Here is a 57,139-nt window from a genome sequence, read left to right as displayed (position 1 = left end):
GGCCAGCTTGGACAGCTTGACCAGCGACTGGTCCCACTGCTGCTGCGGCACGTGCGGGTAGATCACGTCGGTGGCCAGTACCTTGCCGGTGGCGTCGACGACGGCGACCTTCACACCGGTGCGGAAACCCGGGTCGAGACCCATCGTGGAGCGCGAACCGGCGGGAGCGGCCAGCAGCAGGTCGCGGAGGTTGGCCGCGAAAACGCGCACGGCCTCGTCCTCGGCGGCCTGGCGCAGGCGCAGCCGCAGGTCGATGCGCAGGTGCACGAGGATGCGCGTGCGCCACGCCCAGCGAACGGTGTCGCTGAGCCACTTGTCGGCGGCACGGCCCTTGTCGGCGACACCGAAGCGCGCGGCGATGCGCGTCTCATATTCACTCGAACCGGTGGGGATAGCCGTCGCGTCACCGTCGGGTTCGGGGTCCAGGACGAGGTCAAGCACCTCCTCCTTCTCACCGCGCAGCATCGCGAGCACGCGGTGCGACGGCAGCTTCGTCAGCGGCTCGCTGAAGTCGAAGTAGTCGGAGAACTTGGCGCCGTCGGTCTCCTTGCCCTCGCGCACCTTCGAGGCGAGGCGCCCGCGCGACCACACCGTCTCGCGCAGCTCGCCGATCAGGTCCGCGTCCTCGCCGAAGCGCTCGATCAGGATCGCGCGAGCGCCGTCCAGCGCGGCCTGCGCGTCAGCGACACCCTTTTCGGCGTCCACGAACACCGCGGCCGCGGCCTTCGGGTCGGTGTCGGGGTTGTCCATCAGGCCGTCCGCGAGCGGTTCGAGCCCGGCTTCGCGCGCGATCTGCGCCTTGGTGCGCCGCTTCGGCTTGAAGGGCAGGTAGATGTCCTCCAAGCGTGCCTTGGAGTCCGCGTCCAGGATCTGCGCCCGCAGCGCGTCGTCGAGCTTGCCCTGCGAGTCGATCGACTCCAGCACGGCCTTGCGCCGCTCCTCCAGCTCCCTCAGGTAGCCGAGGCGCTCGTCCAGCGTGCGCAGCTGCGCGTCGTCGAGCTCGCCCGTGACCTCCTTGCGGTACCGGGCGATGAACGGCACCGTCGAGCCGCCGTCGAGCAGCTCGACCGCCGCGACCACCTGGCGCTCGCGCACCCCGAGCTCTTCGGCGATTTTCTGGGGAATGGACAGCATGGCGATCCTTACTTGGGCTTCGGGCGGTAGCGGGTCAGCGACACCGACACGGTGGTCTTGAAGTCCTCGGGAAGGGTGGTCGGCCTGGCGGACCACGCGCTCGGCCCCATGCCCACGAGCTGGGCGAGCGCGGCGCCACCAGGGGCGAGCGCGTACTCGACGGTCTCCCTGCCGAGCAGCGTGAAGTGCGGGTCCAGCGCCTCGTGCAGCCGTTCGTCCTTGCGTTCGTCCACGGTGAGCAGGTCCAGCTCGTGCACCAGTGAAGCGAGGTGTGCCGGGGTCGGCGTGACCACGACCAGCTCGCCGTCGGGGTGCAGCACGCGGCACAGCTCCGGGCCGTTGCGCGGCGCGAACACGTTGAGCACCAAGGCGGCCGTGCCGTCGTTCACCGGCAGCTCGCGCCACGCGTCCGCGACGACCGCGCCCATCCTGGGGTGGGCCTTGGCCGCGCGCCGTGCCGCGAACTTGGACAGGTCGAGCACGATGCCGTCGCGGTCGGGCAGGGCGTCGAGCACCGCGCGCAGGTAGTGCCCGGTGCCGCCACCGATGTCGAGCACGCATCCTGGTGGCAGCGGGCGCCGTGCCGCGTTCGCGAGCGCATCGGAGATCGGGGCGTAGTGGCCCGCGCCCAGGAAGGCATCGCGGGCGGCCACCATCTCGGCGGTGTCGACGCGGTAGGAGTGACCGCCGGCGAGCAGGCTCACGTAGCCCTGCCTGGCGATGTCGAAGCTGTGCCCGCCAGCGCAGGAAACGGTGTTCCCAGTCGCCGCGAGTGGTGCCGCGCAGTGCGGACACCGCAGGTGTTCCAGGAGTTCGCTGCGCATGACGCGGCGAGTATATGCGTCGCCCGAGCCCGCACCGGCGGAACCTCGTGGCGTGTCAGGGGCGGCTGGCGCGCTCCGGCCGGTGACCTCCGTCGAGTCCCCGCTGCTGAGCCCTCACTGCTGCGCAATGCGGCGTTCGCCGGTACTTCCTCGCACCTCGGCGGTGGCCTGACCCTGGGTCCCTTCCGAAAAGATGTTCGGATCTATACCATGCAGTCGCATTGTAAAAACCCGGGGAGGTCGCGATGCGCCTGGTAGTGGGGATGACCGGAGCGACCGGAGCCGAGCTCGGCGTGCGGGTGCTGCTCGCGCTGCGTGAGCTCGGCGTCGAGTCGCACCTGGTGCTGAGCAAGTGGGCGCGGGCGACGATCGAGCTGGAGACGAGCTACTCGGTGCGCGAGGTGCGTGCGCTGGCCACGGCCGTGTACTCCGCCGACGACCAGGCTGCACCGATCTCCAGCGGCTCCTTCCGCACCGACGGGATGGTGGTCGTCCCCTGCACCACCAAGACCCTGGCCACCATCCGGCACGGCACGGGCGACGGGCTGATCAGCCGCGCCGCCGACGTGGTGCTCAAGGAGCGCCGCAGGCTGGTGCTGGTGGTCCGCGAGACCCCGCTCAGCACGATCCACCTGGAGAACATGCTCGGCGTGACGCAGGCGGGAGCGACGGTGTTCCCGCCCGTTCCTGCGTTCTACAACGCGCCGCACAGCCTCGACGACGTCATCGACCACACCGTCGCGCGGATTCTGGACCAGTTCGGTCTTGAGGTCCCCGGAGCGGCGCGCTGGACCGGGACGGCCGACGCGAAGGCGCAGCGACTGGTCACCAACGGCTTCTCGTACAAGGAGTAGGGCATGTCTGGCACCGGGATCTCCCGCAGAGGGCTCCTCTGGCGCGGCGGACTGCTCGCCGCGGGTTCGGTCGGCGCGAGCTTGGCCGGGATCACCGCGCAGAGCGCCGCCGCGGCCCCGCCGAAGTGGGACCCGCACGTCGCCGACGCCAAGCGGCGGCTGGGCAGCCTGCGCGAGTACCTCGACGCGCTGGACGCGCTCGGCGACCTGCGGCAGATCAACCGCGAGGTGGACACGCACCTGGAGATCGGCGCGATCACCAGGCGCACCACCGAGATCAACGGTCCTGCCGTGCTGTTCAACCGGATCAAGGGGCACCGCAAGGGCTTCCGGGTGCTCGGGGCGCCCGCCGCGCTCAGCTCGCTGCCCAAGGCGCGCTACGCCCGCGTGGCGCTGTCGCTGGGCTTCGCACCGGACACCCATCCGTTGGCCATGGTGGAGGCGCTGACCCGGGCGCACGACCTCAAACCGATCGAGCCGATCACCGTCCACAGTGGACCGTGCCAGCAGAACGTGTTGCTGGGCAAGGACGCCGACCTCACCAAGATCCCCGTGCCGCTGCTGCACGACGGTGACGGCGGGCCGTACCTGAACACCTGGGGGACCTTCGTCGTCGGCACCCCGGACGGCACGTGGGTCAACTGGTCGATCAGCCGCGCGATGCTGGTGGACGGCAAGCGCTTCGCGCCCCTGGTCGTCCCGTTCTTCCAGCACCTCGGCGTGATCGCGGCGCAGTGGGCGGAGCAGGGCAAGCAGGCGCCGTTCGCCCTCGTGCAGGGTGCTGAGCCGGGAGTTCCGTTCGCCTCGGCGATGTCGTTGCCGGACGGGGTGAACGAGGCGTCCTTCCTCGGCGGCTACTACGGCAAGCCCGTGGAGCTGGTGCGCTGCAAGACCGTCGACCTGCGCGTCCCCGCGACGGCGGAGATCGTCATCGAGGGGCACATCGACTTCGAGAAGACCGTCGCCGAGGGCCCGATGGGTGAGGCGCCCGGCTACATGAGCACGCACGTACGGCAGATGCCGACCTGCACGGTCACCGCGATCACCCACCGGGACAACGCGATCCTGCCGGTGGTGACGGCGGGCAAGGCCGTCGACGAGGACCACACGGCGGTCGGTGTCCCCGCCTCGGCGATCATCCTGAACGCCTTGCGCAAGAACGGGATTCCGGCGACGAACGCGTGGATGGTCCCGGAGAGCGCGCTGCACGTGCTCGCGGTGACCGTGCCGAAGGACTGGCCCAAGCGCACCGGCATCTCGTCATCGCGGGACCTGACCAAGCGCATCGCGGAGATCGTCTGCGACACGCGCGTGGTCATCTGGCTCTCGCAGGTGATGGTCCTGGACGACGACCTCGACGTGACCGAGCACCGCGACCTCCTGTGGGGCTTCGCCACCAGGACGCACCCGGTGAAGGACCAGGTGGTGATCCCGCAGCGGTCGTTCAACGCGCTGATGATCTGCTACGGCAAGGAGGAGCAGGAGAGCTACCTCGCGCCGCTGCTGGCCTTCGACTCCTTGCTGCCGCAGGGCCCTGAACGCCCGCGCAACGCCGCCTTCGAGGACAACTACCCGGCGGCGCTGCGCAAGAAGATCCTCGACAACTGGGTCGACTAGGGGGAGCGGCCGCGGCGGGTCACGGCCCGCCGCGGCACCCCTGGGTCAGCGCTCCGCGAGGAGCACGGTCATCTCGTCGATCTCCTTCTGCTGCGAGTCCAGGATCGACTGGGCGAGCTTCTTCGCCTCGGCGTCGGAGCCCTTGGCCAGCTCCGTGCGCGCCATCTCCAGCGCGCCCCTGTGGTGCTCGACCATCATGCGCAGCCACGCCTTGTCGAAGCCGACGCCCTTGGCCGCCTTCAGCTCGGCCATCTGCTGCGGCGTCATCATCCCGGCCATGGCGTGCCCGGCGTGCGCGGAGTGATCACTCGGCTCGGGAGCGCCCCAGCGCTTGAGCCAGCCGGTCATCGCGTCGATCTCCGGTTGCTGCGCCTTGCGGACCCGCTCGCCCAGCGCGAGCAGCTTCGGGTGGTCGCTGCGGCCCGGGATGAGGTCGGCCATCTCCACGGCCTGCCGGTGGTGCGGCACCATGCCGGAGGCGAAGTCCACGTCCGCCTGGTTGTGCGTGGGAGCCGTGTTGGTTGGCCCCGCCTGCTGGCCGCACGCGGTGAGGGTGAGCGCGGCCAGTGCGGCCACGAGGAACCTGAGCTTCATCGCTTCTCGTTTCGAGGAGTCGTGACGGTGGGCCGGGTCCGGGGCGCGCCACAGGGGCACGCACTCCGGCTAAGCCGTGTTTCACAGGTCCGTGTTCGCGATGGCCGGGCCGAGCCCGCCCCTGGCTGCGCTGTCGGAAAGCCCACGTACAACACCGGTACGCGGTCTTCCCGCCGTCTTGCCAGGAACGACCTCGATCCCGACCCTCATCGAACGAGACCTATGAAACGCGGCTAACCGGTCACAACCGCAGTACGCACAACTCCGCGAGCTTCAGCCGAACCGGTGGCGCGCGGCCGGACAGCCGGCGCAGCCACCGCAGCAGCGAGGGGCGGGCGAGCACGACGGGTTCCCGCCGCAGCAGCGCCACCAGGCTCAACGCCCCGAGCGCGGCGACCACCACGACCAGCCCGGCGCACATGTGCGTCACCGGGTCCGCAGGGCTCCCGCCATCGCAGTGGTGTTGCTGCGCAACGGAAACCGCGTGCGGGATCTGGTGCATCGCGAGCACGCCGAAGCTGAGCCCGGCCACGAGCAACCCGAGCAGGAGCGTGCTCGTGGATGCCCGGCGCATACCCCCGAGGGTATACGCGCTCCTCGTCAGCCTCCGCAGAACAGGCGCTCCGCGGCGGCCGGGTCGGCGGGCACGCGCAGCGCGGTCCTGCCGAAGGAGCCGAGGAAGTTGTCCACGAAGCGCCCCCACGACATCGGCGCGCGCACGGATTCCTGGAGCTCGGCGAGGGCACCGCAGGACAGCGCCCGCCGCGCCAGCTCGTTCTCCTTCGTGGGCGCGCCGTAGTCGGCGGTGATCCACACCCTGGGCAGCTTCTTCTCGTGCCCGACGCGACCACCGCGATCGGTCAGCTCCAGGTGCGCGGCCAGCGGGTAGGACAGGCCGATCGGGTCCACCACGGTCTCGTCGAGCGTGGTGATCGCGCCCGCCGTGCCCAGGACGGGCCAGACGAAGGCCACCCGTTCCTCGCGGTGCGGCGCCAGCGGCTCGGTCCTCGGCTTCTCCAGCGCGAAGACCAGCTCGCCCTCGGCGGCGCGCACCCAGTTCCGCTTCTCCGGCTGCGCCTCGACGTAGTCGCGCTTGGAGATCGGGTTCGTGACGTGGGTGGAGTTCACGTAGTGGCTGCGCTCGTCGGCGACGCCCATCGGGCCGAAGTGCGGCGCGTAGATCGGGCGCAGCAGGGCGGCGGAGAGCAGCGCCCAGCCGATGAGCCCGGCGCTGGCCCACTTCATCGTCTCGGGGTTGGCGGGCCTGGGCATGCAGAAGAACGGCAGCAGGATCAGCAGCAGTCCGGGCAGGAGCATGCGGCCGTGCATGAAGTCGCCGCCGACCTTGATCACGTAGACCATGGACAGCGCGCCCGCGATCACCGGCGCGAACACCAGGATGCGGTCGCTGCGGTTGTAGTGCCGCCGCAGGCCGACCCACAGCACGATGCCGACGGGGATGATCGCCCCGTAGGTGAGGAACAGGTCGAAGAAGTAGGAGAAGCCGCGCAGCCAGTACGAGCCGGAGGCCTCCTTGCTGATCGCGGGAAGCGGCACCAGCACGCCGTAGTAGCCCATCCGGAAGACCTGGTAGGCCAGCGGGAGCGCGCCCGCGACGCCGAGCATGCCGATCGTGGTCCGCCGCGCGGGCCGGTGCAGCAGCCACAGCGCGACCAGGAACACGATCGAGACCAGCGCCAGGTCGGGGCGCACCAGCGGGCCGAGCCCGAACACGAAGGCCAGCCCGAAGTGGGTCTCCCGCGAGCTGTCCCGCGAGTGCACCAGCAACCACCAGCTGCCCGCGATCCAGGCGAAGGCGAAGCCGGTCTCCAGCCCGGAGGTGGCGAAGTCCCACATCGGCGACAGCGCGAGCAGGATCACCACGCCCGCCGGGACCGGGGCGCCGCCGTGCAACCGCTGCGAGGCGGTCACCCCGAGCGCGAACGCCGCGCCCGCGAAGCCGAGCCCGAGGTAGACGGCCAGCTGCGGCAGGCTGTCCGGCAGCACGAACCCGACCACGGTGAGTAACCACTGCCAGAGGGTCCCGGTGGAGGTCTCCGCCCGCTCGCCGGCGTTGAAGACCGGGCCGTTGCCCTCCAGGATCTGCTCGACGGCGCGCACGTAGATCAGGCCGTCATCGGAAATCCAGCGCCTGGAGTATCCCGCGACCAGGATCACCGCGACGGCCGCGACAGCGACCCCGGTATTCCAGCGCCGGGAAGAACTCTCCGTAGTCGTTTCGTTATATGCGGTGGCGACGCCGAAGGTTGCTTTTGGATTTCCGATATTGTCGAACGGGGTAACTGTCACGTATTTCACTCCATGCCGTGCCGCTACCCCGTTCGGGGCGCCCCTCATTTATAGAGCGAAGCCCGTTGTGCGTGTTCACCGGGGTGCGGCACGGCGTCCCAAAAGCCGGGAATTGCGGGCCTCAGCCGCAGAACCGCCGCTCCGCCTCGACCGGATTCTCCGGTATGCGCAAGGAGGTCCTGCCGAACGCGCCGAGGAAGTTGTCCACGAATCGGCTCCACGTGAGCGGTGCCCTGACCGACTCCTGGAGCTCGGCGAGCGCGCCGCAGGACAGCGCCCTGCGCGCTGCGGCGGTCTCCTCGGTCGGCACGCCGTAGTCGGCGAGCACCCACGCGTTCGGCAGCTTCTTCTCGTGGCCGACCCGGCCGCGCGGCTGCGGTTCGAGGTGCGCCGCCAACGGGTAGGACAGGCCGATCTGGTCGATCACGGTCTCGCTCAGCGGCGTGATCGTCCCGGCCGCCCCGAGCGTCGACCAGACGGTGCCGACGCGCTCGGTCCGCTCCGGCGCCAGGGGGTGGTACTCGCCGCTGAAGCCGATGAAGACCAGCTCGTGCCGCGCCTCGCGCACCTGGTCGGCGAGGTCGCTGAAGCGGTCCAGGTACGACTGCTTGCTGACGGGGTTCCACGTGCCGAGGCTGTTGGCGTAGAACGCGCGCTCGTCGGCGATGCCCGCTTCGCCGATCTGCGGGGAGTACGACGGCCGTGGGTTGAGCACGCAGAACGCGGTCGTCGCGGCCAGGACCAGGCACAACGCGCTCAGGGTCGCTTTTCGCGGCCGGGGGAGGCAGAAGAACGGGAGCATGACCAGCAGCAGTCCGGGCAGGAGCATGCGGCCGTGCATGAAGTCGCCACCGACCTTGATCACGTAGGTCGTGGACAGCGCTCCCGCGACGACGGGCGCGAACACCAGAATGCGATCCGCCCTGGTCAGGCGCATGCGCAAGCCGAGCAAGAGCACCACGGCGGCCGGGACCCACAGCCAGTAGGTGACGAAAAGGTCGGCCAGGTAGCCCAGCCCGCGCTCCCAGTAGGAGGTCGACGCCTCCTTGCTGATCGCGGGAAGCGGCACGAGCACGCCGTAGTAGCCCATCCGGAAGACCTGGTAGGCCACCGGCAGCGCGCCCGCCGCCGCGACCAGCCGCAGCGTCGCGCCCAGGCGAGGCCGGTGCAGCAGCCACAGCGAGACCAGGAACACGATCGAGACCAAGGCCAGGTCAGGCCGTACCAGCGGGCCGAGCCCGAGCACCAGCGCGAGCCAGTGCAGACCGCAGTCGGTGTCCCGCGAGCGCACCAGCAGCCACCAACTGCCCGCGATCCACGCGAACGCGAACCCGGTTTCCAGGCCCGAGGTCGCGAAGTCCCACATCGGAGGCGTCATTAGGACGACGACGACCCCGGCGGGCACGGTGACCGAGCCGTGCAGCCGCTGCGCGCCCGTGACGCCGAAAGCGATCGCGGCGGCCGTGCACGCCAGGCCGAGGTAGACGGCCGCGAGCGACACGTTCGGCACGATCAGCCCGGCGAGCACGAGCAGCCACTGCCAGAGCGTGCCGGTCGAGCTCTCGGCGCGTTCGCCGACGTTGAAGACCGGGCCGTTGCCCGCCAGGATCTGCTCGACCGCGCGGACGTAGATCAGACCGTCGTCGGCGATCCAGCGCTGCGCGAACCCGGCGACCGCGATGACCGCCACTGCGGCGATCACGATCGCGCGGTTCCACCGCCGGATGCGCGCCGGTGTCTCACGCGGGTTTCCGGTGATGGCCTCAGTGCCGAGCGTGCCACCTACCGCACTCCCGACCGCGCCGTCGTGCGCGGAAGAAATGGTCACGAATTCTCCCCAAGTTTTTCTGCCCGGATCGGGCTCCTTTCCGGTGTATGCCGCGCCGTGTTGTCCGGCTCGGCGCAGGTAGGGTGGACAAACAACGGCGGACAACATCCGTCCCGGTCAGGAGGGTGTGCGAGTGCCCCGACCCGAGCGCCCGCTGGACGCCGACGACAGCGCCGTGGCCCGCTTCGCCGCCGCACTCCGTGAATTGCGGGAAAGCGCGGGAAGTCCTGGATATCGCCAGCTCGCGAAACGCGCTCACTACTCGGTCACGACGTTGTCCGACGCCGCGGGAGGACGGAAGCTGCCCAGTCTCGCGGTGGCGCTGGCCTACGCCGAGGCGTGCGGCGGTGACCGCGCGGAGTGGGAGCGGCGGTGGCGCGAAGCCGACCGCGAGCTGCTCGGCGACGCTGACCGGCTCGCGGAAGACGGTCAGGACTCGCCGTACCGGGGCCTAGCCGCGTTCCGCGAACAAGACGCGGAGTTGTTCTTCGGCCGCGAAGAACTCGTCGCGGACCTGGTGGACCGCCTCGCCCGGGACCGGTTCCTCGTGGTGGCCGGAGCTTCGGGAGCCGGGAAGTCCTCGCTGCTGCGCGCGGGCGTCGCGCACCGGGTCGCTGTCGACGGCCTTGCCGGACAACCGGACTGGCGCGCCGTCGTGTTCGCGCCGGGAGCCACGCCGCTCGCCAGGTGGGTCGAGCGGTTGGCCAACGCGCTCGGTGACGTGCCTGGTGACGTCGACGCGCGCGCCGCGCTGACCGAGGACCCGACCGCGCTACCGCGTCTCGCCGAGCTGGCGGGTGTCTCGTTGCTCGTGGTCGTCGACCAGTTCGAGGAGGTCTTCGGCGCCGAGGTCGCGAAAGAGGAGCGAGAGGTCTTCCTCGCCGCCGTCCTGGCGGCTCGCGGGACCAAGCGGCTGCGGATGGTGCTCAGCGTGCGCGCCGACTTCCTCGGACACTGCGCGCGCCACCCCGGCTTGGTGGACGCGATGCGTGACCGGCACGTGCTGGTCGGCGCGATGACCGTCGCGGAGCTGCGCAGCGCGATCACCGAGCCCGCCGCAGGAACGGGCTGCACCGTGGAGGCGGCACTGCTGGCCACCCTGGTCGCCGAAGCCGCCAACGAGCGCGGCGGACTGCCACTGGTCTCGCACGCGCTCCTGGAGACTTGGCGCCGTCGGCGAGGGCGCGTGCTCACGCTCAGCGGCTACGAGGCCGCCGGTGGAATCCACGACGCGGTCGTGCGCACGGCGGAGGCGGTGTACGCGCGGCTCAGCGAAGAGGAGGCGGTCGCGGCCCGCGCGCTGTTCCTGCGCCTGGTCGACGCGAGCGAGGGGATGCTGCGCAGGCGGGCCACGAGCGCGGAGCTGGACCGCGAGAACGCGGTCAACGCGGGCGTGCTCGACGCCTTCGCCGATGCGCGGCTGCTCACGGCGGACGAGGACGCCGTCGAGATCGCGCACGAGGCGCTGATCAGCTCGTGGCCCCGGTTGACCGACTGGATCGCCGAGGACCGCGAGGGGCACCGCGTGCACCAGCGCCTCGCCGTCGCGGCGGCCGACTGGGACGAACTCGGCCGCGACGCCAGCGCTCTCTACCGGGGCACCAGGCTGGCCGTCGCGCGCGAGTGGGCGGAAGGGGACAAGGTCGTCCTCGCCGCGCGGGAGAAGGACTTCCTCGACGCTGCCGACGCCGCTGAACAGGCCGAACAGGGCTTGCGCGCTCGCACGACGCGGCAGCTCCGACAGCTCGTCGCGGGCCTCGCCGCCGCGCTGGTCGTCGCGGTCGTCGCGGGGCTGATCGTGCTCAAGCAGCGCCAGGACGCCATCGACATGCAGCAGCTCGCGCTGTCCCGTCAGCTCGCCGCGCAGGCCAGGGAGGACGCGTCGCGCGATCCGCACACGGCCATGCGCCGCGCGCTCGACGCGTTCGCGGCATCGAGGACCGAGGAGGCCCGCAGCGCCGTCCTCAGCCTCGCGGCACACCAGGCCAACCACGGCTTGATCACCAGGGAACCGACCTCCAAGGCGCTCGTCGCGGTCAGTCCGGACGGATCGCTGGTCGCCACGAACACCTCCGTCGGCGTGCGGCTGTGGGACACACGGACATTGGCGGAGCGGGCAGAACTGCGGATGAAGGACGTCGGGTACGGCCTGTCCGCGCTCGCCTTCAGCCCTGACGGCACGCGTGTGTCGGCGGTCAACCACCTCGGCGGAGCGGTCACCTGGGAGCTGGCGAGCGGGGCCACGGTCTCGGAAACGGCCGATCTGGGGGTGGGGATGGGCCCAGACCTCATCAGCCCCGGTGGCGACTTCATGGTCATCAGGAACCGTGGGGGCGGGTTCTCGGTCTGGCGCCCCGGTGGCGGCCAGGCGCTCTACCAGCTGCTGCCCGGCACCGACTGGTACGACTCGGTCGACGTGGCCTTCGCCGCCGACGGCCGAACCCTGTTCACCGCGGACGAGAGCGGGCTCGCCGCGCGATGGGACGCGGCGACCGGCACCAAGCTCGCCGAGTTCCAGCACGGCCAGGGTGCCCTGGGTGCGATCGCGATCGCCGAGGACGGCCGCACCGTCGCGCTCGGCACGCGGGCGGGGCGGCTGCTGCTCTGGGACACGGGCAGCGGTCGGACCACGGTCAGCGACGAGCCGTTGCCAGGCCCGATCAGCAAGATCGCCTTCATGCCCGGCGGAGCCGCGCTCGTCGCCGCCAGCGGTGTCGCGACGGCTCTCCTGCGCACCGAGGACCTGCACGTGCTCACCCACCTCCGGGTGCCGCCGGACCAGCTGGCGGGGCAGATCGCCGTGGGTAAGCCGGGCACGATCGCGATGGCCGGTGGGGACAGCATCGTGCTCTTCCACACGGAGTGGCTGCCCATGCTGGGGCAGGACGAGCTCGGTGAGGAGTCCCTCGCTTTCCGCCCCGACGGCGCCGTGACCTCCGCCGGGCCCCGTCAGGTGTTCACCTGGGACCCAGCGCGCCCGACCGAGCCGCGCCGCGTCCCACTGGCCGCATCGCCCGTGTCGGACCGGATGCGACAGCTGGCCGAGGACTACTTGCCCGGGCCCGCGCGACCGCTGCTCAGCATGAACCTCCGGCTGGTCGTGGCGCGATCGGACAACGAGATCACCCTGTACGACTCGGAGAACGGGAAGGTGCTCGGCTCGCTGCCGGTCACCGCGTCCGTGCAGCGTTTCGGGGACATGCGCGTCAGCGCTGACGGCAGCAGGCTCGCCGTGGGCCACGACGGCTCCGTCACCGTGTGGGACCTGCGCGAACGACGAGCCGTGGCCACCATCCCCGACGTCACCGCCGAGTTCGCGCTCAACGCGGACGGCACGCGGCTGGCCAGGCGCGGCAGCGACGGGATCGTCGTCTGGAACGTCGACGGCACGCCCAAGCCGACCCGTCTGCCGAGCCCGGGCAGCCCCTATTCAGGACAGATCGTGTTCAGCCCGGACGGCGCGGTGCTCGCCCGCCCCGAGTTCAACGTCGTGACCCTGTGGGACGCCGAGACAGGTGCGCAGAAGGGCCGCATCGAGACCGGCGCGAGCGTGATCACCGCCGTGGAGTTCTCCCCGGACGGCCAGCTGCTCGCGCTCGGGCACGGCAAGGGCGAGATCACGGTGTGGTCCAGGGCGAACGGCCGTCTCGTCACGAGGCTGACGGGCGGGCACAGCCGCAACATCCACGCGCTCGCCTGGAAACGAGACGGCAGCGCGCTCGCCTCCACCAGCTGGGACCGCGACGTCATCGTGTGGGAGACGCGGCCGGAGGAGGCGGTGCGCACGCTGTGCCGCATGCTCGGCGAGTCCGGCAGGGGCGAGCTGCCGGAGAGCTGCGAGAGCTAGTCCCTGCCCACGACCGCGGCGTGCACGAGGTCCGCCACCGCGGTCATCCCGGCGGCGTTGGGGTGCGCGGGCGCGGTGGGTGAGCTGGGGATGACGCCCTCCATCCACCTGACCTCGGGAGCCTGGCAGGCGTCGCGGCCCTCGCTGGCCTTGTAGGCGTCGACGAACGGGATCCCGTTCGCGGCGGCCTGCGCGGCGAGCGCCCTGTTCAGCTTCTGCTGGAGCCCGTCCAGGTACTCCACGTCACCGAAGGCGATCGGCACGGTCGGGAAGCAGCCGATGGACTTCGGCACCAGGCGGGGGTAGCCGACGAAGACCACCTTCGCCCTGGGCGCGCGGCGCTTCAGCTCCACCAGCACGTCGTTGACCTTCGGCGCGGCGGCCTCGATGCGCTTGCCGATCTGCTCGACGCCGTCGACGGTGTGCTTCTTCTTGCACGGGGTGCCGAGCGGGTCGCCGAAGCTGGCCAGCGCGCAGTCGATCGCCAACTGCATGAAGCCGATGTTGATGCCGCCGGTGGTGATCGTGACCAGGTCCGTTTCCGGGGTGAGCCGGTCGAACTGCGGCGGGTTGTCGATGTTCCACGACGGCTCGTCCTGCGCCGTGGTCATGTGGTGGGTGAACGCGCCGATGCAGCTGGCGTCGGCGAGGTCCCGCACCCCGAGCTTGGCGGCCAGCACCGTCGGGTAGTTGCCGGTGGTGCGCAGGCAGCCGCGCGACTCCGGCCGCGGCTGCGGGATGTAGGGCCCGGAGACGAAGGAGTCCCCGAGCGAGACGTAGCGCGTGAACTGCCCTGTCCTGGCGGGCTCCGGCTCGACCGGCTTCGCGGTGGCGACCGTTGTGCCCGCGGCCAGCGCGGCGATCACGAGCGGCAGGACGAGCAGGCGGCGGAGCGCGGCGGGGAGTGCCATCGGGAGCCCTCAGGGGAAGGAAGCGGCGGCTGGGATGGCTCCGGATGTTGATCTAACGCGGCCGAACGGGTCAATCGCCGATAGGAGTCTTGATAGCGCGGATCGCCGAGCGGAGCACGGCCGTTCGGAGCAACGCGACCGGCGCGGCCCGACCGCCACCGTGCGCGTCGCGCGGTGGCCGAGGAGCTGTCCGCCCGCCCGTCGGAGGCGGGTCGTTGTGACCTGGCCTACGCCCCCGGTCGCGGGAGAGTCGTGGGAGCGGCCCAGACGAGCCGCCGTCAGGCGCGCGGTCTACGATCCTCTCGGATGTCCGGGCAGGCTACGTATGCCGGACGTCGACGGCCCAGATAGGCGCCGCAGTACAGCTCAGGAGGCATCGTGACGGCCGTAGCCCCCCAGCCGATCGCCACGCGTCCTTACCCGACGCGTGACTCGGTCAAGGGTTCGTTCCTGCTGCGGATGTTCAGCACGACGGATCACAAGCAAATCGGGATCATGTACATCGTCACGGCGATGGCGTTCTTCCTGGTCGGCGGCGTCATGGCGATGCTGATGCGGACCGAGCTCGCCGTCCCGGGGATGCAGGTCCTCTCGCAGGAGCAGTACAACCAGCTGTTCACCATGCACGGCACGGTGATGCTGCTGCTGTACGCGACGCCGATCGTCTTCGGCTTCGCGAACTTCATCATGCCGCTGCAGATCGGCTCGCCCGACGTGGCGTTCCCGCGCCTCAACGCCTTCTCGTACTGGCTCTACCTCTTCGGTGGCCTCATCGTGATGGCGGGCTTCATCACCCCGGGCGGGGCCGCGGACTTCGGCTGGTTCGCCTACACGCCGCTCTCGGACGCGATCCACTCCCCGGGCGTCGGCGCGGACCTGTGGATCTCCGGCCTGGTCGTCGGTGGTCTCGGCACCATCCTCGGCGCGGTCAACATGATCACCACGGTGATCTGCCTGCGCGCGCCCGGCATGACGATGTACCGGATGCCGATCTTCACCTGGAACATCCTGATCACCAGCCTCCTGGTGCTCATCGCGTTCCCGATCCTGACCGCCGCGCTGCTCGGCCTGCTCGCCGACCGCCACCTCGGCGCGCACGTGTTCGACCCGGCCAACGGCGGCGTGATCCTCTGGCAGCACCTGTTCTGGTTCTTCGGCCACCCCGAGGTCTACATCGTGGCGCTGCCGTTCTTCGGCATCGTCTCCGAGATCTTCCCGGTGTTCAGCCGCAAGCCGATCTTCGGCTACAAGGGCCTCGTCTGGGCGACGCTGGGCATCGCGGCCCTGTCCGTGGCGGTGTGGGCGCACCACATGTACGCCACCGGCGCCGTGCTGCTGCCGTTCTTCGCCTTCATGACCTTCCTCATCGCGGTCCCGACCGGCGTGAAGTTCTTCAACTGGATCGGCACGATGTGGAAGGGGCAGCTCACCTTCGAGACGCCCATGCTCTTCAGCATCGGCTTCATCGTGACGTTCCTCTTCGGCGGCCTCTCCGGCGTCCTGCTGGCGGCCCCGGCGATCGACTTCCACGTCTCGGACAGCTACTTCGTGGTGGCGCACTTCCACTACGTGCTCTACGGCACCATCGCCTTCGCCACCTTCGCGGGCATCTACTTCTGGTTCCCGAAGATGACCGGCCGGATGATGGACGAGCCGCTGGGCAAGCTGCACTTCTGGACCACGTTCATCGGCTTCCACCTGACGTTCCTGGTGCAGCACTGGCTGGGCAACGAGGGCATGCCGCGCCGGTACGCGGACTACATCCCCACCGACGGCTTCACCACGCTGAACATGATCTCCACCATCGGCGCCTACATCCTCGGCGCGTCGATGCTGCCGTTCCTGTGGAACGCCTTCAAGAGCTACCGCTACGGCGAGGTCGTGACGGTGGACGATCCGTGGGGCTACGGCAACTCGCTGGAGTGGGCGACCTCCTGCCCGCCGCCTCGGCACAACTTCACCGAGCTGCCGCGCATCCGCTCCGAGCGCCCCGCGTTCGAGCTGCACTACCCGCACATGGTCGAACGCTTCCGCGCGGAGGCGCACATCGGCGGCAAGCACGGCAAGGCGGCCCCCTCCGAGGTGGCGGCGGCAGCGGTGCAGCCGGATGATGAGACCAAAGGCGATCCCAAAGCCAAGTAGCTAGGCAGTACCAGCAGCTGTGCTCGACGACGAGCCCCTGGGCAGTGATGCCCGGGGGCTCGTTCGCTTTTTCCCGGCAGTGCACGACCCCGCGACGCACAACCCCGCGATGAGGAGCCAGACACCGTGACCGGCCCGAACGCCACTCCCGTGCTGATGACCGTTACCGGCCCGGACAAGCCGGGTGTCACCTCCGTCCTGTTCGCCGCCCTGACCAGGCACGGCGTCGAGGTGCTCGACGTCGAGCAGGTGGTGATCCGCGGCAGGCTGGTGCTCGGCGTGCTGGTCTCCACCGACCACGACCCCGAGGGCCTGCACGAGATGGTCGAGCAGGCCATGGCCACCGTCGGGATGCAGGTCGACGTCGAGGTCGGCGCCTCGGTGTCCAGTGCGCAGCTCGGCTCCACCCACCACCTGGTCGTCATGGGCCGCCCGGTCACCGCGCGGGCGTTCACCGAGGTCTCGCGCAAGCTCGCCGCGCTGGAGACCAACATCGACTCCATCCGCCGCGTCGCCGACTACCCGGTCACCGGGCTGGAGCTGTCGGTGACCACCGCGGACCAGACCCCCCGGGGCGACGCGGAGCTGCGCGCCGCCATGGTGGAGCTGTCCTCGCGCATCGGCGTGGACATCGCCGTCGAGCAGTCTGGGCTCACCCGCAGGGCCAAGCGCCTGGTCGTCTTCGACGTGGACTCCACGCTCATCCAGGGCGAGGTGATCGAGATGCTGGCCGCGAAGGCGGGCCACGAGGACGAGGTCCGCGAGATCACCGAGGCCGCCATGCGCGGGGAACTGGACTTCGGCCAGTCGCTGGAGCGCCGCGTCGCGCTGCTGAAGGGCCTGCCGGAGAAGGCGCTCGACGAGGTCGCCGACGCGCTGGAGCTGACCCCGGGTGCGCGGACCACCGTGCGCACGCTCAAGCGGCTCGGCTTCCGCTGCGGTGTCGTCTCCGGCGGCTTCACCCAGGTCGTGCTCCGCCTCGGCGAGGACCTCGACCTCGACTTCTGCGCCGCCAACGACCTCGAGGTGGTCGACGGCGTGCTCACCGGTCGCGTCGTCGGCGAGGTCGTCGACCGCGCGGGCAAGGCCGAGGCGCTGCGCCGCTTCGCCGGGGAGTACGACATCCCGCTCGCGCAGTGCGTGGCGGTCGGCGACGGCGCCAACGACATCGACATGCTCTCCACGGCCGGTCTCGGCGTGGCCTTCAACGCCAAGCCCGCGCTGCGCGAGGTCGCTGACACCGCGCTGTCGCTGCCCTTCCTGGACGCCGTGCTGTTCGTGCTCGGCGTCACCCGCGCCGAGGTGGAGGCCGCGGACGCGGCGGACGGCCTGCCCGCCGACCGCATCGAGATCGGGTGATCGACGGGGGTTCGTGCGTCTTCAAGACCACCGAACCCCACTGTCGATCATCGTTAACCGCCCCGAACCCTGCGCCCTCGCGATGGTTTGCCGTCGTTGAAGATCACTGGGGTGCGGGTTCGCGGGTCTTGAAGACCGGCGAATCCGATGTCTTGCAGGGCAGCCCGCGGCTGGTGGTTGACTAGCGGAGTGCTGGCCACCGCCTCGATCCTCGACCCGCTCGCCGACCGCTACGTCTCGTGGCTGCGCCGGTCGGCAGCGTCCACTGTGGACACTTCCGACGAGGTGCCCGAGCTGGTGCGCGCCATGCCGATGGTGCTCCGGATCGAGAAGGCCGACCCGCCGTCGCGTGCCGCGGTGCTCGCGGCGGCGGCATCGTCGGCGATCGCCGTCTGCCTGGACCCGCTCGCCGCGCCGGGGCAGCCGTGGCACGACGAGGTGCACGCGTGGATGTGCGGCCGCATCCACAAGGTCTCCCGGCGCGCTCGCGGAGCGCACTGGACCGCCGTTCAGGACCTGCCCGGCGTGACCGTGTCGCATTCCGGCGCCGAGGTGCGGTCGCTGTTGCCCGGCCTCGTCGTGGAGACCCCGCGCGTGGTGGGCCGCCTCCAGATCTCCGGCAGCGAACTCCCGGAGGACGAGCAGCTCTCCGCTCCGCCCGCGACCGCCCCGGTGCTGTGGCTCAACCCCGGTGTGGCCATGACCGTGGGCAAGGCGGCAGCGCAGGTCGGCCACGCCACCATGCTGCTCGCCGCCCTGTTGCACGCCGACGGCCGCGACGCTGACCTCGCCGACTGGGCCGCCGCAGGATTCCCCTGCGCGGTCCGAAAAGCCGCCCCGTCCCGCTGGCACGACCTGCACCCCGGCGACGACCCTGCCCTGGCGTGGAAGTCCAAGCGCGTGGTCGCCGTCCGCGACGCGGGCTTCACCGAGGTCGACCCCGGCACCATCACCGTCATCACCCAGTGGCCCAACGTCTGACGGTCTTCAAGACCAGCAAACCCCCGCTTTCACGGTCGCTAACCGCAGCAAACCCACGCCACTCCGCCACTACCGCCACCGCGTCCACCACCGCCGTGCACGGCACTGCGCTCACCGCCGCCGCGCGCCCACGCTACGGACACCAAGCGTTCGTGGTCGACGCCACGATGCGCACTAGGCGTGCGTGCCATCGGCCACGACGCGCACGCGCCCGTGCGACAGACGCCGACGCCCGCAGATGCACGGGCACCAGCGATCTCGCCGACATACGACTATGCCGACGTACGACTGCGCCGACGCACGGACTGACTGCCTGACGCATTGACTGGCGATCACGCTGATGCGCGACCTGGCCCACGCGCGGACCGTCATCGAAGTCGCGCAGCATCCAGGCTGGCGCGCCGCGACTTCCCCGCCCAAGCGAACATGCGGTGCGCCAAGGGTTTGAGGCGGTTGGCGACTCCGTACGTGGGGGTTTGCTGGTCTTGAAGACTGCGTAACCCCTGGCGCGCGTGAGGCGGGGGTTACGTGTTGATGCGTTCGAGGGCGCTGCGGACCACTGCGGGGTCGGTGGTGGTCCAGAACGGCGGCAGGGACGCGCGGAGGAAGCTGCTGTAGCGAGCGGTCATCAGCCGTGGGTCGAGGACCGCGATCACGCCCTTGTCGTCGTTCGAGCGCAACAACCGGCCCGCGCCCTGCGCGAGCAGCAGTGCCGCGTGCGTCCCCGCCACGGTCATGAAGCCGTTGCCGCCACGCGCCGAAACGGCCTTCTGCCGCGCGGACGCCAGCGGGTCGTCAGGACGCGGGAAAGGGATGCGGTCCATCACGACGAGCTGCAACGACGGCCCGGGCACGTCCACGCCCTGCCACAACGACAGCGTGCCGAACAGACAGGTCTCGATGTCCTCGGCGAACTTCTTCACGAGCTGCCCGGTGGCGTCGTCGCCCTGGCACAGGATCGGTTGGTCGACGCGCTTGCGCAGCTCCTCCGACGCCTGCTTCGCCGCGCGCATCGACGAGAACAACCCGAGCGTGCGCCCGCCCGCCGCCTGCACCAGTTCGGTCAGCTCGCTCAGGTACTCCTCGGGCAGGCCGTCGCGACCGGGCTGAGGAAGGTGGCGCGCGATGTAGAGGATGCCGCTGCGCCCGTGTTCGAACGGCGAGCCGACGTCGATGCCGGTCCACCGAGGCGCACCGGTGTCGGACGGCACCTCCTTCTCGATGGCGGCGCCCTCCGCGCGGGTCGCGGTGGACGACGGCGGCAGCCCCCACTGCCTGCCGAGCGTGTCGAACGAGCCGCCGAGCGCGAGCGTCGCGGAGGTGAGCACCACCGAGCGCGGCCCGAACAGTTTCTCCCGCAGCAGCCCGCCCACCGACAGCGGCGCGACGTGCAGCGACGGCGGCCGGACGCGCTCCCAGTCGGCGGAGAGCCACACGACGTCGCGCCGCTCGGCCTCGGGCGCCTCGAACGCGCCGAGCAGCCGGTAGGCCGTGTCGTGCACTTCGTCGAGCGAGGCGCGCGCGATCTTGCGGTTGGCGGTGCCGTCCTGGTCCTCCTTGCGCTCCGGCCCGAGCGCGGTGATGCACGCGTGCGCGGCGTCGCGGATCGCGGCCAGAGCCCCGGCGAGCGGCTTCGGCAGTGCCTCCAGGCGGCCGGAGGAGACGTCGTCCATGATCAGCGCGAGCCCGTCGGCGGACTCGGCGAGCCGATCGGCCACGTCCTGGTCGATCATCCTGCCGACGCGTCGCGCCGCGGCTCCGACCATGCCCGAGGTCAACTCGTTGGTGGCCACCGAGGTCACGCGGTCCACGAGGTCGTGCGCCTCGTCGATGATCACCACGTCGTGCTCCGGCAGCACCTTGTAGCCCTCAAGGGCGTCGATGGCCAGCAGTGCGTGGTTGGTGACGACGACGTCGGCCTTGCCGGCCTCGCTGCGCGCGCGCTCGGCGAAGCAGTCCACGCCGACCGGGCACTTGCTCACCCCGAGGCACTCCTTGGCGGTGACCGACACCTGCCGCCAGGCCTGGTCGGTCACGCCGGGCACGAGTTCGTCGCGGTCCCCGGTCTCGGTGTCCGAGGACCATTCGTGCAGCCGCTTCACCTGCCGCCCCATGGCCGAGATCGCGAACTGGTCGAAGAGCGCGTTGTCCTCGGGCTCGTCGTCGATCTCCCCGTGGATCTTGTGCATGCAGAGGTAGTTGCGGCGGCCCTTGAGGATCGCGAAACGCGGTTCGCGGCCGAGCAGCGGCTTGAGCGTCTTGGCCAGCCGGGGCAGATCGCGGTCGACCAGCTGGCGCTGCAGCGCGATCGTCGCCGTCGACACCACCACGGTGGTCTCCGCCGCGACGGCGTGCCGCAGTGCGGGCACCAGGTAGGCCAGCGACTTGCCGGTGCCGGTGCCCGCCTGGACGGCGAGGTGCTCGCCGCTGGAGATCGTGTGCGCGACCGCCTCCGCCATGGTCAGCTGGCCTGGCCGCTCGGTACCGCCGACGGCCTCGACGGCGGCGGCGAGCAACGCGCGCACTCCGGGGATCTCGTGCGGTTTCCGCGTCGCGGTCAGGGTGCTGGGGGAGGCAGGGGACACGTCACGAGACGGTACCGCCCACCTCCGACAACTCACGCACCACGCGCTCGCCCAGTGCCACGGCGGCGTTCCCGTGCCGCGCGGTCAGCCTGACGTCCTGTCCCGATCGCGCGGCCAGCACGTCGTTCAGCTCGGCCGCGAGGTCGGGCCAGTGCGCTGCCGCAGCCAGCCCGGCCTGGGACTTGCCGATCACCTCGCCGGTGCGCACGGTGTGCCACAGCCGGGGCGGCCCGAGCGCGATCCACTCGACGCCCTTCGCGTTCGCGTCGGCGTCCGGGGCCAACGGCGCGAGCATCTCCTTCGCCTGGTCCAGCACCGGAGCCCAGTACTCGGTGATGTTCCGCAGGCAGAACCGCTTCGCGGCCTCGACGTCCGCGTGCGGCCTCGGCGCGGGACCGCGCAGCGTCTCGGCGTGACTGGCCAGCTGGAGCCAGGTGATGGGGTTGAGCTGGAAGGAGCGCTCAGTGGTGTTGAGGACGCCGAGGTTCGCCCACGGCCCGTCCGAGACGTCCTCGACGCGCCCGTTCAGCTCGCCCGCGCGCACGTAGAGCGCCTCGACTGCGGTTCCGGGACCGGTGTGCACGGCCGCGAGAGCGGCGGGATCGGCCGGACCGGAGAGCTCGACGACGACGTCGAGGTCGGAGTGGCCCGCGCGGTAGTCCTCCAGCGCCGCCGAGCCGACCACGTGCAGTCCGGCGACGAGTCCGCGCGCCGCTTCGTCCAGTTCGGACAGGAAGCGGAGCGCGACCTCGCGAGCCGCAGTGTCGATCATGTCCGCCCACGGTACCCGGCAGTTGTCGCTCTCCGTCGCAATCGGCGGCACGGCTTACCCGGACGAGCGGATGGTTTTCCCGATCGGGTGGCGGCCCGTGAATCTTGTACAGCGTTAGGCCGTTCGGCCGATGAACCGAGCAGGAACGCGTCCGTCCTGAATGGACGGGCCGTCGCAGTCCCTGGCGCGGAAGAAGGTAGCAACAATGAGCACCAAGTCGGTTTTGCGACGCAGCGCTGTCATCGGCGCCGTGCTGGCCACCACCGTGGCGATGGGCTCGCCCGCCTACGCGGCGGCGGACATCCAGGACGGCGCGGCCAACGTCGGCGACGTCAACGTCACCAGCGGTGAGACCACGACCAGCAGCGGCGAGCTCGCGCTCTGCGACGTCGACCCGGACACCCCCACGCCCGCCAACGGCACGGTGCCCGCGAAGACGTTCGGCACCATCGCCAAGTTCGGCAAGGGCACGACCTCGTGCAAGAAGAACGGCGACGACAACATCGTCAAGATGAGCGGCACGAAGTTCGAGCTGACCGCGCTCAAGCAGTACGGCTACACCACGATCACCCGCGTCTCCACGTACTCCGCGGAGTGCACCTCGACGCCGACCGGCACCAGCGGCAAGTTCTCGCTCGGCGGCGTCAGCGGGCTGGACATCCCCAACCCGATGCCGGCGGGCCACATGATCCCGCTGAAGAACAAGAAGGGTGAGCTGCTCGCCCGCGTGTTCTTCAACGAGGTCACCAAGGACCAGGGCGCCATCCGCCTCAACGTGATGCGCGTGGCGTTCCCGCCCGCCGGGGTCACCCCGCTGCGCGGCAGCATCATCGTCGGCAGCGTGGAGTGCCGCCCCAGCTTCTGAAGCTGACTCGGCTTTCGAGACGGCTGAACTGAGAGGCAACGAACCCCGGTGGGCCCTAGCGGACCACCGGGGTTCCGTCTGTCCTGACGCCCGCGTCACCGAGCACGGTCAGCGCGGAGTCCACAGTGGACTGAGCGACGCCCGCGGTGAGACCGAGCAGCACTGTCACCGCGAAGCCCTCGCGCGCCGCGTCCACCGCCGTCGCGCGTACACAGTGGTCGGTCGCGATGCCCACGACGTCCACGGTGTCCACGTTGCGCTCACGCAGCCAGTCGGCGAGCGTGCGCCCCGTGGCGTCCGCGCCTTCGAAACCGGAGTACGCGGCCGAATAAGCGCCCTTGGAGAAGACGGCTTCCACGCGTGTGATGTCCAGCTCCGGGTGGAAGGACGCGCCCGCGGTGCCCGCGACGCAGTGCACGGGCCACGAGTCCACGTAGTCCGGGCTGTCGCTGAAATGCGCACCGGGGTCCACGTGGTAGTCCCGTGTCGCCACGACGTGGTCGTAGGCGTTGTGCGCCATGTGCTCCGAAATCGCGACCGCGACCGCGGCGCCGCCGTTGACCGCGAGCGAACCGCCCTCGCAGAAGTCGTTCTGCACGTCCACAACGATGAGCGCTCTTGTCATCGAAGCCCCCTTACGCGAAGACCGTCGGAATGACCGGCTCGCCGCCGGAGAGCGCCAAGCCCTCCCACGGCACGCTGACCAGTGCCTGGCGCAGCCGCTGCCTGCCGTCGTCCAGGGTGGGCAGGTCCGGCACCACCTGTCCAGCGCGCACCAGGGGGATCTGCATCTCCCTGTCGTGATCGTGACGTTCCGGCGCGGGCCCGTCCGCGTGGTAGACGACCTCTTCCAGCGCGGTGCCGGTCGCCTTGTAGCGGCGCAGCGCGGCCTTGCGCCCGCCCCTGGACTCCTTGTGGGAGCTGCGTTTCGCGACCGGGCGGCCGTCCACCTCGACCAGCTTGTAGACCATGCCCGCCGTCGGAGCGCCGGAGCCGGTCACCAGCGAGGTGCCCACGCCGTACGCGTCCACCGGCTCGGCGCGCAGCGCGGCGATCGAGTACTCGTCCAGGTCGCCGGAGACCACGATCTTGGTCTCGCGCGCGCCCAGGTCGTCGAGCTGTTCGCGAGCTTGCCTCGCGAGCACGCCGAGGTCGCCGGAGTCGATGCGGACCGCGCCGAGCTTCGGGCCCGCGACGCGGACAGCGCGCTCGATGCCCCTGCTGATGTCGTAGGTGTCCACCAGGAGCGTCGTCCCCACACCGAGCGCGTCGACCTGCGCGCGGAACGCGTCCTCCTCGCTGTCGTGCAACAACGTGAACGCGTGTGCGCACGTGCCACCGGTCGGGATGCCGTAGCGCCGACCAGCCTCCAAATTGGACGTTGAGGTGAACCCGGCGAGGTACGCGCAGCGAGCCGACGCGACCGCTGCCTCCTCGTGCGTGCGCCGCGAGCCCATCTCGATCAGCCTGCGACCGTTGGCGGCAGAGGACATCCGTGCCGCGGCGGAGGCGACGGCGCTGTCGTGGTTGAGGATCGACAGCGCGAGCGTCTCCAGCAGAACACCCTCGCCGAAAGACGCGGTCACCGTCATGACGGGGGAACCGGGGAAGTACAGCTCACCTTCCGGATAACCGACGATGTCGCCGCTGAAGCGGTAGTTCGCCAGCCACTCCAGCGTCGCGCGGTCGACGACCTCGGAGGCTTCGAGCTTCGCCAGCTCCTCGTCGCCGAAGCGGAAGTCCGCCAGCGCGTCAAGGAACCGACCGGTGCCCGCGACCACGCCGTAGCGCCTGCCCGTCGGCAGCCGCCGCGCGAACAACTCGAACACGCACGGCCGGTCCGCCGTGCCATCGCGCAGCGCGCTGGCCAGCATCGTCAGCTCGTAGTGGTCGGTGAGGAAAGCGGTGCTCGGCGCCGTCATGAGCAGGAAGCCTACGACCGCTCTTCACCCGAGAGCGGCGAATGTCATTCAATGCACTGATCGTGCCGTTCGCAGCTGTCGTGGGAGCGTGACACCATGGTTCCCATGTCCACGCTTGTCGCGCAGGAGCGGACACAGGTTGAGTCGACCGAAGACGCTGTCGGGGCCCAGGACAGACCGTGGATGACGGTCGTGTGGAACGACCCGGTCAACCTGATGTCCTACGTCACCCACGTCTTCCAGAAGCTGTTCGGCTTCAGCAGGGACCACGCTGAGAAGCTGATGCTCGACGTGCACAACAAAGGCAGGGCCGTGGTGACCTCGGGCGCCAAGGAGAAGGTCGAGGTCGACGTGGCGAAGCTGCACGCCGCGGGCCTCTGGGCGACGATGCAGCGGGACTCGTGAACAGTTGGCGCCGTGAAGGGGATCGCCTCGTCGCGACCCTCGCGCAGCAAGAAGCCGCGCTCATCCGCGGCATGGTCGACCAGATCAGGGACATGCTCGTCGGCCGGGCCGAGGAGGCCCCGCAGGACGAGCTCGCCGAGCTGACCGGCATCCGCACCGGGCCGTCGCTGCCCCCGGAGAACCCGATCATGGCTCGGCTGTTGCCCGACTTCCACCGCGCCGGGCTCGACGACCCGGACGGCGAGTTGGACGCGGAGCACGCGAACTCGGCCGCCGCACTGCGGTCGCTGCACGAGCCCGCCGTGCTGGAGGCGAAGACCGCCGCGACCACCGTGGTCATGGAGACCTGCCCGGTCGACGGTGGGATCGCGCGGCTGACGGAGACCGAGGCCGAATCCTGGGTCGCGGCGCTCAACGACGTCCGCATCGCGCTCGGCACCGCGCTCGACCTCACCGACGACATGCCCGACGAGCTGGACCCGAGCGACCCTCGCGCCCCGCACTACGGCGTCTACCAGTGGCTCACCTGGGTGCAGGGGAGTCTGGTCAACGAGCTGTTGTTCGACGACGATCCTGCTTATGACTGATTTGCCCGGTGTGCACAACGCGATCACGGACGTTCCTGGGGTTCGCGTGGGGCACTACGAGCGAATCGGTGACGGGTGGGCTACTGGCACCACCGTCGTTCTCGTGGACAAGGGCGCCACGCCCGCCGTTGACACGCGCGGTGGGGCTCCGGGTACGCGTGAGACATCCGCACTGGAGCCGTCCACGCTCGTGCAGCGCGTGCACGGGGTCTGTCTGACCGGCGGCAGTGCTTATGGGCTCGCTGCCGCAGACGGAGTGATGCGGTGGCTCGACGAGCGCGGGATCGGGATGCAGGTCGGTGCGGAGCCGGGGCAGGTCGTGCCCGTGGTGCCCGCCGCTGTGCTGTTCGACCTCCCGTTGTCCGACTGGGGTAACCGTCCGGACGCGGAGTTCGGTTATGCCGCGTGTGCCGCCGCGGCTGACGGTGCCGTTGCGATGGGTTGTGTCGGCGCGGGCACCGGTGCGACCGCTGGTGTGCTTAAAGGCGGCATCGGCACCGCGAGCACTGTTGTGGCTGACGGTTGCACCGTGGGCGTCTTGTTGGCCATGAACGCCCGTGGCGACGCTGTCGACCTGAAGACCGGTTTGCCGTGGTGTGCGTCCTCGGAGGTCGACGGCGAATTCGGTGTCGTAGCGCCGAACGCCGGTGAGATCGAGGCCGCTCGGCAGCAGCTCGGAGTGAAACCCGCGCCGTTGAACACCACCATCGGTGTCGTCGCGACGGACGCCGCGCTGAGCAAGGCGGAGTGCCAGCGGCTGGCGATCGCGGCCCACGACGGGCTCGCCCGAGCGGTCCGGCCCTCACACACGATGTACGACGGCGACACGTTCTTCGTGCTCGCGACGGGGGAACGCGAGCTGCCGATCGACGAGGACCATCCCTATCGCGCCGACGAGAAGCGCCCGCCCCAGCTCGACCTGCTGTGCGCCGCCGCGGCGGACGCGGTCGCCCGCGCGGTCGTGCACGCGGTGCTCACCGCCACCGAGGTCTCCGGGAGACCCGCCTACCGCGACCTCTACCCGTCCGCGTTTCGGGGCGTCCCGAAATAATTTCGAAGTCAATTGTCAAATCCTGCTCAGGTTTTCGCCAACGGAGTATCAGGTCAATTGACGCTCGCTTCCCGGCGCCGCTAGGTTCGCCGCGAATGGGGGTGCTGACCGTGAAGTTCGTCGAGCGCGCGAAGCCGAGGGTGAAACCGGAGCACGCGCCGCACCGGATTTCCGCCGACCGAATCCGGGTCGGTGGTTCCGTGCACGGAATCGCGACCGAGATCGCCGATCCGACCGGCGCCGTGTGGACGCTGCTGGAGAGCCTCGACGGCACCCGGTCCGCGGGGGAGGTCGTCGACCAGGTCGCGCTACGGCACCCGGACAGCACGCGCGAGGACATCCGGGGCGTGCTCGGCCAGCTCATCGGCATGGGCTACATCGAGGACACCAGGCCCGACGAGCCCAAGGAGCTGACCGAGCGCGAGCGGACGCGATACACGCGCGAGGCACGCTTCTACCGTTGGGTCGACCTCGCGCCGAGGCCCAGCAGGTGGGAGGCCCAGCTCAAGCTGCGGGATGCCAGCGTCGCTGTGATCGGACTCGGCGGCAGCGGCGGTGCTCTGGCGTTGTCGCTGGCCGCGAGCGGTGTCGGACATCTGCACTGCGTCGACGGGGGCACTGTCGCGCTCGCTGACCTCAGCCATCAGGTGCTCTTCGCCGAGTCCGACATCGGCCGGGGCAAGGCGGAGGCGGCCGCCGCGAGGCTGCGCGCGGTCAACTCCGACATCAGCGTCACCATCGGCTCCGAGCGCGTCTGCGCGCCGGAGGACCTGACCGCCCTTGCTCGCCGCTTCGACGTGCTGGCGCTGGCGACGGGACGGCCCGGCGGCGTCCGCGAGCGGCTCAACCGCTCCTGCCTGCGCACGCGGACGCCCTGGGTGGACGCCGGATATCACGGCCCGCGCACCGCGGTGGCGGTTCACGTTCCGGGACTCGGTGCTTGCTACGAATGCCTTCGGCCCGCCGACCCCGTTCAAGAGGCTGAAATCGCGAGCAATGCCGCTCATGTCGTTTCCGCCGGTATCGCGGGATTCGCGGCCTCTTACGCGGTCATTTCCCTGATCGCCGGAATAAGTCCGGTTCGCTCCGGTCGGATCGACGGCGTCAACCTCGTCTCACCGGAGCGCGCGCACGTCGTCGAGGCACCGAGGCGGGCCGACTGCGCGGCCTGCGGGGTGAAATCGGGGCGATGACCTGTTCGGATGGCGGAGCCCTCCCGCCATACTGGCCCGATGAACGACGCGAGCTGGCGCGTCCTGGTCTGGGACGACGACGTCAACACCACCCACGTCGTGCAGTACGTGCTGTATCGCGTGTGCGGCATGTCCCTCATCGACGCGGCCCGCACAATGATCATGATCCACCAGCACGGCTACGCCGAGGTCGCCAGGTTCACCGAGCGCGCTGAGGCGGAACGCCTGGTGGCGGGGCTGATGGTGTGCGGGCTGCGCGGCGGCCTCTCCAGGACCGAGGTGGCCACCGTTGGCTGAGAAGGGCCTCGACCCCACGACCGGGTCCGCCGAGAAGGTGCTCGACCCCGCGAACGGGGCTTCCGGCACAGGAGTGGACACCGCGACCGGGTCGCCGGAGACGCTGACCACCGCATCCGAGCGGCAGACCGCCCCCGAGGACGTCCCAGCTCAGACCGCTCGCGAAGGTGACCGGGTCTTGCTCAGGCTCACCCCGACCGCGGCCGCGACCGTGCGGATGGTGCTGCGCCAACTGCTGGACGTGCTGGAGTCGGGGACGGTGCCCGAGGCTGGGCGCGGCCCCTTCGGCAGGCGCGTGCGGCTCTCCCAGACGATCCTCTTACGCCGGATGTTCCCCGCCGTCAGCGCGGACCCGGCGATCTCGGCGGACTTCCGCGCCCGGCAGGAGCCCGGGGTGCGGGCGGAGGTGCTGGTCTCCACGCGCCGGGTGCTCGGCACCTGGACCGGGGTCGCCGAGGTGCGGCTGGACCCCGATGAGTTCGACGACTGGATGACCGCGCTCGGCGCGGCCAGGTTCCTGTTCTCCCCGCGCAAGGGCACCCGCCTCGTGCACCGCACCGTCGGCGGCCACGACGCCGCGGCCACCCTCACGATGCTCCAGGACCTGATGGAAGTGCTTGCGCACGCGGCCTGCCCAGATCTCGCACAGCAGCTGGAGGCCGCCGTGGCGTGGGGGCACGCCGAACCCGTGACGGCCCCTGGGGACTAGGGCCGGAGCGGGTTCTCAGCGAACGGGACCCGCAGCGCGCGCCCGGCGCTGACCAGTGCCTGCCGGGCTCACATTCTGGGACGGTCTTTCTCGTCCCCGTAGGATGGCCGCGTGCTGGTGATCCGACGTGACCTCGTGGACGCGATGGTCGCGCACGCCCGCGAGGACCACCCCGACGAGGCGTGCGGCGTCCTCGCCGGTCCTGAGGGCTCCGACCGGCCCGAGCGGTTCATCCCGATGACCAACGCGGCGCGCTCGCCGACCTTCTACCAGTTCGACTCGATGGAGCAGCTGCGCCTGCACCGCGAACTGGAGGCCAACGACGAGGTGCCGGTGGTCATCTACCACTCGCACACCGCGACCGAGGCCTACCCGTCGCGCACCGACGTGAACATCGCCGCGGAGCCCGGAGCGCACTACGTGCTCGTCTCCACCCGTGACCCGCAGGAGCACGAGTTCCGCTCATACCGCATCGTCGACGGCGCGGTGACCGAGGAGCCGGTGGAGATCGTGGACGCCTACGACGCGTCCATCGAGCGCTTCATGCTCTCCAACACGGGCCCCGACGACGTCCCCGACTGTCGCTGAGACCACCGCGCCCTCGGGGAACATCCCGGCTCGCGCGCGGGTTCAGGTGTTGAAGTCCGTTCGCTGACTGGAGGAATCCACCATGGCCGTCACCGTTTCCGTCCCCACCATCCTGCGCACGCACACCGGTGGCGAGAAGACGGTCGAGGCGTCCGGCGTCACGCTCGCCGAGATCATCGACGACCTGGAGAGCCGCCACGGTGGCCTGAAGACCCGTCTGGTCAAGGACGGTTCGCTGCACCGCTTCATCAACGTCTACGTCAACGACGAGGACGTGCGCTTCGCCGGGGGCCTTGAGGCCGCGGTCAAGGACGGCGACAACGTCACCATCCTCCCGGCCGTCGCCGGCGGCGCGCGCTAAGCGGATGGCCAGGTACGACTCGCTGCTCGACGCGCTCGGGGACACGCCGCTGATCGGGCTGCCGCGACTGTCGCCGAGCGCGGACGTGCGCCTGTGGGCCAAGTTGGAGGACCGCAACCCGACCGGCTCGATCAAGGACCGCCCCGCGCTGGCCATGATCGAGGCGGCGGAGCGGGACGGGCGGCTGCGCCCCGGCTGCACGATCCTGGAGCCCACGTCGGGCAACACCGGCATCGCGCTCGCCATGGCGGCCAAGCTCAAGGGCTACGCGTTGGTCTGCGTGATGCCGGAGAACACCTCGGTGGAGCGGCGGCAGCTGCTGCTGGCCTACGGCGCCAGGATCATCACCTCGCCCGCGGCGGGTGGCTCGAACCAGGCGGTGGCCACGGCGAAGAAGATCTCCGCCGAGAACCCGGACTGGATCATGCTCTACCAGTACGGCAACCCCGCCAACGCGGAGGCGCACTACCGGGGCACCGGGCCGGAGCTGCTGCGCGACCTGCCGACGTTGACCCACTTCGTCGGCGGGCTCGGCACCACGGGCACGCTCGTCGGTGTGGGCCGGTACCTGCGGCAGCACAAGGAGGACGTGCAGATCGTCGCGGCCGAACCCCGCTACGGGGAGCTGGTCTACGGTCTGCGCAACCTCGACGAGGGCTTCGTGCCAGAGCTGTACGACCCCGAGGTGCTGACCGGGCGCTACTCCGTCGGCTCGCTCGACGCGCTCCGCCGCACCCGTCAGTTGCTGGAGCAGGAAGGCATCTTCGCGGGCATCTCCACCGGCGCGGTGCTGCACGCGGCTCTCGCGGTCGCGGAGAAGGCCGTGGGAGCGGGCGAGACCGCCGACATCGCGTTCGTGGTCGCGGACGCGGGGTGGAAGTACCTGTCCACCGGCGCTTACTCCGGCACCCTTGAAGAGGCCGCCGCGCGCATCGATGGACACCTCTGGGCCTAAGCAGCCCGTGAAGCAGTCAGCCTGTAAAGAGCGGCGTGGGCACTCCCTGGCCCACGTTGGGGAAAACGAACACGGAGCCCGCGTGCGCCTCTTCTGGGAGACCGGTGCGCGCCGACGTGACGTAGAGGTCCGTGAAGCCGTCGCCGCCGAAACAGCACGCGGTGGGACGTGACACCGGCAGCGCCAGTTCGCGGTCCAGGCGACCGTCAGGCGTGTAGCGACGCACGGCGGCGCCGTCCCACAGTGCCACCCAAACGCATCCGTCGGCGTCCACGCACAGTCCGTCCGGCATGCCGTCACCGTCCACTGTGCAGAGTGGTCGTCTGTTGACCGCGTCGCCAGATTCGCGGTCGTAGTCGAACACGTCGATACGGCGCGTCGGTGTGTCCACGTAGTACATGAGCGAGCTGTCGGGGCTCCAACCGATCCCGTTGCTGACGGTCACGTCGTCAAGCACGACCTTGGCCGCGCCGTCCGCTTCCACGCGCGCGAGCCAACCGCCGCCCTGCGCTTCGTCGTAGCGCATCGTTCCGGCCCACAACCGCCCGGCGGGGTCCACGGCGGCGTCGTTGCCGCGTACGCCGTCACGTGCCCAGTAGACGAGCCAGTGCTTGCTGTCGTCCCTGTCCCACAACGCGATCCCGTCGCGGAGGTTCAGTACGAGACCGCCCCGCGTGCGCGGTTTGGCAGCGCCGACGTGCTGGCCCATCACCATCGAGTCGTCGGTGCCGCGCCCGGGGTGGAACCGGTGGACCTCCTTGCGGAGCACGTCCACCCACAGCAACGTGCCCGTGGTGATGTCCCACGTCGGCCCCTCGCCCAGCTCGGCTTCGGCCTTCAGCGCCACCTCAGCGATCACCAGCAGACCTTAGCCCCTGAGACGTGAGCCCCTGAGACGTGAATCCGGGTCACCCCTGATGTGCCGGGACCACGGCGGACCTAGCGTTCCCCTCATGTTCGCCTCCACGCCGCTCCACCAGGTCAGCCAGCGGGGCAACGCCGTCTCCGAGCAGGCCGCCGGCCGGATCATGCTCGGCGTGGCGGCGGTGCTCTTCGGGGTCTCCGTCGTGCAGTCCGTGCTGTCCCCGGTGCTGTGGTTGCCGGGCATCTCGCACGACAGCCCGTTCGGCTTCTTCGCGGTGCTGTGGGCGCCGTTGATGACCAGCGGGCTGGGCTCGCTCGTCGTCGCGCTCGCGTGGACGGTGCCGATCGGCTACCTGGCGCTGCGGCACCTCGGCGTGCGCCACGTCGCCGTGATCACCGCGGCAGGCTGGGTGGTCGGTGGCCTCGCGCTGTGGATGAACGCCTCGCACGTCGGCTACACCGGCCCGTACGTCGTGGTCGCCGGGTGGCTCGGTGTGCTGGCCGCGCGCAAGGCCTTCGGGACCGACAAGGACGGTGGGACCACCGCCACGTGGCTGTTCCTGCTCTTCGCGCTGACGCTGTTCTTCGTGACCCACGCGTCGATGTCGGGCATCGCCGCGCACGCGATCGCCGCGGCTGCCGCGTGCGGCGCGTCGTGGCTGGTCACCAGCGAGGGAATCAGGGTTCGCCCCTGATGTCCGAGCCAGGGCGCTGACGTAGCCTCGAAAGGGTGCAGCCGGTTCCTGGAACGACCCCGACGCCCCGTGCCGACGCGCGCGTGCTGCCGGCGAAGCCGAAGCAGGCGGCCCTCGCGATCGTCGGCTTCGTGGCCGCCCTGTACCTCATCGAACTGATCGACGTGATCACCAACGGCGCGCTGGACGCGGGCGGGATCACCCCGCGCGAGCTGTCCGGGCTGACCGGCGTGATCTGGGCCCCGGCGCTGCACTTCGGCTGGGACCACCTCGCGGCCAACACGATTCCCGTGCTGGTGCTCGGATTCCTGACCATGGCGGGCGGCATCGGCCAGTTCGTCGCGGTGACCGCGTCCATCTGGGTGGTCGGTGGCCTCGGCGTCTGGCTGACCGCGCCCGCGGGCACGATCCACGCAGGAGCGTCGATCCTGATCTTCGGCTGGCTGACCTTCCTGCTGCTGCGCGGGTTCCTCACCCGGCGCTTCCTGCAGATCGGCCTCGCCGTGGTGCTGTTCTTCCTCTACGGCAGCGCGCTGTGGGGCATCCTGCCGGGCCAGCCGGGGATCTCCTGGCAGGGCCACCTCTTCGGCGCGATCGGCGGCGTGCTCGCCGCGTGGCTGGTGGCGAAGTCGGGGCGACAGCGGGCGAGCACACCCGAACTCCCCGGTAACCTCGGGGTGTGAGCAGCGCGCCGATCGGAATCCTCGACTCCGGGGTCGGCGGTCTGACCGTCGCCCGCGCCATCCTCGACCAGTTGCCCGCCGAGCGGCTGCGCTACGTCGGCGACACAGCGAACTCCCCTTACGGCCCGCTGCCCATCGCGAAGGTCAGGGAGCACGCGCTCGGCGTCGCGGACCGCCTGGTGGCCAGTGGGGTGAAGGCACTCGTGATCGCGTGCAACTCCGCGTCGGCCGCGTGCCTGCGCGATGCGCGCGAGCGCTACGACGTGCCGGTGGTGGAGGTCGTGCTGCCTGCGGCGAGGCGCGCCGTGGCGACCAGTCGCAGCGGACGCATCGGAGTGATCGGTACGCGCGCCACGGTGACTTCTCGTGCTTATGAGGACGCTTTCGCGGTCTCTCCGGGCACAAGCGTCACCAGCGTGGCTTGTCCGCGTTTCGCGGACTTCGTGGAGCGCGGTGTCACCTCGGGCAGACAGATTCTCGGGCTGGCACAGAGCTACCTGGAACCGTTGCAGCGCGCGGAGGTCGACACCGTCGTGCTCGGCTGCACGCATTACCCGATGCTGACCGGGGTGATCCAGCTCGTCATGGGCGACTCGGTGACGCTCGTTTCCAGCGCGGAGGAGACCGCGAAGGACGTCCTGCGCGTGCTCACCAACGAGGACCTGCTTGCCGAGCCCGGTGAAGAGCCGCCGCACCACGAGTTCGTCGCGACGGGGCCGCCGCAGCCGTTCACCAAGCTGGCGCACCGCTTCCTCGGGCCGGTGCTCGGCACGGTGACCGGCTCGGGTGACGGACTGCTACCGGCGCCGAGCACCGGTTGACCGGAACGACCTCTGGGCGCGCGAGCCAGGCCGTGCCACTCTCGACGAGTGCTGCTGACCATCCTCGGCTGCTCGGGCAGCCTTCCGGGTCCCAACGCCCCCGCTTCCGGCTATCTCGTTGAGGCGGAAGGGTTTCGTCTGCTCATCGATCTGGGCAACGGAGCACTCGGCGCGCTCCAGTCGCGGTGTGACCCGTTCTCGGTCGATGCCGTGGTGCTTTCACATTTGCACCCCGACCACTGCGCTGATTTCTCGGCGCTGACGGTGCTCCGCCGCTACCACCCGGCGCCGCCGTACGATCCGCGAGAGCAACGACTGCCGGTGTTCGCGCCCGAGGAGGCGCCGACCCGCCTCGCGGCCGCGTACGCGCCGAACGAGGAAGAGCGCGTGCTGGCTGATCTTTCAGACGTGTACGAGTTTCACTCGCTCACCGAGGGAACCGTCCACATAGGACCGTTTGAGGTGACCGCCGCGCGCGTGGCGCATCCGTGCACGGCATTCGGGTTTCGCGTTTCGCACGCCGGACAGCATCTCGTCTACACCGGTGACAGTGGGCCGTGTGACGCGTTGGCTCGACTGGCCCAAGGTGCGAGCCTGTTGCTGTCCGAGGCGTCGTGGCCGCACAGTCCCGCGAACCCGGTGGACGTGCACATGTCCGGCAGGGAGGCGGGAGAGCTAGCCAGGACCGCGGGCGTCCGTCAGCTACTGCTCACCCACGTGCCACCGTGGACCGATCGCCGCCTAATGCTCGCTGAGGCCCGCGCGGTGTTCGCGGGGCCTATCCAGCTCGCTGAACAAGGCGTCACTTATCCGATCGGTCCGCAGAACGGCTCAGCCGCCATTCGTCGGCACGCGGCCGTCCCACACCGCCGATGAGCCCGAGTGCCCCGTGCGCACCACCTGCACCGTGGTGCCCACGGCGAGCACAACGGTGAGTACGGCTGCCGCGACGCTTATAAGGCGCCACACTCGCGCACGCGAGTCCGTGGGGTCGGCTTCGCGGTCAGCTACGCGTCCGGCCAAGACGAGCACGAGAACGGCCACGGCGAAGCCGATCGCGATAGGCAGCAGCACCGACGCGCGTGCGGAGTGCTCGGCGATGACCGGGTTCCCACCGCCCAATGCCACGTTGAGCTGGTCACCGCTGAACGCGGCCACAGGGACGGAGGCGGCGCCGAGCACGGTCACCGCGAGCACCGGCCAGCCGAAGCGGCGGCGCCACGCCGGGCGCAGCGCGATGAGGATCGCGCTGACCGCGGCCAGGGGGAGCAGCACCACGACGGCATGCACGACGAGCGGGTGCAGAGGCAGTCCGTCGATCGTGGTCAAGTCCTGTGCGAGCACCATGTAGGTATTCAACGCGGCCCGGCTCGGGGTGGTTCAACGACAAGCCGATCTGGTGAACGCCTAATCTGTGCGGGTGGCGCGTAGCGACGGCAGGAACGATGAGGCACTCCGCGACATCCGCATCACCCGGGGCTTCCAGGAGTGGCCAGCGGGTTCAGTGCTCGTGGAGTTCGGCAAGACCAAGGTGTTGTGCGCGGCGAGCGCGCAGGACGGTGTGCCGCGGTGGCGTGCGGGCTCGGGCAAGGGCTGGGTCACCGCCGAGTACGCGATGCTGCCCTCCGCGACGCACACCCGCAGCGACCGCGAGTCCGTCAAGGGCCGCGTCGGCGGGCGCACCCACGAGATCAGCAGGCTGATCGGCCGCTCGTTGCGGGCGTGCATCGACCTGTCGGCGCTCGGTGAGAACACCATCGCGATCGACTGCGACGTGATCCAGGCCGACGGCGGTACCCGGACCGCGGCGATCACCGGCGCCTACGTGGCGCTGGCCGACGCGATCACCTGGCTGGGCGCGGCGGGCAAGCTCGCCGACCCGAAGCCGCTGTCCTGCTCGATCGCGGCGGTCAGCGTGGGCGTCGTGGACGGCAGGGTGCGTCTGGACCTGCCGTACGAGGAGGACTCGCGCGCCGAGGTCGACATGAACGTGGTCGCCACCGACGCGGGCACCCTGGTCGAGGTGCAGGGCACCGGCGAGGGCGCGACCTTCGCCAGGTCCACGCTGGACCGCATGATCGACGTGGCGCTCGCGGGCTGCGCGGAGCTGTCCCGGCTGCAGGCCGAGGCGCTCGCGGCGCCGTACCCGGGCGAGCTGCCGACCGGGCCGAAGGCATGACCCGCGTCCTGCTCGCCTCGCGCAACGCCAAGAAGCTCGGCGAGCTGCGCCGCATCCTGGAGGCGGAGGGCGTGCGCGGGGTGGAGATCGTCGGCCTCGACGACGTCGACCCCTTCCCGGAGGCCCCGGAGACCGGCGCGACCTTCGAGGAGAACGCGCTGGCCAAGGCGCGGGACGCGGTCGCGGCGACCGGCCTGCCCGCGATCGCCGACGACTCCGGGATCGCGATCGACGCCCTCAACGGCATGCCCGGAGTGCTCTCCGCGCGCTGGGCGGGCGGTCACGGGGACGACTCCGCGAACACGGCCCTCGTGCTCGCCCAGCTCTCCGACACCCCGGACGAGCGGCGCGGCGGCGGCTTCGTGTGCGCGGCCGCGCTGGCGCTGCCGGGTGGCCAGGAGCTCGTCGTGCGCGGCGAGTGGCGCGGCACCATCGCCAGGCAGCCCAGCGGGACCAACGGCTTCGGCTACGACCCGATCTTCTTCCCCGAGGGCTCCGAACGCACCTCCGCGGAGCTGGAGGCGTCGGAGAAGGACGCCGCGTCGCACCGGGGGTTCGCGCTGCGCGCCCTGCTGCCGCACCTGCGCGAGCTAGCGGACCAGTAGCGGGCGCAGGGCGAGCGTGGCCGCGGTGGTCATCCGCGACCCCCAACCCCACTCCGCCCCGCCCGTGGTCTTGGTGAGCACCACGACCACGAAGCGGTCGTCGTCGCCGATCACGCCGGTGGTGTGCAGCTCCATGCTGCCGCCACCGGCCGACCAGCCCTGCTTGATCGCCCACGGCAGGCCGTCGAGCGCGCGCGGGATGCCGAAGTGCTGGTCGAAGCCGTCCGCGGCGATCTCGGGGGCGGACCGCAGCGCGCGCATGATCGTCTCGGAGTCCGCGTCGGGCAGCTCGTCGAGGACGTAGTCGTAGATCTTCACGACGTCCCGCGCGGAGATCATCGTGTTGCCCCAGCGCCCGTCCGGCTGGGGCGGCTCGGCATCCAGATCGAGCCGCTCCGCGATCCGGCGCACGATCTGGCCACCGCCCCCGGCCACCCACAGCGCGCTGGCCGAGTCGTCGTGGCTCAGCGACAGCATCTGCGTCATCCGGGTGCTGCCCGCGCGCTCGGAGCCCCTCGCCAGGGCATCGATCGCGATCATCAGCTTGACCAGCGACGCGGAGCGGAACTTGCGGTCGGCGCTCTCCTCGAACAGCGAGGTGCCGCTCTGCCGGTCGAAGACCTGCGCGGAGACCGTCGAGCGGCCCGCCGCCTTGACCAGCGCGCTCCGCACGATCTCGTCCACGGCCCGCGGGCCGGGCTGGTGCGGCGGCCGGGAGGGGTTGCCGCGAGGGTCCGGGACGACCGGCCGGTACCCGGGCTCGGGCGTGCCGGGAGATCCGGGCACGACCTCGGGGAAGGCGGAACCGGGAACGAGGTCCCCGCCCGCGGAGGCGAACAGCGCGGCACACGTCAGCAGCACGGCGGTGACGGCCGCGCTGACCAGGACGACCACAGGTCTCATGGCCGGTGTTACGCGGGTCCGTCACCCGAAAGTTGTGGGTGGTCCCCGGCAACTTCCCGACCGGTCGCGCCGTACGGAAGCCCTGGTCAGGCAGGTTGCCTCAGACGCCGATCTCGCGGCGCAGCTTCGCGACGTGCCCGGTCGCGCGCACGTTGTACATCGCCTTGCTGATCACACCGTCCGGATCGACGACGAAAGTGGAGCGGATGACTCCCGTGACGGTCTTGCCGTACATCTGCTTCTCGCCGAAGGCTCCCCACTCCGTGAGCACGGTCTTGTCCACGTCGGAGAGCAGCGGGAAGGTCAGGCCCTCGGCGTCGCGGAACTTCGCCAGCTTCGCGGGCTTGTCCGGGGAGATCCCGAGCACCACGTGGTCGGAGCCGTTGAGCTCGGCGAGGCTGTCGCGGAAGTCGCACGCCTGCTTGGTGCAACCGGGCGTGCTCGCTGCCGGGTAGAAGTAGACGACCACGTGCTTGCCCTTGAAGTCGGCGAGCGACACCGGCTGCTCGTCGGCGTCGGGCAGGGTGAACCCCGGCGCGGTGTCACCGGGGGCAAGGCGCTTCTGCTCGGTCATGGCGCAGACGCTAGCCCGTGTCCCCGACACCGGCGCGTGAGCACCCCGCGCCCCGTGAACGGGGGACAAAGCGGGCGAAAGCGCAACCGCCGGCCGTGTTCAGCGGTCCAACTCCCGTTCGTCCACCTCACACTGGGAGAGACTCATGGTGCGAGCCGCAAAGACCCTTCTCGTCGGCGCTGCCGTCACGGCGTTGCTCGCGGTGACGCCGCTGAGTGCGTCGGCCCGCCCGACCGACGAGCTGTTCTCGAGCAAGGAGGCCTGCCAGAAGCGGGTCGCGCAGATCGTCGACGGCCAGACCGGTGCCGAGTGCAAGTTCGAGTTCTTCAAGTGGAAGTGGCGCCTGCACGTCTACGGAAGCTGAACGACATCGCGATCCTTCGGGCGGCGGCCGGGCAACCAGCCGCCGCCTTTGTCATGTGGTGAGCAGCCCGATTCCGAGCGTGAGGACACCGGCGGCGAGGGAGAGCGCCCCGAGCCAGACGAGCGCGAAGAGCTTGTTCGGCCGCGTCACCTCACCGCGCCCCGCCGAGGACGCGAAGAACCCGGCGGACATCAGGATCGCCGCGAACGGCACGCCGGCCCTCGCGACGTAGCCCGCGAACCCCTCCAGCGCGGTCGCGTCGGCCAGCACCAGGCAGATGAGGCCGAGCGTGACGAGCACTCCGGCGTGCGCGTGCCCGGCCCGCGCGAAGTTCTTCTGGAACTGGGTTATCGGCACGTCGCCGCGCGCGATCTTGGTGAGGAACCAGCCGCCGAACTCGATGGTCACGATCGTCAGCAGGACGACCCCGGCGATTGACTGCGACGCCGGGCTGAGCTGGATGGTCATGGTGGTCTCCGCGTCGTTTGGGAACGGCGTTATAAAACACCGTTACGGCGACGCGTGTCAAGCTCGGGGGATGACGGAGTGGAAGCCGCTGCGGGTCGTCGAGGGCCTGCCCCTGCTCGGCGGGGAAGGGCGCTACCGGGTGCGGTCGCGCAGCGAGCACGGGGTGTTGCTGGAGATCACCTACCCGGCTGGCGTCGCGAGCCCGGTGCACAGCCACGACCACGACAGCCACGTGCACCTGATGAGCGGCCACGTGACCGGCACTCTCGGCGGTGAGGCGGTCGAGCTGCGCGCCGGTGAGGTCGTCGTGCACCCGCGAGGAGTGCCGCACTCCGTGGTCGCCGTGACCGGCAGCACGTGGCTGGAGTTCAAGTCCCCGCCGACGATCCCCTTGGCGTGAAACGATTTCCACCCGAGCCACCCGCTTCGCTCGCCTGCGCCGCGCCGCTTTGGCAGTGTTGATAGCGGGGGTTCCCCGGGCCGGACGAAAGCCACCCTCGCCCGGTCCGGTTCGTGCGGCGGGGAAAGCTCGGTGGCGGAGGTGGTGGCGGGGATATCGTCGCCTCGCTGTGCGGCTGTGCGGCTGTGCGGCTGTGCGGCTGTGCGGCTGTGCGGCTGTGCGGCTGTGCGGCTGTGCGGCTGTGCGGCTGTGCGGCTGTGCGGCTGTGCGGCTGTGCGGCTCGGCGGCGGGTTCGTGGGAAAGCCTTGTTGTGCAAGGGGTTCGCTGGGGAGCGCGGTGTTCGGGGCGGTCAGCGTTGGCGGCAAAGGGTTTCGTGCCAGCGGGTCGCCCTGTCGGCTTGAGCGGTGACTCGCGAGCGCGTGTGTGATTCCGTTGTGCTGGAACGGTTCCTGAGGTTGCCAGGGGGGAGAGAGCGTCAGCGGGGCTGGTGTGCTGCGAGGCGCATGAGGAACTCCGCGTTGGTCGGTGCCTTGCGGAGGCCCTCCAGCAGCTGGTCGATCCCGTTGTGCTCGCGGGTGTTCAGCGCTCGGCGCAGCGTCCTGGTGAGCGCCAGTTCCTCCGGGGTGAGCAGCAGGTCCTCGCGGCGCGTGCTGGACTGCTCGACGTCGACAGCGGGGAAAACGCGGCGCCCGGCCGTCCTGCGGTCGAGCTTGAGCTCGGCGTTGCCGGTGCCCTTGAACTCCTCGTAAGTCACACCGTCACCGAGCGAACCGGTCTCCACGAGCGCGGTCGCGAAGATCGTCAGGGAGCCGCCGTCCTCGATGTTGCGCGCGGCGCCGAGGAAGCGCTTCGGCGGGTGCAGCGCGCTGACGTCGATGCCGCCGCTGAGGATGCGGCCGGAACCGGGCGCGGCGAGGTTGTAGGCGCGGCCGAGGCGGGTCAGCGAGTCCAGCAGCACCACGACGTCGCGGCCACTCTCGACGAGGCGCTTGGCGCGCTCGATCGCCAGCTCCGCCACGGTGATGTGCTCGGCGGGCGGGCAGTCGAAGGTCGACGCGAGCACCTCGCCGGGCATGGAGCGCTGGATGTCGGTGACCTCCTCGGGGCGCTCGCCGACGAGCACCGCCATCAGGTGGCACTCCGGGTGGTTCTTGCTGATGCCGTGCGCGATGTCTTGCAGCACAGTGGTTTTCCCGGCCTTCGGCGGCGCGACGATCAGCGCGCGCTGCCCCTTGCCGACGGGCATGACGAGGTCGATGACGCGGTTGGTGAGCCGGTGCGGCTCGGTCTCCAGGCGCAGTCGCTCGTTGGGGTGGATCGGGGTCAGTGAGGTGAATTCGGGCCTGTTGCGAGAGTTCTCCGGTGATCCGCCGTTGAGACTGTCCACTTCGGACAGTGTGGCGCGGGTGCCGACCGTGCCGCCGACGGTGTCGCCCCGGCGCAGGCCGTGCTTGCGGACCAGTGACATGGGGACGCTGACGCGCTCCCCGTCCTCGGTGAGCAGTGATGCGGAATTTCCTTGTACGTCAAGGATTCCAGTGATGCTGTTCATGGTGTGAAGTCCTTCCGGACAGCGTTGGGCGCGGCCGGAGGTCCCGTGCGGTGCGACGGACTTCGGCCTTGATGAGGGTGCTGCTCCGAGTCGACACGCGTGATCGGCGTGGAGTGGAGAGCGATCAGATCTCTTGTGGGAACTCAAGTCATCCAGCAAGAGCAGATGAGCCGAAGGTACATCGCCGTCGCGGTCCTGGCAAGCGAAACGCCCCCGACCTCCTCCGGTCGGGGGCGTTCACACCACGGATCAGCTCGGTGGCGGGAGGGGCTGGCCGCCGCGCGCGGTGAGCAGCGTGCGCAGAGTCTGGGTCTCCTTGCCCTGCGACAGGAGCATGCTCTGCGCGAGGTTCTTCACCTGCGGGTTGGTCGCGTACTTCGCCGCGTACTCCATCATCTGCGTGCCGCCCTGGTGGTGGCGCAGCATCAGCTGGAGGAACGCCACGTCCAGCTCGCGGCCGGACAGCGAACGCAGCCGCTGCCACTCCTGCTGGGTGTACATGCCTGGCATGACGTCCACGCCGGGATCGGCCGGGTTGGTCGCGCCGTGCCCGTGCGCCACCGCCTCCGGACCGGTCATCCACTTCATGTACTTGCCGGAGGCGGGCAGTTCGGGCTTGTCCCACAGCCCGAGCCAGCCCTCCATCCTGCCGACCTGGCCGAGCTGGCTGGTCTCGATGTCGAAGGCGATCTGCCGGACGGCCTGGTCGGTGCTGTGGTCGCGCGCCCAGCCCGCCATCTGCACCGCCTGCCGGTGGTGCACGCTCATGTCCTGGGCGAAGCCGACGTCGACGGAGTTGCTCGCGGGCGCACCGCGACCGCCGGGCAGGCCGAGCAGCAGCCCACCGGCGGCGCCGAGCAGCAGGACCGCGAGCACCGCGACGGAGATCACCAGCACCCGCATCGCGGTCGAGGTCTCCGCGGGCGGCTGGTCCGAGCCGATCTCAGCGGCCGCGTCCTGGTCAGCCACCGGAACCCGGCTGGGGCTGCGGCTGGGGCTGACCGGGCTGGCCGGAGGGCGGCGGCGCGGGGGGCTCGTAGTTCATCGGCTTGGCGTCCGGGCCGGGCGGGGTCGCGTCGAAGGGCGGCGGGTTGTCCGGGTCGAAGGCGCCCGGGCCGAGCGCGTCGCAGGAGGCGTTCAGCTCGGGGTAGGTGTACTGGTTGCGGCGCAGCGCGTGGATGAACTGGTCGATGCGCTCGTCGTCGGCGCTGTCCACCTTGAGCTGGCGTCCCCACGACTGCAACGACACCGCGCTGTCCAGCGTCGGGTACGGCGACATCATGATGAACTGCTGGTTCACCACGCGCTTCTTCAGCGCGTCGAGGTCGTCGTCCTTGACCTTGTCGGGGTGGTAGGCGATCCACACCGCGCCGTGCTCCAGCGAGTGGACCATGTTCTCCGTGCGGACCGGGCGCTCGTAGACGTTGCCCATGCAGGCCGCCCAGTAGCCGTCGTGCGGGCCGCCGAAGGCGGGCGACTGGTCGTAGGCGACGCGGTCGGCCGGGGAGACGTGGCTCTGCGGCTTGTAGTCCTTGAAGACCACGCCCTTGATCTGCTTCGAGGGGTCCTGGTTGGACTGCGACGGGGTGAAGGGTGCGAGCGCGTCGAGCTTGGCCTGCTTGTCGGCCTGCTGGAAGTACACGAAGCCGAACACGCCGCCCGCGAACACCACGATCGCGACGAGCGCGGCCACCAAGCCCCACGGCTTCGGTTTCTTGATCGCCGCCGCCGCGCGCGCCGCGCTGGCGTTGCGCCGCGCCTGCTTGCTGTTCTTGCCGCTGGCCATGCCCTCGGTCCCCGTCCGCTGTCTCAACGTCGCCCACCAACCGCGCGCCAGTCTAAGGACGCGGGGTCAAGCCGGGGTCAGCTCAACGGACTATTCGGCTCCCACCAGACGGGAGCGGGGGAAGTCGTTTCACTGGTCCGTTCGGGTATCCCTAGACTTGTCCGGTGACCCCCGCAGCCCTCGCCGAACTGGTCCGATCCACCGCCGTCGACGTCCTGACCGCTCGCGGTCTCGACACCGCGGTCCTGCCGGCCCAGGTGACCGTCGAGCGACCGCGCAACCCCGAGCACGGCGACTACGCCACCAACCTCGTGATGCAGGTCGCCAAGAAGCTCGGGGTCAACCCGCGCGAGCTCGCCACGGAGCTGAGCACGGCGCTGACGGCCAGTGACGCGATCGACTCCGCCGAGGTCGCGGGCCCGGGCTTCGTGAACCTGCGGCTGGCCGCCGACGCCACCGCCGGGCTGGTGCGCGCCGTGCTGACCGCCGGTGAGGCCTACGGCAGGGGCACCTCGCTGACCGGGCGCAAGATCAACCTGGAGTTCGTCTCCGCCAACCCGACCGGCCCGATCCACCTCGGCGGCACCCGCTGGGCAGCGGTGGGCGACGCGCTCGGCCGGGTGCTCAGCGCCCAGGACGCCGACGTGACCCGGGAGTACTACTTCAACGACGCGGGCGCGCAGATCGACCGCTTCGTGAAGTCGCTGGTGGCCGCCGCCAAGGGCGAGCCCGCGCCCGAGGACGGCTATGGCGGCGAGTACATCGCCGAGATCGCCGCGCAGGTGCTCGCCGTCGAGCCGAAGGCGCTGGAGCAGGTCGACGCCGAGCGGGACGAGACCTTCCGCAAGGTCGGCGTGAACCTGATGTTCGAGCAGATCAAGAAGAGCCTGCACGAGTTCGGCACCGACTTCGACGTCTACTTCCACGAGAACTCCCTGCACCGGTCCGGCGCGGTGGGCACCGCCGTGGAGGCGCTCAAGGCGAAGGGCAGCCTCTACGAGAAGGACGGCGCCTGGTGGCTGCGCTCCTCCGACTACGGCGACGACAAGGACCGCGTCGTCATCAAGAGCGACGGCGCGCCCGCCTACATCGCCGGTGACATCGCCTATTTCCAGGACAAGCGCGCCCGCGGCTTCGACCTGTGCATCTACATGCTCGGCGCCGACCACCACGGCTACATCGCCCGGCTCAAGGCCGCCGCTGCCGCCGCCGGTGACGACCCCGCGACCGTCGAGGTGCTGATCGGCCAGCTCGTCAGCCTGGTGCGCGAGGGCAAGCCCGTGCGGATGAGCAAGCGCGCCGGCAACGTCGTGACCATGGACGACGTGGTCGACGCGATCGGTGTCGACGCCACGCGCTACGCCATGATCCGCGCCTCCGCCGACTCCACACTGGACATCGACCTGGACACGTGGAGCAAGCGGACCAGCGACAACCCCGTCTTCTACGTGCAGTACGCGCACGCCCGGCTCTCCTCGCTCGGCCGCTCCGCCGCCGAACTGGGCATCGAGCTCGGCGACGTGGCGGAGGCGGACCTCTCGCTGCTCACCCACGAGCGCGAGGGCGACCTGATCCGCACGCTCGGCGAGTTCCCGCGCGTGCTGGCTTCGGCGGCCGAGCTGCGCGAGCCGCACCGCGTCGCCCGCTACCTGGAGGGCCTCGCCGGGGCCTACCACCGCTTCTACGACGCCTGCCGCATCCTGCCGCGCGGCGACGAGGAGGTCAGCGCGGTGGCCGTGCCGCGCCTGCACCTCTGCGCCGCCACCCGCCAGGTGCTGGCCAACGGACTTGCCCTGCTGGGCGTGAGCGCACCGGAGCGAATGTGAGAGCGCACCCCGCCGGTCCCCGGCACGCCGACGTCATCGTCCCCGCGAACACGGCTGGGCCCCGCCCGGTCTCCTTCCCGGAGCAGGACGAGCTGCACGCCAACGTCTGGCCCCGCAACGCCCGCCGCACCGACCAGGGCGCCGTGGAGTTCGCAGGGGTGGACGCGCGCGATCTCGCCGAGCGCTTCGGCACGCCGCTGTTCGTGATGGACGAGGACGACTTCCGCGCGCGCTGCCGCGAGCACGCCGAGGCCTTCGGCGACGCCGCGCTGGTGCACTACGCGTCCAAGGCGTTCCTGTCGGTGGAGATCGCCCGCTGGGTGGCCCAGGAGGGCCTGGGCATCGACGTGTGCAGCGGCGGCGAGCTGGCCATCGCGTTGCGCGCGGACTTCCCGCGCGAGCGGATCGCCTTGCACGGCAACAACAAGTCGGTCGCCGAGCTGACCGCCGCCGTGGAGGCGCGGATCGGTGTCGTCGTGGTCGACTCCTTCCTGGAGATCGCCAGGCTCGACCAGATCGCCCGCGAGCGCGGTGTCGTGCAGCCGGTGATGATCCGCGTCACGGTCGGCGTCGAGGCGCACACGCACGAGTTCATCGCCACCGCGCACGAGGACCAGAAGTTCGGCTTCTCCCTCGCGGCGGGTGACGCGGCCGAGGCCGCCGCCAGGGTGCTCAAGGCCGAGGGCCTGTCGCTGATCGGCCTGCACAGCCACATCGGCTCGCAGATCTACGACGCCGACGGCTTCGAGATCGCCGCGCACCGGGTGATCGGCCTGCTGGCCCAGCTCCGCAAGGAGCACGGTGCCGACGCGCTCGCCGATCTGTCCACTGTGGACCTCGGCGGCGGGCTCGGCATCGCCTACCTCCCGACGGACAACCCGCCCCCGCCCGCCAAGCTCGCCGAGCAGCTGCTGTCCATTGTGGAGCGCGAGTGCGGCCAGGCCGGCATCCCCGTTCCCAAGGTGGCCGTGGAGCCGGGGAGGGCGATCGTCGGCCCGGGCACCGCGACGCTCTACGAGGTCGGCACGATCAAGGACCTGGAGCTCGGCGGCGGGACCGGGCGGCGCTACGTCAGCGTCGACGGCGGGATGAGCGACAACATCCGCACGGCGCTCTACGACGCCGAGTACGACTGCCGCCTGGCCTCCCGATCGGCCGAGGCCGAGCCGGTGCTGTCCCGAGTGGTGGGCAAGCACTGTGAGTCCGGGGACGTTCTGGTGCGAGACTGCTGGTTGCCGGGTGACATCGCGCCCGGCGACCTGCTCGCGGTGGCGGCGACCGGCGCCTACTGCTACGCCATGGCCAACGGCTACAACCGGCTGGTCAGGCCCGCCGTCGTTGCCGTGCGCAACGGCCAGGCCCGGGTGCTGCTGCGGCGGGAGACCGAGGAAGACCTCTTCCGCCTGGAGGCGTGAGTGACTAGCACACCAGTGGGGCCGATCAAAGTCGCGCTGCTCGGCTGCGGCACGGTCGGCACCGAAGTGGTGCGGCTGCTGCACGAGCAGGCCGACGACCTCGCCGCCCGCGTCGGGGCCCCGGTCGAGCTGGTCGGCATCGCCGTCCGCAGGCCGAACAAGCACCGCGACGTCCCGGCCGAGCTGCTGACGACCGACGCCACGGCGCTGGTCTCGCGGCCCGACGTCGACGTGGTCGTGGAGGTCATCGGCGGCATCGAGCCGGTGCGCACGCTGCTGGTCGACGCGCTCACGGCGGGCAAGTCCGTGGTGACCGCGAACAAGGCGCTGCTGGCGGAGAACGGCGGCGAGCTGTTCACGGCCGCCGACGACTCCGGGGCCGACCTCTACTTCGAGGCCGCCGTCGCCGGGGCGATCCCGCTGCTGCGCCCGCTGCGCGAGTCCCTCGCCGGTGACCGGATCACCCGCGTCATGGGCATCGTCAACGGCACCACGAACTACATCCTCTCCGCGATGGAGGCGACCGGCTCCGGCTACGCCGAGGCGCTGGAGGAGGCGAGCAGGCTCGGGTACGCCGAGGCCGACCCGACCGCCGACGTCGACGGCTTCGACGCCGCCGCCAAGGCCGCGATCCTGGCCTCGATCGCCTTCCACACCAGGGTCACCGCCGCCGACGTGCACCGCGAGGGCATCTCCTCGGTCACCGCGGCCGACATCGTCGCGTCCCGTTCGCTGGACCGCTCGGTCAAGCTGCTGGCGATCTGCGAGCGCGTCACCGACGACGACGGCGACGAGGCCGTCTCGGTGCGCGTGCACCCGGCGATGATCCCCAAGTCGCACCCGCTGGCCGGTGTCGGCGGCGCGTTCAACGCCGTCTTCGTCGAGGCCGACGCCGCTGGTCAGCTCATGTTCTACGGGCAGGGAGCCGGGGGAGCGCCGACCGCGAGCGCGGTGCTCGGCGACCTGGTCGCGGTGGCCCGCAACCGGGTGGCCAGCGGGCGCGGACCGAGGGAGTCGGCCTACGCCGAGCTGCCCGTCCGGCCGATGGGCCAGACCAGGACGGCCTACCACATCAGCCTGGACGTCGCCGACCAACCGGGTGTGCTGACGCAGGTCGCCGCGGTCTTCGCCGAGCACGGCGTGAGCATCGCCGCGGTGCGGCAGGAGGGCCGCGACCACGAGCCCTCCGCGAGCCTGGTGGTGGTCACCCACGCCGCCCCCGACGCCGCTCTTCGGTCCACAGTGGACAAAGTCGCCGGACTGCCCGTCGTGCGCGAGGTGGTCAGCGTCATGCGTGTCGAGGGCGAGGAACAGTGACCGCAACGCACAATTCCCTGAGCGCCGGCTGGCCGGGGATCATCAACGCCTACCGCGACCGGGTGGCCGTCCCGGACGGCGCGCGGGTCGTCACGCTGCACGAGGGCGGGACCCCGTTGCTGGAGGCCCCGTACCTGTCGGAGCTGACCGGCTGCCGGGTGCTGCTGAAGGTGGAGGGCCACAACCCCACCGGCTCCTTCAAGGACCGCGGCATGACGGTCGCGATGACGCACGCGCTCGCCGAGGGCAGCAAGGCCGTCATCTGCGCCTCCACCGGCAACACCTCCGCATCGGCGGCGGCCTACGCGACCAGGGCGGGGCTGACCAGCGCGGTGCTGGTGCCGCGCGGCAAGATCGCGCTCGGCAAGCTGGCCCAGGCGGTCGCGCACGGCGCGCGCATCCTCCAGGTGGACGGCAACTTCGACGACTGCCTCGAACTGGCGCGCAAGACCTCGGCGGAGTACCCGATCTCGCTGGTCAACTCGCTGAACCCGGTGCGCATCGAGGGCCAGAAGACCGCGGCGTTCGAGATCTGCGACGTGCTCGGCAGGGCACCCGACGTGCACTGCCTCCCGGTCGGTAACGCGGGCAACATCACCGCGTACTGGAAGGGCTATTCGGAGTACGCCGCCGACGGGGTCGTCGAGGCCGCGCCGAGGATGTTCGGTTTCCAGGCCGCGGGTGCCGCGCCGCTGGTGCACGGCGCGCCGATCTCGAACCCGGAGACCATCGCCACGGCCATCCGCATCGGCAGCCCCGCGTCCTGGAACGGCGCCATGACGGCGAAAACCGACTCCAACGGCTTGATCGACGCGGTCACCGACGAGCAGATCCTCGACGCCTACCGGGTGCTGTCGGCGCGCGAGGGCGTCTTCGTCGAGCCCGCGTCCGCCGCGAGCGTCGCGGGTCTGCTGCTCACATCGGGCGACGGGCGTTTGCCCAAGGGATCGCTTGTGGTCTGCACGGTGACCGGTCACGGGCTCAAGGACCCCGACACGGCGCTGCGCGACGTTCCCGAGGTGGAGGCGCTCCCGGTGGAACCGGGCGTCATCGCCGCCGCACTCGACCTGAGGTGAGGACCGCTGTGAACAGCGCAGTTCGCGTCACCGTTCCCGCGTCCACCGCCAACATGGGCTCGGGTTTCGACGCGCTGGGCATGGCGCTGGCCATGCACGACGTGCTGGAGGTCGAGCTCGCCGAGGACGGCCTGCGGATCGAGGTCGTCGGCGAGGGCTCGGGCCAGGTTCCCCAGGACGAGTCGCACCTCGTCGTGCGCGCGATCCGGGCCGCTTTCGACGCGTGCGGCTTCGGCGCGCCCGGGCTGCGGCTTCGATGTCATAACAACATTCCGCACGCTCGGGGGCTCGGTTCCTCCGCCGCGGCGGTCGTCGCGGGCGTCGCGGCGGGCTACGCGCTCGCCGGGCACAAGCTCGATGACAGCTCAAAAGAGACTGCGCTGCACCTGGCGGCTGAGTTCGAGGGACACGCCGACAACGCCGCCGCGAGCTTCTACGGCGGCGCGGTCATCGCGTGGCACGACGGCGCGAAACACCGCGCCGTCCGCGTCGAGCCGCACGCGGAGCTCGCTCCGATCGCGTTCGTGCCGCAGGTCACATCCTCGACCGCGATGACCCGAGGACTGCTGCCGGAGCGGGTTCCGCACCGGGACGCGGCCTTCGCGGCGGGGCGTGCGGCGCTGGCCGTGCACGCCCTCACCGACCGCCCTGACCTGCTGCTGGACGCGCTGGCCGACCGGCTGCACCAGGAGTACCGCCGCCCGGCGTGGCCGGAGTCCATGCGGCTCGTGGATGCGTTGCGGGAGGCCGGGATCGCCGCCGCGATCTCCGGGGCGGGCCCCACCGTGCTCGCGCTGCCCACGGGGGTGGGCGCGCTGCCGGAAGGCTTGCCGCTGGGCGGTTTCACGGCCCACCGGCTGCCCGTGGACCTCGACGGCGTGCGCGCCGAGGTGGTGCGCTCCGGCGGGCCGGGGGCCTCATGAGTCGATCTTCCTCACCCGGATGCGCTAAAGCACAGGTAGACGAGGCCCTTCGCGGCGCGTCGGGGGTGCCCGGTTGTTGCACCGGTCTGCGGCGGGGTCTACGCTTTGCACCATCAGTCACCGCGCGCACGGTCGCCGGTGCAGTTCCCGGACACATGTCTCCGGGTCGCATCTCCCGCTGAGTGTTGACCTTGTGGCCCAACCACGACAAGGTCGGCGCACTCGGGTACCCGACCACCGCAGTGACTGACGAGTTCCGTATCGGTGGCCACGATCGCCTGCGATACCCCGAGGTTCCGCGAGGCCCCACCGAGACTGGACTTGAAGCGCCGTTCCCGCGTCCCGCGGCGGCGGCGCTCCGCTGGTTCGCGTAGGAGGCGCGTTCCGGTCAGGAAGGACATGTGTGAGCGACACAGAACTGTTGAGCAGCGACGCCCCCGCCTCGAACGGGACCGCCCCCAAGAGGCGCGGTGGCCTCTCCGGGATGGTGCTCGCCGAGCTTCGCCAACTCGCGGGAGAGTTGGGCATCGGCAACACCAGCGGGATGCGCAAGGGTGACCTGATCGCTGCCATCAAGGAGCGCCAGGGCGGAGGGGCCGGGGGGCGTGCCAAGCAGGCCGCGCAGCTCCCGTTGCCCGAGGCCGAGAGCGCTCCTGCACCGGCCAAGTCCGCCCAGCCCAAGCCTGCCCGGTCCGAGTCGGCCGAGCCGAAGACCGCCGAGGTCAAGGCCCCGGCCGCCGACGCGGAGGCCGCGGGCGACACCCGCCGTGGCCGCAGCAGGCGCCGTGCCGTCTCGCGTCCCGCGGGCAGCCCGGAAGCCGAGCGCGGTGACACCGCCGAGGCTCAGGCTCCCGCCGCCGTCGAGGAGAAGGCGGAGGCGCCCCAGCAGGACAGGGGTCAGCGCCAGGACCGGTCGGACTCCGGCCGTGAGCGCGGTGACCGGTCCGAGCGCCGCAACCAGCGCGGCGGCGACCGCGAGGAGCAGGGCGAGCGTTCCGAGCGTTCCGAGCGGGGTGACCGTTCCGAGCGTGGCGAGCGCTCCGAGAGGGGCGAGCGCGGCGGCCGTGGCCGCAACCGGGACCGCGACGACCGTGGTGAGCGCGGCGAGCGTGGCGACCGGAGTGACCGCGGTGAGCGCGGCGACCGTTCCGAGCGTGGTGACCGCGGTGAGCGCGGCCAGCAGCGCGAGCGCGAGCAGGTCCGCGACGACGACGATGACGATGACGGCGGCCGCAGGCGCGGCAGGCGCTTCCGCGACCGTCGCCGCAACCGCGGTGGCCGTGGCGAGGAGGGCGGCAGCAGCGGCGGTGGCCGTGGCTCCGGTGGCGACCGCGAGACCGAGGTCCGCGAGGACGACGTGCTGCTCCCGGTGGCCGGCATCCTCGACGTGCTCGACAACTACGCGTTCGTGCGCACCTCGGGCTACCTCTCCGGGCCGAACGACGTCTACGTCTCGCTCTCCCTGGTGCGCCGCCACGGCCTGCGCCGCGGTGACGCGATCACCGGTGCGGTGCGCCAGCCCCGCGACGGCGAGCAGCAGCGGCAGAAGTTCAACCCGCTCGTCCGCGTGGACACCATCAACGGTGTCGAGCCCGAGGCGGCGCGCAACCGCCCCGAGTTCACCAAGCTGACGCCGCTGTACCCGAACGACCGGCTCCGCCTGGAGACCGAGCCGCACATCCTCACCACCCGCGTCATCGACCTGGTGATGCCGATCGGCAAGGGACAGCGCGCGCTGATCGTGTCCCCGCCGAAGGCAGGTAAGACCTCGGTGCTCCAGGCGATCGCCAACGCGATCACCACGAACAACCCCGAGTGCTACCTGATGGTCGTGCTGGTGGACGAGCGGCCGGAAGAGGTCACCGACATGCAGCGCTCGGTCAAGGGTGAGGTCATCGCCTCCACCTTCGACCGGCCGCCCGCCGACCACACCACGGTCGCCGAGCTGTCCATCGAGCGGGCCAAGCGCCTGGTCGAGGCCGGCCACGACGTGGTCGTGCTGCTGGACTCCATCACCCGCCTCGGCCGTGCCTACAACCTGGCGGCCCCGGCGTCCGGCCGGATCCTCTCCGGTGGTGTGGACTCCACCGCGCTCTACCCGCCCAAGCGCTTCCTCGGCGCCGCGCGCAACATCGAGGGTGGCGGTTCGCTGACCATCTTCGCGACCGCGCTGGTGGAGACCGGGTCCACGATGGACACGGTCATCTTCGAGGAGTTCAAGGGCACCGGTAACGCGGAGCTCAAGCTGGACCGCAAGATTGCCGACAAGCGGACCTTCCCCGCGGTGGACGTCGACGCGTCCGGTACCCGCAAGGAGGAGCTGCTGCTCTCGCCGGACGAGCTGGCGGTCACCATCAAGCTCCGCCGCGTGCTCTCGGCGCTGGACGACCAGCAGGCGATCGACCTGCTGCTCACCCAGCTGCGCAAGACCCGGACCAACATCGAGTTCCTGATGCAGGTCGCGAAGAACAGCCCCGGTGGCAACAGCGACGACTGATCGTCGCGGCACCACCGACTCGACGGCCCCCGCCTCGCGCGGGGGCCGTCTCGCGTTTCTGGCGGAAACGCACGAGTCCATTTTTGTGAATGGTGGGCGATTCACCTGTGCGGAGCCGTCTGTTCGATGTACTCCGGTAGATCGGACAGTTGTCGATCTCGAAGAACACGTGAGATCGGTAACTCTGTGCGATTGCGCCATTGCGGTGGAAGGATGGTTCGACCCTGGTCGGACCGTGAACCACCGGGGTAAGCAATTGCGTGGGGATCACTGGTGCTCTCGGAGGGGGAGGCGACGCGCGTGCGTGCGCGACTGCGCGGGGATCGGCGTCGACTCGCTCTGGGGTCGGCGGTCCTGGTCTTTGCCGCCCTGTCCCTGGCGGAGGTGCCCCTCCTCATCGCGGCGTTACCGCTGCTCGTCGTGGCGTTCTTATGGGGAACTGTTGTACGGCAACGCTTTCTCGTCTCAGTTGAACGTCGCCACGCCGAGGAACTGCGTGATCAGCGGATTCGGCTCGCGGCCGAGCTGCACGACGTGATGGGTCACCACCTGAGCGCGATCAGCGTGCGGACCTACCTGCTGGACGACCTCGCGTCGGGGCGGCAGGAGGAGATCGCCAGCGCTACCAACGAGATCCGGGAGAGCGGCCGCGCGGCCGTCGCCGACCTCGGCGAGCTTGTGGCTCACCTGCGCGGAGAATCCGGTGCGCGTGCGCGCGGCCTCGACGGCGTCGCCGAGCTCGTCCGCACGGCGGAGGCCGCGGGCAACGAGGTCGAGCTGCACCTGGGTGAGCTCGGTGAGGACCTGCCGCAGGAGGTCGGCGCCGAGCTGTACTGGGTGCTGCGCGAGGCGCTGACCAACGTGGTCCGGCACTCCTCGCCGACGACCGTGCTGGTGCGGGTGGAGATCGTCGGCGGCGAGCTGGTGGTGGGCGTCAGCAACGAGCCCTGCCGCGCCGACCGGCCGAGGCGCCTGCTCCCCGGCACCGGCTTCGGCCTGCGGGGGATGCGGGAGCGGGTGCGCCGCCTCGGCGGGCGGTTGGAGGCCGGGCGGGTCTCCGGTGGCGGTTATCGCGTGCTGGCCGCCGTTCCCGTGCACGGGAAGGCGCCGTTGAGAACCGGCCTGGCAGCGGACCGGACCGCGTAGTCCGGCAGCGGAGCGTTGATGGGTGGGCTGGGAGTGACTGTGGACTGGGAGTGACTGGGGGCTGGGAGTGACTGGGGTGTTCGGGGCGCCGGACCCGATTCGGGTGCTGCTCGCCGATGACGACGTCGTCGTGCGCACCGGGCTGGCCGCGCTGCTGGCGCGGCGCCCGCCGATCGAGGTCGTCGGCGAGGCCGCCGACGGGCTCTCCGCGTTGGGCGCCGCGCTCAGCCTGCGCCCGCACGTGCTGGTGATGGACGTGCGGATGCCGGTGATGGACGGGATCACCGCGACCAGGCGCCTGCTCTCCGACTGGACGACGCCGGAGCCGCGCCCGCGCGTGCTGATCCTGAGCACCTTCGACTCCGACGAGTACGTGCACTCCGCGCTGCGGGCGGGGGCGAGCGGCTTCCTGCGCAAGGACGCCTCGCCCGACGAGATCGCGCACGCGGTCCGGGTGGTCGCCGCCGGAGACGGCATGCTCAGCCCCGGGGTGACGGGCAGGCTCATCCAGCAGACGGTGCGCAGGATGGTCGAGCCGGAGGAGTCCGAGCTGGCCGGGACCGAGCTGCTGACCAGGCGCGACGTCGAGGTGGTCCGGCTGGTCGCCTCCGGGCTGTCCAACGCGGGCATCGCCGCCGAGCTGGGCCTGAGCGAGCCCTCGGTGAAGAACCGGGTCACCAAGGTCCTGGCCAAGCTCGGCCTGGACAACCGGGTGCAGCTGGCGATCTTCGCGCTCAAGGTCGGTCTTGCGCGGCTCTCCTAGGGCCACCCTGCCCGCTCCCGCCGGCCGGGGGCAGGCAGGACGGGAGCGGGCCGGGGTGCGCGCGCCTCAGGTACCGACGACCAGGTGGTCGTCGTCCTCGGCGCACTGTTGCTCGCGGCGCTGTGCGCGGTGCAGGCCGGCGATCAACACGGAGGTGGCGAGAACGCCCGCCGCGGTGGCGGGCAGGGCGGGGACGAGCGCGCCGTCCAGGAATAGTCCGCCGACGAGCAGCGTTGCAGCCCATGGCCAGCGCACCCAGTGCCGTTGCCAGGGCGCGTGCCAGCGGACCTCCCCGCTGGTGGCGACGGCGAGTGCGGCGGCGGCGCCGAAGAGCGGGCTGCCCAGCTCCACTGGGGCCGCGCTGACCAGGAACAACGCACCGTTGAGACCCGCGACCATGCCGATGAACAGCAGCGGCAGCCCCAGCCAACCGGCCAGGGAGAGACGACGCTGCGCTGTGCACCCCATGTGCCCAGTCTGCTGCTGAACGTGAAGAAGGGAAGACGCTTCGCCTTCACCTTCGACGGGTGGTCGGCGGGGTGCGACGGGTGGCTCCGGGCGCGTCCGGGGGCCGAGGGAGCGTCTGGCACACTGGTAGGTCGAAGTCTGGCACCGGTTCACCCCACGTCCTGACCAGGAGCAGGGGACCCGGCGGCCGTCGAGAGAAGAGGACACACAGGTGAAGAGCAACATCCACCCGGACTACGTGGTGACCAACGTGACCTGCGGTTGCGGGAACAACTTCACGACGCACAGCACCAAGCAGTCCGGTGCGATCCACGTCGAGGTCTGCTCCAACTGCCACCCGTTCTACACGGGCAAGCAGAAGATCCTGGACACCGGCGGCCGCGTGGCCCGCTTCGAGGCGCGGTACGGCAAGCGCGCCGGCAAGTAGGCCCCACCACGCTGACGCGCCCGTCCGGAGCTGATCCGGGCGGGCGCTTCGCGTGTCCACCTGGGCACTTGCCACACTTGGCGCCACCACCGACCTCCGGAGCACCCCGTGACCCGATCAGTTGCCGAATCCGTCGACGCGTTGCTCGCCGAGCACGCCGAGCTGGAGGGTCAGCTGGCCGACCCGGACGTGCACTCCGACCCGGTCGCCGCGCGCAGGCTGGGCCGCCGCTACGCCGAGCTGGCCCCGATCGCCCAGACCGTCAAGGAGCTGGACGGCCTGCGCTCCGACCTCACCGCGGCCAAGGAACTGGCCAAGGAGGACGACTCCTTCGCCGAGGAGGCCGACGAGCTGGCCGCGCGCATCCCGGTGCTGGAGGCCAAGCTCACCGAGCTGCTGCTGCCGCGCGACCCGCACGACTCCGCCGACGTGGTCATGGAGATCAAGTCCGGTGAGGGCGGCGAGGAGTCCGCGCTGTTCGCGGGCGACCTGCTGCGGATGTACCTGCGCTTCGCCGAGCGCCAGGGCTGGCGCACCGAGCTGCTGGACGAGGTCCGCTCCGACCTCAACGGCCACAAGGACGCCACCGTGGCCATCAAGGGCCGCGGCGAGGGCCCGGACGGCGTGTGGGCCAGGCTCAAGTTCGAGGGCGGCGTGCACCGCGTGCAGCGCGTCCCGGTGACGGAGTCCCAGGGCCGCATCCACACCTCCGCCGCCGGCGTGCTGGTCTACCCGGAGGCCGAGGACGTCGAGGTCGAGATCGACGAGAAGGACCTGCGCGTCGACGTGTTCCGCTCCTCGGGCAAGGGCGGGCAGAGCGTCAACACCACCGACTCCGCGGTCCGGATCACCCACCTCCCCAGCGGCATCGTGGTGTCCTGCCAGAACGAGCGCTCGCAGCTGCAGAACAAGGCCCGCGCCATGCAGGTGCTGCGCTCCCGGTTGCAGGCGCTCGCCGAGGAGGAGGCCGCGCGCACCGCCTCCGACGCCCGGCGCAGCCAGATCCGCACCGTGGACCGCTCCGAGCGCATCCGCACCTACAACTTCCCGGAGAACCGGATCTCCGACCACCGGGTGAACTACAAGGCCTACAACCTCGACCAGGTGCTCGACGGCGAGCTGGACGGCGTGCTCGGCGCGCTGGCCGAGGCGGACCGCGCGGAGCGGCTCGGCCAGCAAGGGTGATCATGAAGCGGTGCCCAGCGTGAACAACCGACAGCCCCTCCGCCTCGCCGTCATGGACGCCGAGCGCATCCTGGCCACCGCAGGCGTGGCCAGCCCCCGCGTGGACGCCGAACTGCTCGCCGCCCACGTGCTCGGCGTGGAGCGCGGGCGGTTGCCGACGATCCCGCTGGTGGACCCGGCCTCGATCGAGCAGTTGCACAAGCTCGTCCGCCGCCGCGCCACCCGCGAGCCCCTCCAGCACATCCTCGGCACCGCCGTCATGGGCCGGGTGCTGCTCGACGTCGGCCCCGGTGTGTTCGTCCCGCGCCCGGAGACCGAACTGCTGCTGGAGTGGGGCCTTCGCCTGCTCGCCGACGTCCGCGAGCCCGTCGTCGTGGACCTCTGCACCGGCTCGGGCGCTCTCGCACTGGGCTTCGCCCACGAGCGCCCCGACGCCGTCGTGCACGCCGTCGAGCTCGACCAGACCGCGCTCGCCTGGGCCCGCCACAACGCCGACGCCCGCTCGCACAACGGCGACACCCCGATCCGCCTGCACTCCGGCGACGTGACCGACCCCGAGGTGCTGGCGCAGCTCGACGGCACCGTGCACCTGGTGCTGTGCAACCCGCCGTACGTCCCCGAGGGCACCCCCGTTCCGCCCGAGGTCTCCGACTACGACCCGCCCCAAGCGGTCTTCGCGGCGGATTCCGGCCTCGCGGTCATCCGGCACGTCGTGAGCGCCGCCGCGCGCCTGCTCCGCTCTGGTGGCGGCGTGGCGATCGAGCACGACGACACCCACGGCCTGGCCGTCCCCGACCTGCTCAGCACCCGCAAGGTCCTCACCGCCGTGACCCCCCACGCCGACCTGGCCGGCCGCCCCCGCTTCACCACCGCCCTCCGCACCTCCTGACCCGCGCACGCCGCGACTGGCGCTCCTCGCAGCCAGCACTCTTCGCAGCAGGCACTCCGTGGCTGGCGCTACCGCACCAAACGACCCGTTCAGCGCGCTCAACGCACCAAACGGGTCGTTCAGGGCGCTCCAAGTACCCGAATGACCCGTTCAGGACCCTCAACGCGCTGAATGAGTCATTGAGGTACTTCAACACGCACTGAACGGGTCGTTCAGTGCGTTGAGCGCACCAAACGAGGCGTTGGCTCGTGCCGTCGTGCCGTCGTGCCGTCGTGCCGTCGTGCCGTCGTGCCGTCGCGCCGTCGGGCCTGCGTCGCGGAACGGCTGGTTGGGCGGCTCGAGCGCACTGAATGAGTCATTGACGTACTTGAGCGTCCTGAAGGGGGCATTGAGGGAGTTCAGCGTCCTGAATGAGTCATTCAGGTACCTCAACGCACTGAACGGGTCGTTCGGGGAGTTGAGCGCACCAAACGGGTCGTTCAGGGCCTGAGTGCACCGAACGGGGCGTTGGGGGTGAGCGGAGTGCGGGTCGGCGTGCACGAGGACGGTGCGGGGACGGGGCGTGCACGAGGACGGTGCGGGGACGGGGCGTGCACGAGGACGGTGCGGGGACGGGGCGTGC

At 70.6% G+C, this 57,139-nt stretch carries 55 protein-coding genes and 1 pseudogene (1 of these 56 cut by a window edge); 35 read left to right on the top strand and 21 right to left on the bottom strand.

From position 1 onward, the window contains the following. Both ABD798_RS31695 and ABD798_RS31690 read right to left on the bottom strand, forming a co-directional pair. On the bottom strand, positions 1-1,134 hold the 5' end (the start) of the coding sequence (locus tag ABD798_RS31695) for a Tex family protein (protein ID WP_344883106.1). 1,224 nt of this gene lie to the left of the window's left edge; the window shows 1,134 of its 2,358 coding nt (coding positions 1-1,134); its start codon is at positions 1,132-1,134; its stop codon lies beyond the left edge, outside the window. Positions 1,135-1,142: 8 nt separating this feature from the next. After that, positions 1,143-1,958: a putative RNA methyltransferase gene (locus tag ABD798_RS31690; RefSeq protein WP_344883103.1), complete on the bottom strand. Its 816-nt coding sequence runs from the start codon at positions 1,956-1,958 to the stop codon at positions 1,143-1,145. Positions 1,959-2,203: 245 nt separating this feature from the next. On the opposite strand from ABD798_RS31690, the gene ABD798_RS31685 reads away from it, so the two are divergent. After that, on the top strand, positions 2,204-2,812 hold the full coding sequence (locus ABD798_RS31685; RefSeq protein WP_344883100.1) for a UbiX family flavin prenyltransferase: 609 nt from the start codon (positions 2,204-2,206) through the stop codon (positions 2,810-2,812). Between the two features lie 3 nt (positions 2,813-2,815). Further along, complete coding sequence (locus ABD798_RS31680) at positions 2,816-4,429, top strand: UbiD family decarboxylase (protein ID WP_344883097.1); 1,614 nt, start codon at positions 2,816-2,818, stop codon at positions 4,427-4,429. 45 nt (positions 4,430-4,474) lie between these two features. Here the strand turns inward: ABD798_RS31680 and ABD798_RS31675 are convergent, their stop codons facing one another. The 5 genes from ABD798_RS31675 to ABD798_RS31655 all read right to left on the bottom strand — a co-directional run bounded on the left by ABD798_RS31675 (position 4,475) and on the right by ABD798_RS31655 (position 9,161). Next, positions 4,475-5,023 carry a DUF305 domain-containing protein gene (locus ABD798_RS31675; protein ID WP_344883094.1) on the bottom strand — a complete coding sequence of 183 codons (549 nt, stop codon included), beginning with the start codon at positions 5,021-5,023 and terminating at the stop codon, positions 4,475-4,477. Between the two features lie 81 nt (positions 5,024-5,104). Further along, positions 5,105-5,233, bottom strand: a complete 129-nt coding sequence (locus ABD798_RS31670; RefSeq protein WP_344883091.1) for a hypothetical protein — start codon at positions 5,231-5,233, stop codon at positions 5,105-5,107. 31 nt (positions 5,234-5,264) lie between these two features. Next, positions 5,265-5,597 (bottom strand): hypothetical protein, encoded by a 333-nt coding sequence (locus tag ABD798_RS31665; protein ID WP_344883087.1) that lies wholly within the window; start codon positions 5,595-5,597, stop codon positions 5,265-5,267. Positions 5,598-5,623: 26 nt separating this feature from the next. Beyond that, entirely contained in the window at positions 5,624-7,201 is a 1,578-nt protein-coding gene (locus ABD798_RS31660) for an arabinofuranosyltransferase AftB family protein (RefSeq protein ID WP_344883084.1), read from the bottom strand. Positions 7,202-7,454: 253 nt separating this feature from the next. Continuing rightward, positions 7,455-9,161, bottom strand: coding sequence for an arabinofuranosyltransferase AftB family protein (locus tag ABD798_RS31655; RefSeq protein ID WP_344883081.1), 1,707 nt, complete (start codon positions 9,159-9,161; stop codon positions 7,455-7,457). Positions 9,162-9,294: 133 nt separating this feature from the next. Between ABD798_RS31655 and ABD798_RS31650 the strand changes: the two genes are divergently transcribed. Continuing rightward, a complete protein-coding gene (locus ABD798_RS31650; protein ID WP_344883078.1) occupies positions 9,295-13,008 on the top strand; it encodes an nSTAND1 domain-containing NTPase in 3,714 nt (1,237 codons plus the stop codon). Here ABD798_RS31650 and ABD798_RS31645 read toward each other — a convergent pair. After that, complete coding sequence (locus ABD798_RS31645; protein WP_344883075.1) at positions 13,005-13,919, bottom strand: SGNH/GDSL hydrolase family protein; 915 nt, start codon at positions 13,917-13,919, stop codon at positions 13,005-13,007. The genes ABD798_RS31650 and ABD798_RS31645 overlap by 4 nt on opposite strands. A 378-nt stretch (positions 13,920-14,297) precedes the next feature. Between ABD798_RS31645 and ctaD the strand changes: the two genes are divergently transcribed. The 3 genes from ctaD (at position 14,298) to ABD798_RS31630 (ending at position 18,401) form a co-directional block, all read left to right on the top strand. Then, positions 14,298-16,061: an aa3-type cytochrome oxidase subunit I gene (gene ctaD / locus ABD798_RS31640; protein WP_086818781.1), complete on the top strand. Its 1,764-nt coding sequence runs from the start codon at positions 14,298-14,300 to the stop codon at positions 16,059-16,061. Positions 16,062-16,217: 156 nt separating this feature from the next. Next, positions 16,218-17,420, top strand: coding sequence for a phosphoserine phosphatase SerB (gene serB / locus ABD798_RS31635; protein WP_344883706.1), 1,203 nt, complete (start codon positions 16,218-16,220; stop codon positions 17,418-17,420). Positions 17,421-17,609: 189 nt separating this feature from the next. Further along, entirely contained in the window at positions 17,610-18,401 is a 792-nt protein-coding gene (locus ABD798_RS31630; protein WP_344883066.1) for a peptidyl-tRNA hydrolase, read from the top strand. Between the two features lie 524 nt (positions 18,402-18,925). Here ABD798_RS31630 and ABD798_RS31625 read toward each other — a convergent pair. Further along, positions 18,926-20,986, bottom strand: a complete 2,061-nt coding sequence (locus tag ABD798_RS31625; protein ID WP_486303719.1) for an ATP-dependent DNA helicase — start codon at positions 20,984-20,986, stop codon at positions 18,926-18,928. Between the two features lies 1 nt (position 20,987). Further along, a complete protein-coding gene (locus ABD798_RS31620; RefSeq protein ID WP_344883064.1) occupies positions 20,988-21,758 on the bottom strand; it encodes a nucleotidyltransferase domain-containing protein in 771 nt (256 codons plus the stop codon). A gap of 205 nt (positions 21,759-21,963) precedes the next feature. Here ABD798_RS31620 and ABD798_RS31615 point away from each other — a divergent pair, with 205 nt between their 5' ends. Further along, a complete protein-coding gene (locus tag ABD798_RS31615) occupies positions 21,964-22,623 on the top strand; it encodes a hypothetical protein (RefSeq protein ID WP_344883061.1) in 660 nt (219 codons plus the stop codon). A 55-nt stretch (positions 22,624-22,678) separates the two neighbouring features. On the opposite strand, the gene ABD798_RS31610 is transcribed toward ABD798_RS31615, so the two are convergent. Both ABD798_RS31610 and ABD798_RS31605 read right to left on the bottom strand, forming a co-directional pair. Then, entirely contained in the window at positions 22,679-23,248 is a 570-nt protein-coding gene (locus ABD798_RS31610) for a nicotinamidase (RefSeq protein WP_344883058.1), read from the bottom strand. Between the two features lie 10 nt (positions 23,249-23,258). After that, positions 23,259-24,545, bottom strand: coding sequence for a nicotinate phosphoribosyltransferase (locus ABD798_RS31605; RefSeq protein WP_344883055.1), 1,287 nt, complete (start codon positions 24,543-24,545; stop codon positions 23,259-23,261). 105 nt (positions 24,546-24,650) lie between these two features. Here ABD798_RS31605 and clpS point away from each other — a divergent pair, with 105 nt between their 5' ends. The 9 genes from clpS to ABD798_RS31560 all read left to right on the top strand — a co-directional run bounded on the left by clpS (position 24,651) and on the right by ABD798_RS31560 (position 30,691). Next, entirely contained in the window at positions 24,651-24,950 is a 300-nt protein-coding gene (clpS, locus tag ABD798_RS31600; protein WP_344883052.1) for an ATP-dependent Clp protease adapter ClpS, read from the top strand. Next, on the top strand, positions 24,947-25,537 hold the full coding sequence (locus tag ABD798_RS31595) for a DUF2017 domain-containing protein (protein ID WP_344883049.1): 591 nt from the start codon (positions 24,947-24,949) through the stop codon (positions 25,535-25,537). The genes clpS and ABD798_RS31595 overlap by 4 nt, the downstream gene beginning before the upstream one ends. After that, positions 25,530-26,588: a P1 family peptidase gene (locus ABD798_RS31590; RefSeq protein WP_344883046.1), complete on the top strand. Its 1,059-nt coding sequence runs from the start codon at positions 25,530-25,532 to the stop codon at positions 26,586-26,588. The genes ABD798_RS31595 and ABD798_RS31590 overlap by 8 nt, the downstream gene beginning before the upstream one ends. A 95-nt stretch (positions 26,589-26,683) precedes the next feature. Then, a complete protein-coding gene (locus ABD798_RS31585; RefSeq protein ID WP_344883043.1) occupies positions 26,684-27,781 on the top strand; it encodes a HesA/MoeB/ThiF family protein in 1,098 nt (365 codons plus the stop codon). Between the two features lie 39 nt (positions 27,782-27,820). Beyond that, positions 27,821-28,078 (top strand): ATP-dependent Clp protease adaptor ClpS, encoded by a 258-nt coding sequence (locus ABD798_RS31580; RefSeq protein WP_344883040.1) that lies wholly within the window; start codon positions 27,821-27,823, stop codon positions 28,076-28,078. Continuing rightward, on the top strand, positions 28,071-28,787 hold the full coding sequence (locus ABD798_RS31575) for a DUF2017 family protein (RefSeq protein ID WP_344883037.1): 717 nt from the start codon (positions 28,071-28,073) through the stop codon (positions 28,785-28,787). The genes ABD798_RS31580 and ABD798_RS31575 overlap by 8 nt, the downstream gene beginning before the upstream one ends. A 111-nt stretch (positions 28,788-28,898) precedes the next feature. After that, a complete protein-coding gene (locus tag ABD798_RS31570; protein WP_344883034.1) occupies positions 28,899-29,375 on the top strand; it encodes a M67 family metallopeptidase in 477 nt (158 codons plus the stop codon). 82 nt (positions 29,376-29,457) lie between these two features. Continuing rightward, positions 29,458-29,736, top strand: coding sequence for a MoaD family protein (locus tag ABD798_RS31565; RefSeq protein WP_086818769.1), 279 nt, complete (start codon positions 29,458-29,460; stop codon positions 29,734-29,736). Between the two features lie 4 nt (positions 29,737-29,740). Continuing rightward, complete coding sequence (locus ABD798_RS31560) at positions 29,741-30,691, top strand: PLP-dependent cysteine synthase family protein (protein ID WP_344883028.1); 951 nt, start codon at positions 29,741-29,743, stop codon at positions 30,689-30,691. A gap of 16 nt (positions 30,692-30,707) precedes the next feature. Here ABD798_RS31560 and ABD798_RS31555 read toward each other — a convergent pair whose 3' ends face one another. Continuing rightward, positions 30,708-31,550, bottom strand: a complete 843-nt coding sequence (locus ABD798_RS31555) for an SMP-30/gluconolactonase/LRE family protein (RefSeq protein ID WP_344883025.1) — start codon at positions 31,548-31,550, stop codon at positions 30,708-30,710. Positions 31,551-31,644: 94 nt separating this feature from the next. Here ABD798_RS31555 and ABD798_RS31550 point away from each other — a divergent pair, with 94 nt between their 5' ends. The 4 genes from ABD798_RS31550 to ABD798_RS31535 are packed head-to-tail and all read left to right on the top strand — an operon-like array spanning position 31,645 to position 34,630. Beyond that, positions 31,645-32,250 carry a hypothetical protein gene (locus ABD798_RS31550; protein WP_344883023.1) on the top strand — a complete coding sequence of 202 codons (606 nt, stop codon included), beginning with the start codon at positions 31,645-31,647 and terminating at the stop codon, positions 32,248-32,250. A gap of 35 nt (positions 32,251-32,285) precedes the next feature. Then, entirely contained in the window at positions 32,286-32,933 is a 648-nt protein-coding gene (locus ABD798_RS31545) for a rhomboid family intramembrane serine protease (protein ID WP_344883020.1), read from the top strand. Beyond that, entirely contained in the window at positions 32,930-33,754 is an 825-nt protein-coding gene (gene murI, locus ABD798_RS31540; protein WP_344883017.1) for a glutamate racemase, read from the top strand. Before ABD798_RS31545 ends, murI begins: the two co-directional genes overlap by 4 nt. Positions 33,755-33,802: 48 nt before the next feature. Continuing rightward, on the top strand, positions 33,803-34,630 hold the full coding sequence (locus ABD798_RS31535) for an MBL fold metallo-hydrolase (protein ID WP_344883014.1): 828 nt from the start codon (positions 33,803-33,805) through the stop codon (positions 34,628-34,630). On the opposite strand, the gene ABD798_RS31530 is transcribed toward ABD798_RS31535, so the two are convergent. Continuing rightward, positions 34,586-35,101: a DUF2231 domain-containing protein gene (locus ABD798_RS31530; protein WP_344883012.1), complete on the bottom strand. Its 516-nt coding sequence runs from the start codon at positions 35,099-35,101 to the stop codon at positions 34,586-34,588. The two genes, ABD798_RS31535 and ABD798_RS31530, sit on opposite strands and share 45 nt — an antisense overlap. 73 nt (positions 35,102-35,174) lie before the next feature. Between ABD798_RS31530 and rph the strand changes: the two genes are divergently transcribed. Both rph and rdgB read left to right on the top strand, forming a co-directional pair. Then, a complete protein-coding gene (gene rph, locus ABD798_RS31525; protein ID WP_344883008.1) occupies positions 35,175-35,933 on the top strand; it encodes a ribonuclease PH in 759 nt (252 codons plus the stop codon). After that, a complete protein-coding gene (gene rdgB / locus ABD798_RS31520; RefSeq protein WP_344883005.1) occupies positions 35,930-36,538 on the top strand; it encodes an RdgB/HAM1 family non-canonical purine NTP pyrophosphatase in 609 nt (202 codons plus the stop codon). The genes rph and rdgB overlap by 4 nt, the downstream gene beginning before the upstream one ends. Here the strand turns inward: rdgB and ABD798_RS31515 are convergent. Next, positions 36,524-37,441, bottom strand: a complete 918-nt coding sequence (locus ABD798_RS31515; protein WP_344883002.1) for a D-alanyl-D-alanine carboxypeptidase family protein — start codon at positions 37,439-37,441, stop codon at positions 36,524-36,526. The two genes, rdgB and ABD798_RS31515, sit on opposite strands and share 15 nt — an antisense overlap. Before the next feature lie 100 nt (positions 37,442-37,541). Continuing rightward, the gene (gene bcp, locus ABD798_RS31510) at positions 37,542-38,015 is read right to left on the bottom strand and encodes a thioredoxin-dependent thiol peroxidase (RefSeq protein ID WP_344882999.1); all 474 of its coding nucleotides are present in this window, start codon (positions 38,013-38,015) and stop codon (positions 37,542-37,544) included. 145 nt (positions 38,016-38,160) lie between these two features. Between bcp and ABD798_RS31505 the strand changes: the two genes are divergently transcribed. After that, entirely contained in the window at positions 38,161-38,379 is a 219-nt protein-coding gene (locus ABD798_RS31505; protein ID WP_344882997.1) for a hypothetical protein, read from the top strand. 51 nt (positions 38,380-38,430) lie between these two features. On the opposite strand, the gene ABD798_RS31500 is transcribed toward ABD798_RS31505, so the two are convergent. Further along, the gene (locus ABD798_RS31500; RefSeq protein ID WP_344882994.1) at positions 38,431-38,847 is read right to left on the bottom strand and encodes a hypothetical protein; all 417 of its coding nucleotides are present in this window, start codon (positions 38,845-38,847) and stop codon (positions 38,431-38,433) included. 70 nt (positions 38,848-38,917) lie between these two features. Here ABD798_RS31500 and ABD798_RS31495 point away from each other — a divergent pair, with 70 nt between their 5' ends. Next, complete coding sequence (locus ABD798_RS31495) at positions 38,918-39,247, top strand: cupin domain-containing protein (RefSeq protein WP_344882991.1); 330 nt, start codon at positions 38,918-38,920, stop codon at positions 39,245-39,247. 475 nt (positions 39,248-39,722) lie between these two features. On the opposite strand, the pseudogene rho (ABD798_RS31490) reads toward ABD798_RS31495, so the two are convergent. From rho (ABD798_RS31490) to ABD798_RS31480, 3 genes and pseudogenes are all read right to left on the bottom strand, one after another. Continuing rightward, positions 39,723-40,790, bottom strand: a pseudogene (rho, locus tag ABD798_RS31490) (transcription termination factor Rho); the annotation flags it as partial. Positions 40,791-41,048: 258 nt separating this feature from the next. Continuing rightward, the gene (locus ABD798_RS31485; protein WP_344882988.1) at positions 41,049-41,768 is read right to left on the bottom strand and encodes a DUF305 domain-containing protein; all 720 of its coding nucleotides are present in this window, start codon (positions 41,766-41,768) and stop codon (positions 41,049-41,051) included. Then, entirely contained in the window at positions 41,761-42,585 is an 825-nt protein-coding gene (locus ABD798_RS31480) for a thioredoxin-like domain-containing protein (RefSeq protein WP_344883700.1), read from the bottom strand. Before ABD798_RS31480 ends, ABD798_RS31485 begins: the two co-directional genes overlap by 8 nt. A 164-nt stretch (positions 42,586-42,749) precedes the next feature. On the opposite strand from ABD798_RS31480, the gene argS reads away from it, so the two are divergent. From argS to ABD798_RS31440, 8 genes are all read left to right on the top strand, one after another. Then, positions 42,750-44,411: an arginine--tRNA ligase gene (gene argS / locus ABD798_RS31475; protein ID WP_344882985.1), complete on the top strand. Its 1,662-nt coding sequence runs from the start codon at positions 42,750-42,752 to the stop codon at positions 44,409-44,411. Beyond that, positions 44,408-45,826 (top strand): diaminopimelate decarboxylase, encoded by a 1,419-nt coding sequence (gene lysA, locus ABD798_RS31470; protein WP_086821460.1) that lies wholly within the window; start codon positions 44,408-44,410, stop codon positions 45,824-45,826. Before argS ends, lysA begins: the two co-directional genes overlap by 4 nt. Further along, on the top strand, positions 45,827-47,143 hold the full coding sequence (locus ABD798_RS31465) for a homoserine dehydrogenase (protein ID WP_344882981.1): 1,317 nt from the start codon (positions 45,827-45,829) through the stop codon (positions 47,141-47,143). It abuts the gene before it with no gap. Then, the gene (thrC, locus tag ABD798_RS31460; protein WP_344882978.1) at positions 47,140-48,219 is read left to right on the top strand and encodes a threonine synthase; all 1,080 of its coding nucleotides are present in this window, start codon (positions 47,140-47,142) and stop codon (positions 48,217-48,219) included. The genes ABD798_RS31465 and thrC overlap by 4 nt, the downstream gene beginning before the upstream one ends. Positions 48,220-48,227: 8 nt before the next feature. Then, positions 48,228-49,142, top strand: a complete 915-nt coding sequence (gene thrB / locus ABD798_RS31455) for a homoserine kinase (protein WP_344882975.1) — start codon at positions 48,228-48,230, stop codon at positions 49,140-49,142. 403 nt (positions 49,143-49,545) lie between these two features. Continuing rightward, positions 49,546-51,639, top strand: a complete 2,094-nt coding sequence (gene rho, locus ABD798_RS31450) for a transcription termination factor Rho (protein ID WP_344882972.1) — start codon at positions 49,546-49,548, stop codon at positions 51,637-51,639. Positions 51,640-51,912: 273 nt separating this feature from the next. Then, positions 51,913-52,785 (top strand): sensor histidine kinase, encoded by an 873-nt coding sequence (locus tag ABD798_RS31445; RefSeq protein WP_344882968.1) that lies wholly within the window; start codon positions 51,913-51,915, stop codon positions 52,783-52,785. Between the two features lie 67 nt (positions 52,786-52,852). Beyond that, positions 52,853-53,548, top strand: coding sequence for a response regulator transcription factor (locus tag ABD798_RS31440; RefSeq protein WP_344882965.1), 696 nt, complete (start codon positions 52,853-52,855; stop codon positions 53,546-53,548). A 66-nt stretch (positions 53,549-53,614) separates the two neighbouring features. Here ABD798_RS31440 and ABD798_RS31435 read toward each other — a convergent pair whose 3' ends face one another. Continuing rightward, on the bottom strand, positions 53,615-54,016 hold the full coding sequence (locus ABD798_RS31435; protein WP_344882962.1) for a hypothetical protein: 402 nt from the start codon (positions 54,014-54,016) through the stop codon (positions 53,615-53,617). A gap of 211 nt (positions 54,017-54,227) precedes the next feature. Here ABD798_RS31435 and rpmE point away from each other — a divergent pair, with 211 nt between their 5' ends. From rpmE to prmC, 3 genes are all read left to right on the top strand, one after another. Continuing rightward, positions 54,228-54,443 carry a 50S ribosomal protein L31 gene (gene rpmE, locus ABD798_RS31430; RefSeq protein WP_344882959.1) on the top strand — a complete coding sequence of 72 codons (216 nt, stop codon included), beginning with the start codon at positions 54,228-54,230 and terminating at the stop codon, positions 54,441-54,443. Between the two features lie 108 nt (positions 54,444-54,551). Continuing rightward, positions 54,552-55,628, top strand: coding sequence for a peptide chain release factor 1 (gene prfA / locus ABD798_RS31425; RefSeq protein WP_344882956.1), 1,077 nt, complete (start codon positions 54,552-54,554; stop codon positions 55,626-55,628). A 52-nt stretch (positions 55,629-55,680) separates the two neighbouring features. After that, entirely contained in the window at positions 55,681-56,517 is an 837-nt protein-coding gene (prmC, locus tag ABD798_RS31420; RefSeq protein WP_344883697.1) for a peptide chain release factor N(5)-glutamine methyltransferase, read from the top strand. The last annotated feature ends 622 nt before the right edge of the window (positions 56,518-57,139 follow it).

The organism is Allokutzneria multivorans, assembly GCF_039537405.1.
Classification (GTDB): domain Bacteria; phylum Actinomycetota; class Actinomycetes; order Mycobacteriales; family Pseudonocardiaceae; genus Allokutzneria; species Allokutzneria multivorans.
This window is presented reverse-complemented; position numbering and strand designations above follow the sequence as displayed.

Coding starts and splice junctions, on each gene's coding strand:
- ABD798_RS31690 (WP_344883103.1), bottom strand. CDS start 1,958: ATGCGCAGCGAACTCCTGGAACACCTGCGGTGTCCGCACTGCGCGGCA.
- ABD798_RS31685 (WP_344883100.1), top strand. CDS start 2,204: ATGCGCCTGGTAGTGGGGATGACCGGAGCGACCGGAGCCGAGCTCGGC.
- ABD798_RS31680 (WP_344883097.1), top strand. CDS start 2,816: ATGTCTGGCACCGGGATCTCCCGCAGAGGGCTCCTCTGGCGCGGCGGA.
- ABD798_RS31675 (WP_344883094.1), bottom strand. CDS start 5,023: ATGAAGCTCAGGTTCCTCGTGGCCGCACTGGCCGCGCTCACCCTCACC.
- ABD798_RS31670 (WP_344883091.1), bottom strand. CDS start 5,233: ATGAGGGTCGGGATCGAGGTCGTTCCTGGCAAGACGGCGGGAAGACCG.
- ABD798_RS31665 (WP_344883087.1), bottom strand. CDS start 5,597: ATGCGCCGGGCATCCACGAGCACGCTCCTGCTCGGGTTGCTCGTGGCC.
- ABD798_RS31645 (WP_344883075.1), bottom strand. CDS start 13,919: ATGGCACTCCCCGCCGCGCTCCGCCGCCTGCTCGTCCTGCCGCTCGTG.
- serB (WP_344883706.1), top strand. CDS start 16,218: ATGACCGTTACCGGCCCGGACAAGCCGGGTGTCACCTCCGTCCTGTTC.
- ABD798_RS31620 (WP_344883064.1), bottom strand. CDS start 21,758: ATGATCGACACTGCGGCTCGCGAGGTCGCGCTCCGCTTCCTGTCCGAA.
- ABD798_RS31615 (WP_344883061.1), top strand. CDS start 21,964: ATGAGCACCAAGTCGGTTTTGCGACGCAGCGCTGTCATCGGCGCCGTG.
- ABD798_RS31610 (WP_344883058.1), bottom strand. CDS start 23,248: ATGACAAGAGCGCTCATCGTTGTGGACGTGCAGAACGACTTCTGCGAG.
- ABD798_RS31605 (WP_344883055.1), bottom strand. CDS start 24,545: ATGACGGCGCCGAGCACCGCTTTCCTCACCGACCACTACGAGCTGACG.
- clpS (WP_344883052.1), top strand. CDS start 24,651: ATGTCCACGCTTGTCGCGCAGGAGCGGACACAGGTTGAGTCGACCGAA.
- ABD798_RS31590 (WP_344883046.1), top strand. CDS start 25,530: ATGACTGATTTGCCCGGTGTGCACAACGCGATCACGGACGTTCCTGGG.
- ABD798_RS31585 (WP_344883043.1), top strand. CDS start 26,684: ATGGGGGTGCTGACCGTGAAGTTCGTCGAGCGCGCGAAGCCGAGGGTG.
- ABD798_RS31580 (WP_344883040.1), top strand. CDS start 27,821: ATGAACGACGCGAGCTGGCGCGTCCTGGTCTGGGACGACGACGTCAAC.
- ABD798_RS31565 (WP_086818769.1), top strand. CDS start 29,458: ATGGCCGTCACCGTTTCCGTCCCCACCATCCTGCGCACGCACACCGGT.
- ABD798_RS31560 (WP_344883028.1), top strand. CDS start 29,741: ATGGCCAGGTACGACTCGCTGCTCGACGCGCTCGGGGACACGCCGCTG.
- ABD798_RS31550 (WP_344883023.1), top strand. CDS start 31,645: ATGTTCGCCTCCACGCCGCTCCACCAGGTCAGCCAGCGGGGCAACGCC.
- ABD798_RS31530 (WP_344883012.1), bottom strand. CDS start 35,101: ATGGTGCTCGCACAGGACTTGACCACGATCGACGGACTGCCTCTGCAC.
- rdgB (WP_344883005.1), top strand. CDS start 35,930: ATGACCCGCGTCCTGCTCGCCTCGCGCAACGCCAAGAAGCTCGGCGAG.
- ABD798_RS31515 (WP_344883002.1), bottom strand. CDS start 37,441: ATGAGACCTGTGGTCGTCCTGGTCAGCGCGGCCGTCACCGCCGTGCTG.
- bcp (WP_344882999.1), bottom strand. CDS start 38,015: ATGACCGAGCAGAAGCGCCTTGCCCCCGGTGACACCGCGCCGGGGTTC.
- ABD798_RS31505 (WP_344882997.1), top strand. CDS start 38,161: ATGGTGCGAGCCGCAAAGACCCTTCTCGTCGGCGCTGCCGTCACGGCG.
- ABD798_RS31500 (WP_344882994.1), bottom strand. CDS start 38,847: ATGACCATCCAGCTCAGCCCGGCGTCGCAGTCAATCGCCGGGGTCGTC.
- ABD798_RS31495 (WP_344882991.1), top strand. CDS start 38,918: ATGACGGAGTGGAAGCCGCTGCGGGTCGTCGAGGGCCTGCCCCTGCTC.
- ABD798_RS31480 (WP_344883700.1), bottom strand. CDS start 42,585: ATGGCCAGCGGCAAGAACAGCAAGCAGGCGCGGCGCAACGCCAGCGCG.
- ABD798_RS31435 (WP_344882962.1), bottom strand. CDS start 54,016: ATGGGGTGCACAGCGCAGCGTCGTCTCTCCCTGGCCGGTTGGCTGGGG.
- prmC (WP_344883697.1), top strand. CDS start 55,681: ATGGACGCCGAGCGCATCCTGGCCACCGCAGGCGTGGCCAGCCCCCGC.